This is a genomic window from Acidovorax sp. 69, from assembly GCF_002797445.1.
GTDB lineage: Bacteria > Pseudomonadota > Gammaproteobacteria > Burkholderiales > Burkholderiaceae_C > Acidovorax.
In genome coordinates, this window is the sequence record NZ_PGEP01000001.1 from 699,157 (window position 1) to 755,652 (window position 56,496).

Here is a 56,496-nt window from a genome sequence, read left to right on the forward strand (position 1 = left end):
GGCATGTTCGCCGTGCCGCGCGAGCAGGTGGCGCGTATCCATGCTTCGTCCGGCACCACTGGCAAGCCCACCGTGGTGGGCTACACGCGCAAAGACATCGACACCTGGGCCGACCTGGTGGCGCGCTCAATCCGCGCTGCGGGTGGGCGCGCGGGTGACATGGTCCATGTGGCCTATGGCTACGGCCTGTTCACGGGGGGGCTGGGCGCGCACTACGGTGCTGAGCGCGCGGGCTGCACGGTGATCCCCATGTCCGGCGGCCAGACCGAAAAGCAGGTGCAGCTGATCCGCGACTTCGGGCCCAGCATCATCATGGTGACGCCCTCGTACATGCAAGTCATCAACGAGGAGTTCGTGCGCCAGGGGCTGGACCCGCGCGAAAGCTCGCTCAAGATCGGCATCTTTGGTGCCGAGCCCTGGACCGAGGCCATGCGCCGCGAAATCGAGACCAAGTCGGGCATCGATGCGGTGGACATTTACGGCCTGTCTGAAGTGATGGGCCCGGGCGTGGCCAGCGAGTGCATCGAGAGCAAGGACGGCCCGGTGGTCTGGGAAGACCATTTCTACCCCGAGATCATCGACCCCGATACCGGTGAAGTGCTGCCCGATGGCCAGGAGGGTGAACTGGTGTTCACCTCGCTGAGCAAGGAGGCGCTGCCCATGATCCGCTACCGCACACGCGACCTCACGCGCCTCTTAGCGCCCACCTCGCGCGCGTTCCGGCGCATGGGCAAGATTGTGGGCCGCTCGGACGACATGCTCATCATCCGTGGCGTGAACGTGTTCCCCACGCAGATCGAAGAGATCGTGCTGCAGAACGAAAAACTGTCGGGCCAGTACCAGATCGTCGTTGCGCGCGACGGCAACCTCGACCGCGTGACCGTGCGCTGCGAGTTGCAGCCGGGCATCTCTGACGGCGATCGCCCTGAGCTCACTGGCTGGGTGCAGCACCGCATCAAGACCCTGGTGGGCATCACCTGCCAGGTCGAGGTGCTGGCCACTGATTCCATTGAACGTACGCTGGTGGGCAAGGCCCGCCGCGTGATCGACCAGCGCCCGCATTGAGCCACCGGCGCACCCACCGCATCCACCGCACACAAGGACATCACCATGTACACCCAGGCTATGGACACCATGGGCAAGGACGGCGGCGACGCCAAGACCTTGCGCAGCGCCGAAGAGTTGCAGCGCCAGGCACAGTTTGACGCGCGCATCGATGCGGGCGAATTCATCGAGGCCAAGGACTGGATGCCCGAGCACTACCGCAAGACCCTGCTGCGCCAGATCAGCCAGCATGCGCACTCGGAGATCGTGGGCATGCTGCCCGAGGGCAACTGGATCACGCGCGCGCCCACGCTCAAGCGCAAGGCCATCCTGCTGGCCAAGGTGCAGGACGAAGGCGGGCACGGCCTGTACCTGTACGCGGCGGCTGAGACCCTGGGCTCCTCGCGTGACCAGATGCTGGAGGCGTTGCACACGGGCCGCGCCAAATACAGCTCCATCTTCAACTACCCCACGCTCACCTGGGCCGACATGGGCACCATCGGCTGGCTGGTGGATGGCGCGGCCATCATGAACCAGGTGCCGATCTGCCGCTGCTCGTACGCCCCGTATGCGCGGGCCATGGTGCGTATCTGCCGCGAGGAGAGCTTCCACCAGCGCCAGGGTTACGACGCGCTGCTCACCATGATGCAAAAGGGCACCGACGCGCAGCGCGCCATGGTGCAGGACTCGGTCAACCGCTGGTGGTGGCCGTCGATCATGATGTTTGGCCCGCCAGACGACCAGTCGCCCAACTCCGCGCAGTCCATGCGCTGGGGCATCAAGCGGGTGTCCAACGACACGTTGCGCCAGAAGTTCATCGACGCCACCGTCGAGCAGGCCAAGGTCTTGGGCGTGACCCTGCCCGACCCGGACCTGCGATGGAACGAGGAGCGCCAGGCCCACGACTACGGCGCCATCGACTGGTCCGAGTTCTGGCGCGTGATCGGCGGCGACGGCCCCTGCAACGAAGAGCGCCTGGGCGCCCGTGTCAAGGCCTGGGACGACGGTGCCTGGGTGCGCGAGGCTGCCCTGGCCCACGCCGCCAAACATGCGCCGCAGCCCCAGCGTGCCGTGGCGTGAGCGGGCCTTTTTGGGTCTTTTGAACAAAATTGGCTTACAGCGCAGATAAATAAAGCGCTAGCAGCTATCAATAAGTGAGCGTTTCACCGTCCCTAACGATTGGACCAGGCACACCATGAGCAATCCCGACCACACCGCCCCAGCCCCAGGCACGGCCGCTGCCGCTGCACCCACCCCTGCACCCGCCAACGAATGGCCCCTGTGGGAAGTCTTCGTGCGCAGCAAGGCGGGGCTTGACCACAAACACTGCGGCAGCCTGCACGCTGCCGACCCGCGCATGGCCATCCAGCTGGCGCGCGACGTCTATACCCGGCGCCAGGAAGGCACCAGTGTCTGGGTGGTGCGCTCCGACCAGATCGTGGCCAGCGACCCGGGCGAGAAAGACATGTACTTCGATCCTGCCCAGGACAAGGTCTATCGCCACCCCACCTTCTACGTGCTGCCCGAGGCCGTGGACCACATGTGAGCGCACCCACCATGCAAGCAACCAGCCTTTGTATCAGCCGCGATCCGTCCGTTCAATACGTGCTGCGCCTGGCAGACACCTGCCTGATCCTGGGCCAGCGCCTGGGCGAGTGGTGCGGCCACGGCCCCATCCTGGAAGAAGATATCGCGCTGTCCAACATGGCACTGGACCTGGTGGGCCAGGCGCGCGCACTGCTCACCCGGGCGGGCCAGCTGGAAGGCAGTGGGCACGACGAAGATCAGTTGGCCTTCCTGCGTGACGAGCGCGACTACGTCAATCCGACCCTGGTCGAACTGCCACGCGGCGACTTCGCCTTCACCATGGTGCGCAACGCCATGGTCGCCACCTTGCTCAAGCTGCTGTGGCAGCGCCTGGCAGGCTCCAGCGATGCTGAGCTGGCCGCCATCGCTGGCAAGGCCCTCAAGGAGGCGCGCTACCACCAGCAGCATGCCGCCGACTGGGTGGTGCGCCTGGGCGACGGCACCGCCGAGTCGCGTCGCCGCACCGAAGCCGCACTGACCACGCTGTGGCGCTACACACCGGAGCTGTTTGTGGCCGACGCGGTGGACGATGCCGCCCACGCCATGGGCCTGGGCCCCCGATGGGCCGACCTGCAGGGCGCCTGGACCGAGGAGATGGCGCAGATCTTTGCGGCCGCCAGCCTGGCGACACCCCAAGCATCGGCCTTTCGCAGCACCGGCCGCAACGGTGTGCACAGCGAGCACATGGGCTACATCCTGGCCGAGATGCAGCACCTGCAGCGCAGCTTTCCGGGAGGCGTGTGGTGACACCCACCCCCGCCATCTGCGACACGCCCGCCGGGGGACATGCCCCGCAGCCGGGCGGGGCCCCGTCGCGCATTGAGCGTGCGTGGGAGGTGCTGGACGGTGTGCTCGACCCCGAGGTGCCAGCGGTCTCCGTGCGCGACCTGGGTATCGTGCGCGACGTGCGGCTGGCGGGCGAATCGCTCGATGTGGTGCTCACCCCCACCTATTCGGGCTGCCCAGCCACCGAGGTCATCGAGCACGACGTGCTGGCTGCCATCGAGGCCGCAGGCCTGGGGCCCGCCTACGTCACACTGCAGCGCGCACCGGCCTGGACGACCGACTGGATCACCGAACAGGGCCGCGCGCGCCTGTTGGCCTATGGCATCGCACCGCCCGGCCCGCTGCCGCCGGGCACCGAGGTGCCCTTGCGTTTCATGCCACGCGCGAACGCCGTGGCGCCTGCGCTGGCCTGCCCGCGTTGCGGCAGTCTGCAGACCGAGCGCCTGTCCGCCTTCGGCTCCACGGCCTGCAAGGCGCTGTACCGCTGCCTGGCCTGCCGCGAGCCCTTCGAGCACTTCAAGCCGTTGTGAAGCCCCCTTCTTCGCCCCCACACAAGACACCGACATGAGCGTCATCTTCCATCCCCTGCGCGTGCGCGCCATCGAGCCTGACACCGCCGAAGCCGTCATCGTCTCCTTCGACGTGCCGCCCGAGTTGCGCGAGGTCTTCGGCTTTACCCAGGGCCAGTACCTCACGTTGCGCACTGACATCGGCGGCCAGGACCTGCGCCGCTCGTACTCCATCTGCGCGGGTGTCGACGACGCCGAGCTGCGCGTGGGCGTGCGCAAGGTCAACGGCGGCGTGTTCTCCAACTGGATCCATACCCGACTTCGGGTGGGCGACACCCTGCAGGTCATGGCGCCGCAGGGCCGATTCTTCGTTCCCATGCAGCCCGGTGCGCAGCGCCACTTCCTGGGCATCGCCGGCGGCAGCGGCATCACGCCCATCCTGTCCATCATGAAGACCGTGCTGGCGCGCGAGCCACGCAGCCGCTTCACGCTGATCTATGGCAACCGCACGCTGCAGTCCACCATGTTCAAGGAGGAGATCGAGGACCTCAAGAACCGCTACCTCACGCGCCTCGTGCTGCACCACGTGTTCTCGGCCGAGCAGACCGATGCGCCGCTGAACATGGGGTTCGTCAACCGCGAAAAGCTCGCCGAGTTCCTCAAGGCCCTGATCCCCGCGCAGAAAATCGACGAGGCCTTCATCTGCGGCCCCTTCCAGATGAACGACGAGGCCGAGGCCGCGTTGCTGGCCGGCGGCGTGGCGGCCGAACGCATCCATGTGGAGCGTTTTGGCGTGGCCCTGCCGATCAATGGAAGCGGTGGTGGACAGGTGGGCGCAGTGGTGCACGAAGCCCTGCCCGGTGACGCCAAGACCGCGCGCATCGCCATCGTGCGCGACGGTCTGCGGCGCGAGTTTTTTTTCTCCCAGGGCCAGGCGAGCATTCTGGATGCCGCATCGGCTGCGGGGCTGGAGGTGCCGTTCTCTTGCACGTCAGGGGTGTGTGGCACCTGCCGCGCGAAGTGCGTGGAGGGCGAGGTGCGCATGGAACGCAACTTTGCGCTCGACAAGAACGAGGTGGCCGCAGGCTTCGTGCTCACCTGCCAGTGTCGGCCACTCTCGGAGAAGGTGGTGCTGTCGTTTGATGAGCGGTAAGGGTGATGGCGCTGGCGGATGCCGTATCGCACGATGCCCGTTCCTTGCGAGGGCGGTATCGATGGTATGGACGGTGTGGCCGAAAACATGCGGCAAGATGGCGGCCCTTCACTTCAGGATACAAAGGAAAACTGCCCATGGCCCGAGGCCGATCTCCCGGATACGACGACCAGCGCGAAATGATCCTGCGCCACGCCGCCGAGCTGTTTGCCCGCCGTGGCTACCCGGCCACGTCGATGAACGAGGTGGCCGAGGCCTGTGGCCTGTCCAAGCCCACGCTGTACCACTACTTTCGCGACAAGTACAACTTGCTGGTGCACATTGCTGACGGCCATGTCTCTCGCCTGCAGGCGCTGGTAGAAGAGGTGGAGGGTAAACACCTCGAACCCGAGGCAAGGCTGCGTGAGCTGATCCACCGCTTCGTCGAGGAATACGCCGAGGCCCAGCATGCCCACCGTGTGTTGACCGAGGATGTGCGCTTTTTGCAGCCCGAGGACAGCGAACGCATTTTGGGCAAGGAGCGCGCCGTGGTGGCCGTTTTTGCCCAGGCGCTGGCGCAGATGCGCCCCGACACCGACGCTGCAGGCCTGACCAAGGCGCTGACCATGCTGCTGTTCGGCATGATCAACTGGATGTTCACCTGGCTCAAGCCCGATGGCGAGCTGGACTACGAAACCATGGCACCCATCGTGGCCGACCTGTTTTTTGGCGGTTTTCCCGCCGTGCGAATGCCGCCGCCTCTGGCCGAAAGGCCAGCCCGTCCATGACAATGCCAAGGCACGCACACCGTGCACCAATCACCGGCCGCGAAGAGCCGGAACCCCGCCAGGGCGCCTTTCTGCGCTGACCTTTTCCCCTTCCTTCACAACGATCCACAGGAGACAAAAAGCATGCTGTTCCGTTTCACACAACTCGCGCTGGTGGCTGCCGCCGCTGCCATGGTCTGCGGCGCTGCCGTGGCTGACATCACGGTCGGCGTCACGGTGTCGGCGACCGGCCCCGCCGCATCGCTGGGCATTCCCGAGAAGAACACCGTGGCCCTGATGCCACGCACTATCGGGGGCGAAAAGGTCAACTACATCGTGCTCGACGACGCGTCGGACACGACCACCGCCGTGGGCAACACGCGCAAGCTGATCAGCGAGAGCAAGGTGGACATCATCCTGGGGTCGAGCACCACGCCCAACTCGCTGGCCATGATCGATGTGGTGGCCGAGGCGCAGACACCCATGATCTCCATGGCCGCTTCGGCGCGCATCGTCGAGCCCATGGACGCCAAGCGCAAGTGGGTGTTCAAGACGCCGCAGAACGACATCATGATGTCCCTGGCCATCGTGGATCACATGGCCAATGCGGGCGTGAAGACCGTGGCCTTCATCGGCTTTGCCGATGCCTATGGCGAAGGCTGGTACCAGGAGTTCGGCAAGGCGGCAGCCCTCAAGAAGATCCAGATCGTGGCCAACGAGCGCTATGCGCGCACCGACACCTCGGTGACGGGCCAGACCCTGAAGATGATCTCGTCCAAGCCCGACGCAGTGCTGATCGCTGGCTCCGGCACACCTGCTGCGCTGCCCCAGAAGGCGCTCAAGGAGCGTGGCTTCAATGGCAAGGTCTACCAGACCCACGGCGTGGCCAATGCCGACTTCCTGCGTGTGGGCGGCAAGGATGTGGAAGGCACCTTCCTGCCCTCGGGCCCGGTGCTCGTGGCTTCGCAGCTGCCCGCCTCGCACCCGGTGAAGAAATCGGCCGCCGCCTACGTGGCCGCGTACGAAGCCGCCCACGGCAAGGACAGCGTCTCCACCTTTGGCGCCCATGGCTGGGATGCGGGTGTGCTGATGACCGCTGCAGTGCCGGTGGCTCTCAAGAAGGCCAAGCCGGGCACGGTGGAGTTCCGCATCGCCCTGCGCGATGCGCTGGAGCAGATCAAGGAAGTGCCCGGCGCACACGGCATCTTCAACATGTCCGAGAACGACCACCTGGGTCTGGATCAGCGCGCCCGTGTGATGGTCAAGATCGAGAACGGCACCTGGAAATACCAGCCGTAAGCACCCCCTGAGGCGCTGCGCGCCTTCCCCCTCTCTCGCATTGCTGCGCAAGGCGGGAGGGGGACGCTCCCGGTGCGGCGGGGCGGCCCTTGCACGGGAGCGCTGGCATTGGCCGCGCCGGTTGCCTGGGTCGTTTGCGGTGCGGGAGCTTCGAGAAAGACGGGCGCGTTGCGCCTGGCGCCGTGGCGCAGGGAAGTTCCCTGCGGCCTGCGGCGTGTCTGCCTTGTGAAAGAAAGCCGAATATGGATTTGCAGATCGCCCTGTTGCTGGGGCAGGACGGCATTGTCAACGGCGCCATCTATGGACTGATGGCGCTGGCGCTGGTGCTGGTTTTTTCCGTGACCCGGGTGATCTTCATCCCCCAGGGCGAGTTCGTGGCGTTTGGTGCGCTCACCATGGCCATGATGCAGGGCGGGCGCATACCCGCCACGCTGTGGCTGCTGGTGGGGATGGCGGCCGTGGTGCTGGTGGTCGAGGCCGTGCGCTACCAACGCGGCAGCCCCGTGAACTGGCCCTCTACCGTGGTGTGGTGCCTGGTGTTGCCGCTGGTGGCTTGTGCATTGGTCCTGGGGCTGCGTCCCACCTCGCTGGGTATACAGGCCCTGGCCACGCTGGTGCTTATCATGCCCATGGGGCCGTTGCTGTACCGCCTGGCCTTCCGGCCGCTGGCCGATGCCACGGTGCTGATGCTGCTCATCGTCTCGGTGGCGTTGCATGGTGTGCTGGTGGGGCTGGGCTTGTTGTTCTTCGGTGCAGAGGGGCAGCGCACGCCGCCGTTCTCGGAAGCGCGCTTCGAACTTGGCGGCATCCCCATCTCGGGCCAGTCGCTGGTGGTGCTGGGCGTCACGCTGGCACTGGTGATGCTGCTGTTCCTGTTTTTTGGCCGCTCCATGGTGGGCAAGGCGCTGCGCGCCACGGCCATCAACCGCGTGGGCGCACGCCTCATGGGCATTCCCACAGAACTCTCTGGTGACGTCAGTTTTGCGCTGGCCGCGCTGATTGGCGCCGTCTCGGGCCTGCTGATCGCACCCCTCACCACCGTGTACTACGACACGGGTTTTTTGATTGGCCTCAAGGGCTTCGTGGCGGCCATCGTCGGCGGCCTGGGCAGCTACCCCATGGCGCTGGCCGGCGCGCTGCTCGTGGGCCAGCTGGAGGCGTTTGCTTCGTTCTGGGCCAGTGCTTACAAGGAGGTGCTTGTGTTCACCCTGATCGTGCCCGTGCTGTGGTGGCGCTCGCTCAACAGCCGCCATGTGGAGGATGAAGAATGAGCACGCCCACCAAGACAGAGATTGCCGCTGGCACGCAGGCCGCAGCCGGCGCATCGCGCGGCGTTGTCACGCGCACCCAGCTGACGCTCGCGGCCGTGGCGTTGCTGGCCCTGTGCTGGGGCTGGCTGCCCGATTTCACCGTGGTCATGCTCAGCTACATCGGCCTTTACGCCATCGTCGCGGCAGGCCTGGTCATGCTCACCGGCGTGGGCGGCATGACGTCCTTCGGCCAGGCGGCCTTTGTGGGCGTCGGGGCCTATGCCACCGCCTGGGTTTGCACGGCGCCTGCGTCGGTGCAGGCCTTGAGCGGCATCGTGGGCATGGCCGGTCTGCCCTGGGTCGGCCTGGCGCTGGGTTTGTTGGTTACCTTCGCGGTGGCCTGGGGCCTGGGTTCGGTCACGCTCAAGCTGTCGGGCCATTACCTGCCGCTGTGCACCATCGCCTGGGGGCTGTCGCTGTACTACCTGTTCGGCAACATGGAATTCCTCGGGGGGCAGACCGGCATCACCGGCATCCCGCCGCTGGTGGTGGGCGGGCTCTCGCTGGCTTCGCCGCGCGCCATCGGCGTGCTGATCTGGGCAGTTCTTCTGGTGTCGCTGTGGCTGATGCATAACCTGCTCGACTCGCGGGAGGGACGTGCCATCCGTGCGCTCAAGGGCGGGCGGGTGATGGCCGAATCCATGGGTGTGGACACGGCGCACTACCGCATCAAGCTCTTTGTACTGGCTGCCCTGCTGGCGGCCATCTCGGGCTGGCTGTACGCGCATTTGCAGCGCTTCGTGAGCCCCACACCGTTCAACCTGAACATCGGCATCGAATACCTTTTCATGGCCGTGGTGGGCGGCGCCGGGCACCTGTGGGGAGCGGTGCTGGGTGCCACGCTGATCACCTTGCTCAAGGAAAAACTGCAGGACGTACTGCCCTCGCTGCTGGGCACCAGCGGCAATTTCGAGGTCATCGTTTTTGGGCTGCTCATGGTCTTTGTGCTGCAGCGTTTTGCCGATGGCCTGTGGCCCACGCTGAACGGGTGGAGCGAGCGCTGGTTGCGCCGCGAGGCACCGCGCACGGTGCGCCAGGCCATTGATCTGGTGCAACGCACGCTGCCAGCGCGTGGCACCGTGCTGCTGCAGGCGCGCAAGGTCACCAAGCGGTTTGGCGGGCTGATCGCCAACAACAACGTGTCCATGGATGTGAAGGCTGGTGAGGTGCATGCGCTGATCGGCCCCAACGGCGCAGGCAAGAGCACCTTCTTCAACATGATCTCGGGTGTGGACGATGCGACCGAGGGCGAGGTGCGCCTGATGGACCAGCCCATGCTGCGCCGCCCCTCGCGCGCCTTCGCCCGCCTGGGCATGGCGCGCACCTTCCAGCATGTGCGCCTGCTGGGCCAGCGCAGCGTGGTGGAGAACGTCGCCCTGGGCGCCCACCAGCGCGCCCACCGCGGCTGGCTGGCCTCGATGCTGCGGCTGGACCGGGCCGAAGAGGCCGCCCTGCTGGCCGAGGCGCGCCGCCAGATCGAGCGTTGTGGTCTGGGCGCGCATGCCGACGCGCCCGCTGCCTCGCTGGCACTGGGGCAGCAGCGCATCGTGGAGATTGCGCGTGCGCTGGCGGGTCAGCCGGCCATCCTGCTGCTGGACGAACCCGCCGCCGGCCTGCGCCATCTTGAAAAACGCGCCCTGGCCGACCTGTTGCGCCAACTGCGTGCCGAGGGCCTGGGCATCCTGGTGGTGGAGCACGACATGGAGTTTGTGATGAACCTGGCTGACCGTATCACCGTGCTGGAGTTCGGCACGGTGATTGCCGAGGGAACCCCGGCGCAGGTGCAGCGCAACCAGCGTGTGCTCGATGCCTACCTGGGCGGTGCCGACGATGACCTGTCCGCTGCCAAGGCTGCTGCGGCCGCCGCTGAAGGAGCCACCGCATGACCGCCTTGCTGCAACTGCAGGATATTTCGGTGTCGTATGGCCCGGTGGAAGCCGTCCACCAGGTGCGGCTCGATGTGAATGAGGGCGAGATCGTCACCGTGATCGGCCCCAATGGCGCCGGCAAGACCACGCTGCTGTGCGCTGCCATGGGCCTGTTGCCGGCCAGTGGCTCCATCACCCTGGCTGGCGAGCGCATTGCTCGCCCCAGCGTGGAAGCGATGGTGGCACGCGGCGTAGCCCTGGTGCCCGAAAAGCGCGAGCTGTTTGGCGAGATGTCGGTCGAGGACAACCTGCTGTTGGGTGGCTTCTCGCGCTGGCGCCGTGGCCAGCGCGACCAGGCGCAGCGCATGCAAGAGGTCTTTGAGATTTTCCCGCGCCTGCGCGAGCGCCGCCCGCAGCTGGCGTCCACCCTCTCGGGCGGTGAGCGGCAGATGCTGGCCATCGGCCGTGCGCTGATGGCGCGGCCCCGTTTGTTGATGCTGGACGAACCCTCGCTGGGCCTGGCCCCGCTGATCGTGCGCGAGGTGCTGCAGGTGGTGTCCTCGCTGCGCCAACACGGTGTGTCGGTGCTGCTGGTGGAGCAGAACGCACGCGCCGCGCTGCGTGTCGCTGACCGCGCCTATGTGCTGGAGATGGGGGCTGTGGCGCTCACGGGCGACGCGCAGGACCTGCTCAATGACCGCCGCATCATCGATACCTACCTGGGTATAGGCGGTGCGGTGCACGCCCCGGTGCAAGCCGCCTGAGCGCTGGCCAGGAAACCCTTGCGTTCCGTGCGTTGTGGCGTGATGCCACAGCGCCCGTTTCACCACCCTTGCATCTGCCTGGCTTGGCCTGGCACTGCGAGGATATTTTCGTCGTGACGACGCAGCATCCAACGGCAGGAGACAACACAACATGGCAGCAGGAGTTCAATGCGTCCCCAGCGCGGGCGTCGTACGCAGGCGCACAGCGCTTGCGATGGCCCTCGGCTGGGCCGCAGGTTCGGCCACGGCCCAGGACATTGCGGGCGTGACCGACAGCGAGATCGTCATCGGCCAGTCGTGCCAGCTCAGCGGTCCGCTCGCCGCGCTCACGAGCGAGGTGCGCCAAGGCGCCAGTCTTTACTTCGATCACGTCAACGCATCGGGTGGCGTGCGCGGTCGCAAGATCCGCGTGGTTGCCATCGACGATGCCTATGACCCCACGAAGGCGGCCGAGAACACGCGCAAGCTGATCGACGAGGACAAGGTGATCGCGTTGTTCCAGTACGCCGGCACGCCCCCGTCGTTGGCCGCCCTGCCGATTGCAGAGGAGCGCGGGGTGCCTCTCATCGCACCGTTCACAGGGACGGATGGTCTGCGACAGGCCGGTAGCCGCTATGTCTTCAACATCAAGGCGGGCTATGCCGCCGAGCTGGATGCCACCGTCAAGCAACTGGCCTCCGTGGGCATCACGCACATTGCGGCGGTCTACCTCAACAACCCTTTCGGCACCGGTGGGCTGGCGTCGGTCAAGACATCCGTCCAAGCCCATAAGGTGGGCCTGGTGGCCCAGGCTCCGCTGGAGGTGGATGGCTCGAAGATGGCAGAAGCCGTGGCCACGGTGGCCAAAACATCGCCCCAGGCCATCATCGTCATCAGTGCCGGCAAGCCCAGCGTGGATTTCGTGGATGCCTACCTGGCGGCCGGTCACCGATCGGCGTTTTACATGCTCTCGGTGATCAGCAACGCGCAGCTTGTCAAGGCACTGGGCGAACGGGCGCGTGGCATCGTGGTCTCGCAGGTGGTGCCATCGCCCTGGAACCAGAGCATGCCCGTCTCGCGCGAGTTCCAGGTCCTGGCCAAAGCCAAAGGCATCACCGAGTACACCTTCAGCCAGATGGAGGGCTTCATATCGGCCAAGTTCCTGGTCGAGGCGTTACTGCGTGCGGGCACCAAACCCACGCGCGCAGCGCTGGTGCAGGCGATGGAGTCGATGAAGAACGTGAGCCTGGGCGGCTACCCCGTGGAGTTGTCCGCCACGCAGCACAGCTCGGGCAAGTTCGTGGACTTGTTGATGATGGGCCGCGACGGCAAGTTCACAAAGTAGGGCGAATCAAAACCGCGACTGGTGGTCTTGGCACCGGGGATCGTGTGGGGCGCCTGGCCGCGATGCCGTGCCTGGCCAGAACCGCTGTGCTGCCGGTAGTGCGCTGCTTTTGCGGGGGGGCCGGCTTCGGCTCAGTGATTGAGGAGTGCCCCATCTGTGGCGGCCTCCAGCAGCCGCGTGAGCAGCGGGTGCATCACTTTGCGCGCGCTGTAGATCAGGTGGAACTGCTCTTGCACATCGGGCGTGGTGCCCACCTGCACCAGTCCATGCGTCTTTGCGAGGTGCTCGCCCAGCGACACCGGCGCAGGCATCACGCCCATGCCGGTGGCGGCAAAGGTGCTCAGCAGTGCGCTGTCTTCAAACTCCCCCGCGATGCGCGGGCGGATGCGCTCGCGCTCCAGCCAGTGGTCGATGCGGGCGCGCATGGCGGCGTGGTCGGTGGGCAGCAGTACGGGCACCACGGCCAGGCTGTGCGGAAAGTTTTTTTCAGCGGCCTCGGCCCATAGCGGCGGTGCGTACCAGGCGATGGCGCTGCTGCCCAGCAACTGGCTGGTCGTGCGCAGGGCCGGGTTGGGCGGAGCGGGCCGGTCGGCCAGCACGGCGTCGAGCTTGTGCAGTGCCAGCTCGCCCAGCAGGGGCTGGAACTCGCCCTCGTGGCACAACAGCCGCAGGTGGGGTTCGTCCAGCACGGGGGTCAGCAGCCGGTGCACGGCCAGCTTGGCAATGCCGTCCGAGATGCCCAGGTTCAGCCGCAGCGTCTGCCCGCTCGCGGCCTCGCGCACGCGCACGGGCAGCAGCTCGCCCAGCGCAAAGATGTGGTCCGCCTCGTGCAGCGCGGCCACGCCCGCGTCGGTCAGCACCAGGTTGCGCCCTTCGGTGCGCAGCAGGCTGACGCCCAGGGACTTTTCCAACTCGCGCACCTGAGCGCTGATGGTCTGCACGGCCATGTCCAGCCGCTCGGCGGCGCGCGCAATACCGCCTTCCTTGGCCACCACCCAGAAGTAGAAAAGATGGCGGTAATTGAAGCTCTGGCTCATGGCGTTCTCCTGGGATCAAACCGGTTTGGTTCGTAAAAACCGAACCAATACTACCAATATCACAGGTTTTTAAGAATTTACGGCGCCCCTACAGTGCGGTCTGTTGCCGGGTGGAGTGCCCGGCAGGATGAATGCCCTTTCGGAGGAAATGCATGGAAACGATAGGAACCTGGTGGATGTGGGCGGGTTTTGCCGTCTTTGTGGTCGTGGCCATCGCCATCGACCTGTTGGTGATGGAGCGGCAGGGCGCGCACAAGGTCACGATGAAAGAGGCCGTGCGCTGGAGCCTGCTCTGGTTCTCGCTCGCCTTTGTGTTTGTGGCCATTTTGTGGTGGTACCTCGACACCAGCCAGGGCCGAGAGGTCGCCAACACGGTATCGATGCAGTTCATTACCGGGTATCTGGTCGAAAAGAGCCTGTCGATCGACAACATCTTCGTCTTCCTGATGCTGTTCAGCTACTTCGCGGTGCCGCAGCAATACCAGAAGCGCGCGCTCATCATCGGCATCATCGGTGCCATCGTGCTGCGCACCTTGCTCATCCTGGCAGGCGCATGGCTGCTGGCCACCTTCCACTGGCTGCTGTATGTGTTCGGCGCGTTCCTGGTGATTACCGGCGCCAAGATGTGGTTTGCTGCCGGGCAAGAGCCCGACATTGCCACCAACCCCGTGCTCAAGCTGCTCAAGAAGCGCATCCGCATCACCGACCAGTTTGATGGTGAAAAGCTGTCGACCCTGATCAACGGCGTAAAGCACTACACCCCGCTGTTTGTGGTGCTGGTGCTCATTGGCACCACCGACATCATCTTCGCGGTGGACAGCATCCCGGCCATCTTCGCGATCACCAGCGACCCGTTCATCGTGCTCACGGCCAACATCTTTGCCATCCTGGGTCTGCGCGCGCTGTACTTCCTGCTGGCCGACCTGGCCAACCGCTTCCATCTGTTGGCCTACGGCCTGGCGCTGGTGCTGGTATTCATTGGCGGCAAGATGTTGCTCATCGACCTGGTGAAGATACCCATCGGCTACGCGCTGCTGGTGACGGCTTCGCTGATCGCGGGCTCCATCTTCCTGTCGCTGCGCAGCTCGGGTGAGAGCGCCCACGGTGCTCCCGCGCTGCCCCGCAAGGATTGAGCGCCGTGGTAACCCAGACCCTGTGTTCCCTGCGCCGCTGGCTGCGCGCTCTGGAGCCCAAGGCGCGCGCACATCTGGGGCGTGGATGGCTGGCGCAGTTCCAGCCCTGGCTGGAGCAGCGGGCACTGTTCCGCTTTCAGCGCCAGCCACTGGCGCGCGGGGTGGCAGCAGGCATGTTCTGCGGCCTGATCCCTGGGCCGTTGCAGATCCCCGGCACGCTGCTGGTGTGCGCCTGGCTGCGCGGTAACGTGGTGGCGGGCGGTGTGGCCACGTTCTATACCAACCCCCTCACCACGGTGCCGCTGTATGCGCTGGCTTTCTGTCTGGGCGCACTGGTGATGCCAGGCCTGCAGACGCTGCCCGACTGGAGCGGCCTGGCTCCGGGCGGAGACTTTTCGGTGCAGGCGCTGGGGGCCTGGATGCAAGCGCTGGGTATGCCGCTGCTCGCAGGCCTGCCCATTCTGGGGCTGCTGATGGCGGTGCTGGGCTACGCCACGGTGCAACTGCTGTGGCTGGCCCCCGCTTTGCAGCGCAAGCGCCGGTGGGAGCGCAGCCGCTGAGCCTTCTCTTCGGCGTGTGATCCGCGCGCGACCCCAGGCCTGTGCAGCCGATGAACGGGGGCGTGCCACGGGTGGCGCCCCCGTTCATCGGGAGGCGGCGAAGCCACCCAGGGGTCAGTCCAGCCTGACTCCGACCTTGGTGATGACCCGGCCCCACTTCTCCCGCTCGGAGCGCGCAAAGCTGCCCATTTGCGCGGCGGTGCCGGGCATGGGCTCTACGCCCAGGGCCTGCAGGCGGGCCTTGGTGCGCGTGTCGGCCAGGGCCGTCTGCAGCGCCTTGCTGAAGTGGGCCACCATGTCGGTCGAAGCGCCCGCAGGCACCACCAGCCCCTGCCATGCAAACCCTTCAAAGCCCTGCAGGCCCTGCTCGGCCATCGTGGGTACGTCTGGCATGGTGCCCACGCGCTGCGGACTGGCCACGCCAATGGTGCGCACCCTGTTGCCCGCCAGAAACGGGTACACGGTGGCGCTGTGTGCGGCTATGCCGCCACGGCGTGCGTAGGCACCACGGGCGTGATGGCCTGCCCGGTGCGCCGATCATCTGACGTGAGCAAGGCTGCGCCGCGCGCCAGTTGCAATGCCTGCAGCAGTGTGGCCTGGTCGCCGATGTGATTGGCCAGCAGCAGCACCAGACGGGCGTTCATGGCGTGGCTCTCGGGCGTGGACAGGCCCTGGTGCGCCGCAATCAGCGCTTCATAAAAATCGTCGCAGGCCTGCAGGTTTGGTCGGGTGTTCAGCATGGGCATGTTCCTTGTCGTCTTCCTGGTCAGACGGCTGCGGCCGTGGCACGGGCCAGTGCGCTGCGCACCGCCGCCTCGGTGGGCGTGCGCCAGCGTGCGCACACATGCTGGTCGGGTCGCACCAGGACCACGGTGCGCGGCAGCGCATCCAGCCGCTGGGCGGCCAGCGCCTGGTGGTCGATCACATCGATACCGATCTGCAGCACCTTCACGCCGGGCAGGTCATGGGCCCACGCAGGGGCTGAGCCAAACACCAGCAGCGTGAAGTCCCGCCCCAGCTCGCGCAGCAGCCAGGTAGGCTGGCCTTGCTTCGTCAACGGCGCGTCCAGGAGCACGGCGCCGGGCACCTGTGTGCCCACAAACGCATCGGTGTCGGGCGTGTTCAGCGGCGATGTGTGCAGGGTGGCCGGCACCGACAGGCGCCCGCTGTTGACGATGCGCCGTGCAAAGGCGTGTTCACGCGCCAGATGCAGTGCCGCGTCGCGGAACAGGCGGCTCACCTCGCTCTTGGGCGTGATGAAGTCGGTGGCGCGGGTGGAGTTGCACAGGTTCTCGTCGGCCGCGTACTCACGCTCCGGGCCGTACGTATTCACCAGTTCCGGGCTGGCGCGGCCCTGGAGCACCCAATCGAGCTTCCAGGCAAGGTTCTCAGCATCCTGCACACCGCTGTTGGCGCCGCGTGCGCCAAAGGGCGACACACCGTGCGCGCTGTCGCCTGCAAACACCACGCGGCCGTGCACAAAGCGGTCCAAGCGCAGGCAGGCAAATGTGTAGACGCTCGCCCAGTCCAGTTCAAACTGGGCGTCTGCGCCCAGCAGCGCCTTCACGCGGGGGATGATGTTCTCGGGCTTTTTCTCTTCCTCGGGGTCGGCGTCCCAGCCCAGCTGGAAGTCGATGCGCCACACGTTGTCGGGCTGGCGGTGCAGCAGCACGCTCTGGTTGGGATGAAAGGGTGGGTCGAACCAGAACCAGCGCTCGGTGGGGAAGTTCGCCTCATCCGCCAGCTTCACATCGGCGATCAGGAAGCGGTCCTGAAAGATGCGCCCTTTGCTCTCCAGCCCCAGCATCTGCCGCGTGGGCGAGCGCGCGCCGTCGCAGGCCACCAGCCATTGCGCATCCATCTGGTAGGCGCCCTCGGGCGTGTCGATGCTCAGCAGCGCGCCGTCCGCGCGGCTTTGCACAGCCGTCACCTTGTTGTGCCAGCGGATGTCGATGCCCGGCAGCTGCAGCGCACGCTCCACCAGATAGGCCTCGGCGTAGTACTGCTGCAGGTTGATGAAGGCGGGGCGCTCGTGGCCCGATTCGGGAAGCAGGTTGAACTCATACAACTGCTCGTCTTTGAGGAACACCTTGCCCACGTTCCACGACACGCCCTTGTCCACCATGCGCTGGCCCACGCCCAGGCGGTCCCAGATCTCCAGCGTGCGCTTGGCAAAGCAGATGGCGCGCGAGCCGATGGAGAGCTTGTGGTCGTTGTCCAGCACCACCACACGCTGCCCGCGCTGGGCCAGGTCGATGGCCAGCGAAAGGCCCACGGGGCCCGCACCCACGATCACGACCGGATGCTGCGCGGGCGTGGCGCTGTCTTGGTCGGGTGAACGAACGTAGCCGAAGTCGATGGCCTGCACCTCGGCGCCACTGGCGTGGAAGGCCTCTCGGGGAATGTCTCTGGGGTTCATATCTTTTGTCTCCTCCAGCTTCGGCGACTCAGCCTTCCAGCGATTTCCACATTTGAATGTCGCGTTCAGCGGTCCAGATGCGCGGGTCCAGGTACTGCGTGGCTTCGTCATACGCGCGGGTCACGTCAAACGGCATGCAGTGGTTGAAGATGACCCACTGGCCGTACTTCGGCTGCAGCTTGGCAAAGGTGGCCTCGTACACCTTGCGCAGGTCTTCGCCTTGCGCAGCGCTGGCCTTCACGCTGTCGTACAGGTCGCTGATGAAGGCGCGCGTTCCGGCCAGGCCTGCCTGCACCTGCTCGGGCGTCTGCAGCGCGGCGCCCCGGCCTGGCACCAGCTTCTCGGGCTTCAGGGCTGCCAGGTTGTCCAGCGTCTGAGGCCAGTCCTTGAAATACGCATCGCCCGCATACGGCGTGGCGTCGAACTCCACCAGGTCGCCACTGAACAGGATCTTTTCCTGCGGCAGCCAGGCCACGGTGTCGCCCTTGGTGTGGCCCCGGCCCAGTTGCAGGATCTGCACTTCGAGTTTGCCCAGCCACAGGGTCATCTTCTTATTGAAGGTCATGGTCGGCCAGGTCAGGCCGTCGGGCACGCTCTCCACGTTCTGGAACAGGCGGGGGAAGCGGCCGATCTCGCTGTCCTTGTCGAACTGGCCCCGCTCCACGATCAGGTCGCGCGTGTCTTCGCTGGCAATGATGTGCTCGGCCCCATAGGCGCTGGCGCCCAGCACCCGCACGGCGTGGTAGTGGCTCAGCAGCACGTATTGGATGGGCTTGTCCGTCACCTCGCGGATACGGCGGATCACGTCCTGCGCCATCACGGGCGTGGCCTGGGTGTCGATGACCATCACCGCGTCGTCGCCAATGATGATGCCGGTGTTGGGGTCGCCCTCGGCCGTGTAGGCATAGGCGTGGTCGGAGAGCTTGTCGAAGCTCACCTTCTTGACTTCAAGGTCGGCGGCGGAGGCGAAGGTTTTGGTGGTCATGGTTTGAAATTCGTTATGAATGAATTAATTTAACTAAACGGAATGTTTTGATGTTAGTCACGAAATTCGTTAATGTCTAATTCATTTGTTTAGGTGAAAACCCGAAGGCGTTCGGGAATTGCTCCGGCGTGGACAATCACGCCATGCCCACCCATGCCCCCGACTTGCCCCGCCCCGACGACGAAGACGACAGCAGCCCACGCAGCCCGCGCGGCATCCAGAGCGTGGAGGTCGGTGGCCAGCTGTTGAAGGTGCTGGCGCGCACCGGTCGCCGCATGGCGCTCAAAGACCTTGCGAAGGCTGCTGACATGACCGCTGCCAAGGCCCACCCTTACCTGGTGAGCTTCGGCAAGCTGGGCTTGATTGAGCAAGACGCAGTGAGCGGCCACTACGGCTTGGGCCCTTTGGCCATGCAGCTGGGTTTGATCAGCCTGCAGCAGGTAGACCCCGTGCGCCTGGCCATTGCCGAGCTGCCAGCGCTGGCCCAGCGCATTGGCTACACCGTGTCGGCCTCGGTGTGGGGCGACAGCGGCCCCGTCATCATCCGTGTCGAAGAAGGCCCCACGGCCGTGTACGTGGCCATGCGCCACGGCACCACCGCGTCGGTGCGGCACACGGCCACGGGCAAGGTGTTTGCGGCCTTCGGCCCGCGCGAACGGGCCGCGGGTGCTCTAGCGGCAGAAGGGTTTGCAGGGGCGCTGGATGAGCCCGCGTTTGCGGCCGAGCTGGATGCTGTGCGCGTGCACCAAGTCGCAGAAGTCACGGATCAGCTTCTGCCTGGCATCAGCGCGCTGGCCACGCCGGTGTTTGACGGGTTTGGGCAGCTGGTGCTGTGCCTGGCGGTGATCGGGCCGAGTGCCACGCTGCAGACGGGGCCTGCGAGTTCGGCCGCGCGGCATTTGCGCGAGGCGGCGCGGAGTTTGTCGCAGCGGCTGGGCGCTGCCCAAGGCCCGCGCGCCTGATTGGCAGGCGCTCAGGCCCCGCGCGCCAGCGCCTGGTCGATGTCCCACAGGATGTCGTCGAGGTCTTCAATGCCCACCGACAACCGCACCATGTCCGCGCTCACGCCCGCGCGGGCCAGTTCCTCTTCGTTCAGCTGGCGGTGGGTTGTCGATGCGGGGTGGATCACCAGCGTCTTCGCATCGCCGATGTTGGCGAGGTGGCTCAGGAACTCGCAGGCGTCGATGAACTTCTCGCCCGCCGCCGCGCCACCCTTCACACCAAACGTGAGGATGCCGGAGGCGCCGGGTGTGCCGTCCACGGTGCGGAACTGCTTTTGCGCGAGGCCGTAGTACGGCGAATCCGGCAAACCGGGGTAGTTGACCCATGCCACCTGCGGGTGGCTTTGCAGAAACTTCGCCACGGCCAGCGCGTTGCGGCAGTGCTCGCGCATGCGCAGGTGCAGCGTCTCGGCGCCCTGCAGCAGCTGCCACGCGTTCATGGGCGAGAGCACGCCGCCAAAGGTGCGGTTGACCTCCATGCGCGCCTTCATGGTGTAGCCAAAGTCGCCAAAGGTCTCGTAAAACTTTACGCCGTGGTAGGCCCGGCTGGGCTCCACCATCTCGGGGAACTTGCCGTTGTCCCACGGGAATTGGCCGCCCTCCACCACCACGCCGCCCATGGTGGTGCCATGGCCGCCGATGTATTTGGTGGCGCTGTGCACCACGATGTCGGCGCCCAGCGCCAGCGGGTTGCACAGGTAGGGGCTGGCCACCGTGTTGTCGATGATGAGCGGCACGCCGTGGGCATGTGCCACTGCGGCCACGGCCGCGATGTCGAGCACGTTGACCAGCGGGTTGCCGATGGTTTCGCCGTACACCGCACGGGTGTTGGGGCGCATGGCGCGCGCAAAGTTTTCGGTGTCGGCCGGGTCGACAAAGGTGGTCTCGATGCCCAGGCGGCTGAAGCCCACGCCCAGCTGCCCCACCGTGCCGCCATACAGCGTGCTGGCTGCCACGATGTGGTCGCCGGTCTTGAGGATGGCCAGCAGCGCCGCCATCTGCGCAGCCATGCCGCTCGCGCAGGCCAGGGCGGCGCGGCCGTTTTCAAGGCTGGCGATGCGCTCTTCCAACACCGCCACCGTGGGGTTGCTGATGCGGCTGTAGACGTTGCCAAAGGTCTGCAGGTTGAACAGGCTGCTGGCGTGTTCTGCGTTGTCGAACACAAAACTCGTCGTCTGGTGGATGGGCGTGGCGCGTGCGCCGGTCACAGGGTCGGGCTGCGCGCCCGCGTGAATGGCGCGGGTGCCAAAGCCGAAATTGCGGTCGGCGCCGCTGGCTGCGGGAGTGCTCTTCGAGAGGGGCTCGGTCATGGCGGTGGCGCAGACGCTGCGCGGTGATGAAGTTGAAGGTTTTGAGTCAAATTGGCCTCTAGCGCTTATTCCATAAGCGCTAGTAGCTATTAATTTGCTAGTAAGGCAACTGCCGCAGACGCTTGGCGCTGATGACCTTGGTGTTCACGCCCATCCAGCCCAGCCCGCCAAACAGCCGTGCGTGTTCGATCTTCACGCAGCGGTTCTGGATCACCTGCAGCCCGGCGGCTTCGGCACGTTGCCCGGCCGCCTCGTTGAACACACCCAGTTGCAGCCACAGACACTTTGCGCCGATGGAAATCGCTTCGTCCGCCAGCGGCGGGATGTCTTCGCTCTTGCGAAAGCAGTCCACCATGTCGATCTTTGCGCCCTGCGCCGCCAGTGCGGCAGCGGCTTCGGTGACGCTGGCGTAGGCCGTCTCGCCCAGAATTTGGCCGCCCTCACGCGCGACCAGTGGATTGACCGGAACGATGCGGTAGCCATGCGCCTGCATGTACTTGGCCGCGAAGTAGCTGGGCCGGTGCCATTGCGGCGAAAGGCCCACCACCGCAATCGTGCGGCAGTGCGTGAGCAGGTCACGCAGGGTGCTGATGGTGTCGGGGGTGTGGAGCATGCAAACAGTGTACGCATGCGGTGCGGCCTTGCACCCCACCCTGGCCGTGGGTCTCGTGCGTCGACTTGCGCTCGGTGTCTTAGCCCCTGCAGTCTGGTCGCCATGGCAGCGACGGGCTTGTCCGCCCGTGCCCCGCATCCATCTACAACTGGGCGATGGTGGCGCGCACTTCGTCCACGCTGAGCACTTCGGTCAGCACCATGGGCGGCTTGCCAGGGCGGTAGAACACATACACCGGCACGCCGCTGCGGCCCAGGGCGGCCAGGGCGGCGGTGATGGCGGGGTCGCGCCGCGTCCAGTCGGCGCGCAGCAGGGCCACGTTCTTGGTTTGCAGGTCTGCGATGACGTCGGCGTGGGCCAGGGTGGTCTTCTTGTTGTATTGGCAGGTGACACACCAGGCGGCGGTGAAGTCCACAAACACCGGGCGGCCCGTGGCCACGATCTGCTCAGCCGTGCCAGGCACCCATGGCTGCCAGCCGGTGGTGGACGCCTGTGTGGCGCTCGGGGTGGTCGGCACGCCGGTGATGTGGGGCGCAAACGCCCAGACCAGCAGCGCCATCGTGGCCAGCGACACTGAGCCCATCCACATGCGGGCGCGGCCCGCCAACGACAGGGCCCACACCACCAGCGACAGGCCCACCAGCAGGATCAGCAGCGCACCTGCGCCATCGATGCCGCTTTGCTGCCCCAGCACCCACACCAGCCAGACCACGGTGGCGAACATCGGAAACGCCATGAGCTTGCGGAACGTGTCCATCCACGCGCCGGGGCGTGGCAGGGCACGGGCCACGGCGGGGATAAAACTGGCCGCCAGAAACGGCAGCGCCAGCCCCAGGCCCAGCGCCGCAAACACGGCCAGCGCCTGGGGTGCCGGCAGCGTGGCCGTGAGGCCCAGCGAGGCGCCCATGAACGGCGCGGTGCAGGGTGATGCCACGGCCACGGCCAGCACGCCGGTCAAAAACGAATCCGCCACGGGGTGGCGCGCCTGCAGACTGGCCACGGAGGATGGCAGGAAATGCCCGAACTCGAACAGGCCCGCGAGGTTGAGTGCAATCAGTGTGAACAGCGCTGCCAGCGATGCCACCACGGCGGGCGACTGCAATTGAAAGCCCCAGCCAATGGCGTCGCCCGCAGCGCGCAGGCCCAACATGAGTGCGCCCAGGGCGATGAACGACAGCACCACGCCCAAGGTGTAGGCGATGCCGCTCAGGCGGTGCGCAAGGCGGTCCTGCGCATGCTGGGTGAAACCCACCACCTTGATCGCCAGCACGGGGAACACGCAGGGCATGAGGTTGAGGATGAGGCCACCCAACAAGGCGCCCAACAGCGCGGCAGTGAGGGTGAGCGACGAAGCGCCGGTGTTTGCCGTGGGCGCGCCCGTGCCACCTGCCTGCGCTGCATTGGCCTTGAGTGCGGCCTCCAGTGCGGGCGACACGCTGGCCACTGACGCTGCCGGGGGCCAGGTGCCCAGCACCTTCAGCTCGGCCCGGTAGCCGGTGCGCGCGTCGGGGCCGATGCTGTGCGCGGCACTCTGCTCGGCCAGCACCACGGGCATCAGGGTCGGGCTGTTGCTTCGTTGGGACGACAGGGGGATCTTGGCCGTCCACACGCTGCCGTTCCACGTTTGCGTCCACGCCGCAGCGTTGTCGATGACCTCGGCGGTTTCGGGGAACAGGTCCAGCGTCTTGCCGCGCAGTGCCACGGGCAGGCCCTGCACGCTGATCTGCAGTGCCTTTGCATCGTTGGACATCTGGGCCTGGCTGTCCGGCACGATGCCGGTAGTGCCCGCCAGCACGGGCCGGGGTTGCGCCTTGGCCGCCGCCTCAAAGGCAGCACCGTTCAGTGCCGTGGTGCTCTGGATGGGCAGTTGCAGCGTGAATTCGCCTTCTTCGGGAATGCACTCCTTGCGGCAGACCAGCCACGATGCGCGCAGCTTGATGGTGGCGTCCTTGGTGAGCGGGCCGGGGGCAAAGGTGCTGGCCACGGTGACGGGCACGGGCAACAGCACCGTGCCTTCATAGCCATAGTTGGCCAGCGTGCCGATGGGGATTTTTTTGGGCAGGGGCCAGGCGATCTCGCCCGCGTCCAGCCCGGCGGGCAGCTGCCAGGCCAGGTCGGTGGGCAGGCCGGAGTCGCCGGGGTTCTTCCAGTAGGTGTGCCACTCGGGCTGGTGGGTGATTTGCAGGCCCAGCCACAGCGGCTGGCCGGGCACCACGCCCTGGGGGGCATGGGCCAGCAGCTCGGCACGCACATAGGGCGTGGTGACCACGCTGGTGCCTTGTCCGCTGGTTTTAGGGCTAAATTGGGCGTTAGCGCTTGTCCATAAAGCGCTGGCAGCTATCAAAAGCAGAGTAACTGCAAGGCGGTGGAGCAGGCGATGGGGCATGGTTGCAGTGTGGGAGCGGGCTGGCTGGTTTTGGTTCCAGCCGGCCTTTCCGTTCTGGTTCAGTCCGCCATTGTGCTTTGGGCTGACCACGCCCCGTCGCTAAGGCTGCCGTTGCCTTTCGGGGGGCTGGACGACTCAGGGGGGTCAGCACCCGGGGTTACTGCGTGCCCAGGGCCAGTTCTGCACGCGGCGTCCATTTGTCCGCCTGTTTGCCCGCCTTGGGTGCGGCCACGAAGAGCCGCTCGGCGGGCAGGTTCTGCGACACCAGGTAGGCGCGGATGGCCTGGCCGCGCTGCGTTGCCAGTTCGGCGGCGGTGGCCTCGGTGGCGCTTTGGTGGGCCAGCAGCAGGGCCTCCATCTCGGTCACCGTGAGGTCTTTGGCCAGCCCGACCAGGTTGCGCGGCTTGGGCATGTCGGCGCGGCGGTACACCTCCTTGAGCAGGGCGGGGTATTCGGCGGCCGATACGGGGGCCGTGTCGGTGGGGTTGGCGCGGCGTTTTTCGGCCAGCACCCGTTGCTGCAGGCCTTCGCGCTGCATGCCTTCGCGTTCGTCCTGCAGGCTGGCCATGCCGGTCACGGTGATCTTGAGCGCGGGGCGGTCCGTCAGGGCCTTGACCACCTTGCCCAGGTTTTGTTGTGCCTCGGGGGTGAGGGTGGCGCTGCCGGGGGCAAAGGGCACGTTGCTCATTTCATCGCCGCCGCCCAGGGCGCTGGCCAGCAGGCTGAAGGGTGAGGTCAGCGCTTTGCCGATCAGGTTGATGATGATCTTGAAGATCACAGGGCCAATGCGGAACTGCGGGTCGTTCAGCGAGCCGCTGATGGGCAGGTCCAGGTCGATCACGCCCTGGCGGTCGGCCAGCAGGGCCACGGCCAGCTTCACGGGCAGGCTGTTGGGGGCGCCCTCCACGGCTTCGCCAAAGGTCAGCTGATGGAGCACCAACCGGTTGCTGGCCGTGAGTTGGCCGTTGGGCAGCACCTTGTAGCTCACGTCCACGCTGAGCTTGCCGCGCTCGATGCCGTGGCCCGCGTATTTCACGGAGTAGGGCGTGAGCGGGGGTAGTTCCAGGTCGCGCACCTTGCCGGTGATGTCGAGCGCCAGCGGCTTCGCCAGGGGATTGAGTTTGCCAATGACCTCCAGCGATGCCGAACCCTCGGCGCGGCCACGCAGCTCCAGGTCGGCCAGCACGGGCTCGCCACCGGGGGCTTCAGACGAAAACGCGCTCAGCTTGCCGGTCAGCTCGGAGAGATCGGCCGAGTAGTTGGGCTTGATGAAAAAGTCGGAGAACAGCACCTTGCCATTGACCAGGCTCACCGGGCCAAAGACCACCACGGGGGCCAGCGGATCGGCTTGGGCCACGGCGGTGGTGGCTGCCGATGCTGAGGACACGGGCGAAGATGCCGCTGCCGTTTGTGGGGGGGCAGATGCCGTATTGGCCGTGGCACTGGCCGCATTGGCGGCACGGGCTTCTTCGGGTGTCTTGGCGATGTCGCTGAGGTTGATGCGGCCAGCCTCGTTCACCGTGACACGCGCAAAAAAGTCCACCAGGCTGGTCTCCTTGACCTCTACGCGCGGTGCGGTGCCGGGGGCGGTGGCCACAGTGAGGCCACGCAGGTTCAGGCTCTTCCAGGCCAGCAACTCCTCGCCCACCTGGGCCTCGGTCTTGGGGGTGAAGGCTGCCGTGCTGTTGGCCTTGAGGTCTTCCACCACCACATCACCCGCCAGGCGCAGGCTGATGCCCTTGTCTGATTGCGCCAGGGCCACCTGCCCCCGGTAGCCCACATCGGCGCGCAGCAGCTCTACGGAGAGCTGGCTGGCCAGGTAGCCGTCCAGTGCGTGCAGGGGCAGGCGCGTGGCGTCCAGCTTGCCCTGGGCAACCAGGGGTTGCAGGGCCAGCGTGCCCTGGTAGTCGACCTTGCCGGGCGTGGCCTTGTTGTTGCTCGCGCCCTTGCCCGGCGCCGCTGCGCGGGCCGTCAGCGAAAAGGCTTCAGGCTTGCTGCCGTCGCTGGCCAGGTTGCGGGCAGTGATGCCCAGCGCGCTCAGCTCCAGCGCCACGGGGCGCGGTTGGGCGTTGTCGGCAAAAGCCACGGCGCCGCCTTGCAGCGAGAAATCGGCCACACGCAGTTTCCAGGGCGGGGAGTGGGTGGCGGGGGCTGTATCGGCGACGGAAGTGTTGCCTTGTGGGGCGGCAGGGGCCTTGAGCCAGCGCTCGAACATCCAGCGCCCGTCGGCGCCACGCTCCACCGTGGCCTGGGGTTGGCTCAGCGCCAGGCGCTCCAGCGTGGCGGTGCGCGCGTCCAGAGGCACCAGCACGCCCTCCAGTTCGAGCTTGCCCAGGCTGGCCAGCGTGGCCTTGCCCTGCTTCACAGCCAATTGCTCCAGTGCCAAGGGGCCGGCCGTGAGCGTGACGCCTGTGGCGCCGGCCTGGGCAGGCTGGGGGGCTTGCCACAACACCCCCACATCGCCGGTCAGCTGGCCGGTGACCGTGGGCTCCAGCGCCTGGGCCAGGTAGGGGGCGGCCAGCTGCAGCGCCAGGGCGTTCACGGTGGCGTTGACCTGGGCCTTCTGGTCGGTGGCTTCGCCCGTAAAACTGAGGGTGCTGCCCTGCAGGTTGAGCCCTCCCTTGAACGTGAAGGGCTTTTCAAACGGCAGTGCCAAGCGGGCCATATCCACCGTGAAGTCTGTGGCCTGCAGGGTGGCGGCAGGGCGCGTGGTCTGGTCGGCCCAGCGCAGGGTGCCGCCGCGCACGGCGGCGGTGGCGACTTCCACCACCCAGGCGGGCGCCGCCTTGGCCTTTGTTTTGCCCGCAGAGGCCGATGGGGCCGGGGCGGATGCCGCGCTGGTGGCGGTCATGGGAGCGGTCACGGGCGAAGGGGCGGGGTCGGCGGCGGGCGCCATGGCAGCGGTCGGGGGCTTGCCTTTTGGGGTGGTGGGCACCGGCGTGGATGCCGTCAATTGCGCCAGGTTGATCTGGCCTGCCGCATCGCGGGTGGCTGTGACCACCGGCGCGGTCAGCTCCACGTGCTGCAGGCGCACGATCTGTTCGAGTGGGCGCACATCGGCCATGTCGATCTTCAGGCGCTCGTAGCTCAGCAGCTCGGCGCCCTGGCGGTCTGCCACACGCACTCCGCTGGCCATCACGGTGCCGGTCAGCTTCACGGCCATGCGCTGGTGCTGCTCAAAGGCCACCTTCACATCCGCATCCAGCGTGGCGCCCTGCACCTTGAGGGGCAGGTTGGCGGGCAGATAGGCCAGGTAGGGTGCAAGGTTCAGGCCGTCCAGGCGCAGCTGTGCGTCGGCCTGGCCGGTTTGTGCAAACGGGGTGCCCTGGGCGGACGAGTCGAACCGGCTGCCATCCAGTGCGAACGCCAGGTGGGGCTCGACCTTCACCTCGCGCTGCGAGGGCAGGGTGCTGATGAACGGCACCTTGAGGGTCAGGCCACGCACTTCATGGGTTGTACCCACGGTGTTGTCGATGAAATCGACGCTGCCACCCGTGAGGGCGAGGTTGTAGAGCGCCAGGCGCGCGGGGCCGGTGTCAGGCTGGGGTTCGCTGGGCGGGGCCGTGACCTTGGCGAGGATGTCGTCCACGTCATAGCGGCCGTCGCCCTGGTGCGTGATGCGCAGCACAGGGTTTTCGATGGTGAAAGCGTCCACCACAGGCGCCAGTCGCAGCAGCGACTGCAGCTCGCCATCGGCGTAAATGCGGCCAATGGTGAGCTGTGGGGGCGCGCCGTTGGCGCCCGCTACGGTCACGTCGCGCAGCGCGAATTCCAGGCTCCAGGGCTGGAAGTCGATGCCGCCCACCGTGACTTGGCGGCCCAGTTGCTCGGAGGCGATGCGCTCCAGTGGGCCTTTGACCAGGGGGGGAATGGCCAGCCAGGTGAGCAGCCACAAGCCGATCAGGCCCGCCAGGGCGCGGGCAGCAGGGCGAAACCAGCGGTGCTGGCGCAGGGAGGCAAAAGAGATGGAGCGCAGGGAGGTCGGCATGGCGGCAGGCTAAGGTGGGCGCCGCAGTCCCAAAAGGCCTGGTGGGGAAAAGAAAAACCACAGAAACCGCGCGCGTGAGCCGCTATTGTCCGCCTTGTGCGCCCGCCGAGGTAAGCCAATGCAACCGGGGGCTGCGGTGGCGCAAGATTGTTGACAGTGCGAGGGCGTGTTTCTTGCTACGCTCACGGGGCAAAGCCCAGGACGACCCTGCGGGTGGTGGCGCTTTTTTTCTCAATCTTGGTCACCACAATGGCGCCGATCTCGGAGGTGTTGGCCACATGTGTGCCCCCACAGGGCTGCAGGTCGACCGGTGGTGCATCGCCATCGCCTCCGATGCGGATGGTGCGGATGCGTCCTGTGCCACGCGGGGGTTGCACGCTCATGCTTTTCACAAGGGCTGGGTTGGCGTCCAGCTCTTCGTCGCTGATCGAGGCCACCGTGAGCGGGTGCGCGGCGGCCACCAGCGAGGCGATGGCGGCGGTCAGCTGCTCCTTGTCCAGCGGGTCGGTCATGGCAAAGTCGAGCCGCGCATAGTCGGGCGTGATGGAGCAGCCGTTGACCAGTTGCGGCACCACATGGCACAGCAGGTGGCTGGTGGTGTGCAGTCGCATCATGCGGTGGCGGCGCTCCCAGTCGATGCGTGCCGTCACGGGGGTGTCCGCCGCGAGCTGCGCCAAGCGCTCTTCCTGCCCGGGGGCAGGGACATGCACGATGGCGCTGGTGGCATTGCCTTCGGCATCCTTGCCCTTGCGGGTATCGGCGATGGCGATCTCGGCGCCATCGGCCAGCACCAAAACGCCGCTGTCACCGGCCTGGCCACCACCCAGTGGGTAGAACACCGTGCGGTCCAGCACGATGCCGGCGTCGGTGATGGCGGTGATGTGGGCGCTGCATTCGCGCAGGTAGGCGTCTTGGCGGAAGAGGTCTTGGGTCATGCGGTGATGGTAGCGGGATGGCTGGCGGCCCGTGGGCGCAGGGGCTCCCGGGCGGGGCTCCACGTATCTGCCCAGGTGATGCCCCGTTGCGCTGCGACTACCATTGCTGCATGACCGCTGCCACTGCGCCCCAACCCCCATCCCCCGCCTTGCCTTCGCACTTCTGGGCCGACCTGTCCACCCGCGACTTCGCTGTGCTGAAGAGTTCGGGCCAGGCCGATCAGGTGGTGGCAGTATTGCCTGTGGCCGCCGTCGAGCAACATGGCCCGCACCTGCCGCTGTCGGTGGATGCCACGCTGCTGCAGGGCGTGGTCGATGCTGCGCTGCCGCTGTTGCCCGCTGACTTGCCCGTGCTGTTCTTGCCCCCGCAGAACGTGGGCCTGAGCCCCGAGCACATTCGCTTTCCCGGCACGCTCACGCTGTCGCCCGCCACGGTGATCGCGCTGTGGACGGAGATCGGCGAGTGCGTGGCCCGCGCGGGCATTAAGAAACTTCTGCTGTTCAACGGCCACGGCGGCCAGGTGAGCGTGATGGACATCGTGGCGCGCGAGTTGCGCACGCGCTGCGACCTCATCGTCTACAGCGCCAGTTGGTTCAGCCTGCCGCTGCCCGACGCGGTGGCCGGGCAATTCAGCGCGCAGGAGCACCGCTTTGGCATCCACGCGGGCGAGATCGAGACATCGATGATGCGGCACCTCGCGCCCGCCACGGTGCATATGGAGCACGCTCGCGACTTCCGCTCCACGTCGCAAGACCGGTCGGAGCAGTACGCCATTTTGGGCAACGGCAAGAGCGCCAAGCTGGGCTGGCAGATGCAGGACTACCACCCGGCTGGGGCCGTGGGCAATGCTGCTGCGGCCACGGCCGACAAGGGGCGGGCGGTGGTAGAGGCTGCGGCGGTGCAACTGGTGGCGCTGCTGCGGGAGCTGCAGGCGCTGCCGTTGTCGACCCTGGCAAACGGGCCAGACCTGCGTTGAACCAGTTTGCTACTCTTTCAATAGCTGCTAGCGCATGATCCACTAGCGCCTGTGGCCAGAAAGGCCAAAATTTTGGCACTCAGGCGTGTGTGACCCACTGCGCGTGCTCCAGTTCGTTCAGATGCGGCAGCGTGTTGAACGTCTGCAGCATCAACCGCTTGGGCGCAATCGAGAACTCCGTCACCGCGCTGTTGCGGATGCGCATGTTCAGCGCAATCGTCACCTCGGGCGCGGTGCCCAGCACCTCGCCCACCGCGGTAGAGATAGGGCCGCCGCTGCTCACCAGCAGCACGTTCTGGCCCGCGTGCTGGTGGCGCACATGGTCTAGCGCGGCGCGCACACCGGCTGAAAACTCGTTCCACGTTGGCATGCCCTGGGGGCTGATGACGCCGGCCATCCACTGCGCCAGCGCATCACACAGGATGCGAAAGTGAGCGCGGTACAACTCGGGTGTGTCGGCCTTGCCAAGAGGTTGGGGGTGGATGGCTGCGATCAGCGCGTGGCTGTCGTATTCGTTCAGGCCTGGCAACTGCAGCACCGTGGGTGTGATCTGCAAGCCCTCGGCAATACCTTCCAGAGTTTGTGTGTGGCGGCGCAGGGTGCCGGTGATGACCGCATCAAACTGCATGCCCCGAGCGCGCCAGTGTTCACCCAGGCGCACCGCCTGCTGCCGGCCCAGAGGGCTGAGCTGGTCGTAATCTGCAGCGCCAAACGAGGCCTGGCCGTGGCGCACAAGATAGAGGGTTCCCATGCGTCGAATTGTGATGAACGAGGCGCATGGCGCTTGTCGCTATTGCGACCAATGCTATCAATTTTGGTGTTTTGATGCTGCGTTGCAGCAGTTGATGTGCGCACCAAAAGGATAGCTTGCAAGATCGCTAGCGGGCCCTTAGCGCAGCATCAGCCACACCCACAGGCCGCACCAACCGCCCATGCCGATCACGATGGCTCGCCCGCGCCAGCCGCCGTGCTTCCAGTAGTGGCCCAGCCACCCCGGGCTCCAGGGACTGTCAGCCATGTGCATCTGGGGCAGCCGATTGATGACGTTGCGGCGCAGCGCCTCTTCGTCAAACAGCGCCTCGCCATGGAGCCGCAATGGCACGGCGCTCAGGCCGATCAGGAGTTGTTGGCGTGTGCAGGTCACTTGGTGGGCGGGGGCCTGGTAGTGTTTTTTGCCCACCCGGGCCTGGATCTGCTCGCCATCGGTGCCAATGCGCATGCCCTCCAGCGCCTTCAGTCTGCGCCGGACGGCCATGGAAGGAATCAGCGGCAGCAGTGCCAGCGCGGCAAAGGCATAGGGCATCCAGGGTGCGCAGGACTTGCCCGGGGCGCAGTCGTGCTGATAGAACTGGGGCCAGGCCCAGTAGATCAATGCGCCTATGGCCAGGAACACGGCGGCGTCTGTGATCAGCAGCATGCGGCGGCGTGTGCGGGTGCTGCCGGGCAGCGCTTTGACCATGGTCACACGGCCACGCTCCAGGGGGCGTGCTGTGGTGGGCACCGCCGAGGGGCTGGTGGGGGCTGTGTGGTTGCCTTGCGCGGTCTTTTCTGCCGGATGGGCTCGCCAGGCCGTGCCGCGCAACTGCCGAAATTCGCCCGCCTTCCAGGCCAGCCACGCGGCCATCAGCATCAGCACGCCAATGCTGCTCATCAGCAGCGTGGGCATGCGGTGCGCCCATTGCGCCTGGTTGCGGGCGGTTTCCAGCTCTGCCTGAAAACTGGCATCGCCAAATGGTCCCAGCACACGGCCATACAGGTCGAGCCTGCGTACGAGGAAATGGGTCATGTCGGTCAGCAGCATGTGTTGCTGGAACAGGGCGATGGCGTTCGGGTCCTGTTTGGGGGCGAGTGGAATCACCCGCTCGGCCTGCCACTGGGGGTTCATGATGAGCAGGTCGGCGTTCTGCATGTTGGGGCCGGCCACCAGCACCCACAGTTGTCCGTGTGGGGCCTGCGCCATGGCGAACGGGAATGAGCGCCCCGGACGAAGCTCCGCATGCGCAATCGGGTGCTGCTGCCGTTCTGTCTTGCCGCCTGGGCCGGTGCGCAGCTGCACGATTTCGTGGCGGTTGGTGTTGGCGACCCACATCGCGCCTCCCACCTGCAAGGTCTGGTTGGGGAAACGCATGCCGTCGGCCTCGGTGCGTGCCAGGGTGTAGCGGGCGGTGATGGCATCGCGCCGGTACACCATCACGCGGTGGTGGGAGGCGTCGGACACGGTGATTTCTGACTCGTCGGGACTCACCCGCACCCACCGGTAGCTTCTGCGGGTGTCCAGGTCTGCCAGCTCCACTGGCAGGCACTGGCGCTGCTGCAGATCGCACCGGTGTACTCGGCTTTCGTCATGTACCCAGGCGACATGCTCCTGGGTGAACTGCAGGCTGGTCGGGCTGCCCGAAATTTTCAGATCGCGCAGGGGGATGTGTTGCAGCCGCTGGCCTGCAGCGTTGAATTGGTGGAGCGCACCGTGGCTTTCGATCCAAAGAGTCTCGCCTTGCACGGCGGGTAGCCGGGGGCCAAAGGGGCCGGGTGCCGACAACCCTTGGTACACGAACGCGAGAATCAGGAGACACTGCAACGCGATGACCGCGCGCAGGCCCCAGCGATAGCCGGACGATGGTTGGCTTGCCATGGACACTCCCTCAACGGATTTGTAATGTCACTGCATTTTGGGCAGTTGCAGCGTGAGGGGCATTGTCCAGCAGGCGCCTAGCTGCTGGCGAGCGTCTTGGCAAACATCGGCGCGTCCACGTTGCCGCCTGTCAACGCCAGGCCCACATGTTGGCCCTGGAGCTGCTCTCGCTCCTGCAACGCCGCCGCCAGCGCCGCCGCGCCCGCGCCTTCGGCCACATTGTGCGTGTCGGTGAACAGGGCGCGCATGGCGGCGGCCACTTCGGCGTCGCTCACCTGCACGATGTGGTCGATGTGCGGGGCCATCACGGCCAGGGCTTCGGGGTCGGCCACGCGGCACGCCATGCCGTCGGCGAGCTGGGTGGTGACGGGTGCCTCGACCACGTGGCCTGCGGCCAGTGAATCGGCATAGGTGGTGGCGTGGCTGCTGACCACGCCCACCACGCGCACCGGGTGCTGCAGCGCCCGCTTGGCCGCGATGGCCGAGCACGCGCCCGAGCCCTGGCCGATGGGCACATACACCACGTCCAGCTGCGGCACGGCGCGCAAGAACTCCCACCAGTAGGTGCTCACGCCGCGCAGCAGGTCGGGGTGAAAGCTGGGCACCATGTGCGCGCCGCGCTCTTGGGCAAGCTGCATGGCGTGTTCCCGCGCTTCCTGAAAGTCGGTGCCGTGCTCGATGAGCGTGACGCCCAGGGCACGCATGGCGGCGTTCTTTTCGACCGAGTTCCCGCGCGGCACGACGATGGTGCAGGCCACGCCGTGGCGGCGCGCGGCCCAGCCCATGCTCTGGCCGTGGTTGCCGCGGGTGGCGCTGATGACTTCAGCGGGCAGGGCGCCACGTTGCGCAAGTTGGTCAAAGTAGGTCAGCCCGCCACGGATCTTGAACGCGCCCACGGGTGTGTGGTTCTCGTGCTTGAGCCAGCAGTCGGTGCCCAGGCGTTCGCTGAGCAGTGCCCAGCGGTACTGGGGGGTGGCCGCAAAGTCGCGGTACACGACCTCTGCGGCTGCTTCGATGTTGGCCAGGGTGGGCAGCAGGGTGGTGGGGTCCAGAGGCGTTTTCATGCGGTGGCTTTCTTCTCAGTGGAAGGACGACAAGGTGACGGGGCCGCGCGGCGTGGCGAACTGCGCGCTGAGCCGGGGGGCGTCACCGGCCGTGACTGCGACCTGGGGCGCAACGCCGATGGCTTCGCACGCCGCCTGCAGCGTGGCCGACTGTAGGTGCTGCAGCGTGAGTTGCTGCAGTTGCACGCCGCTGGCGGGCAGGCTGCTGCACGGGTGCACGGCGCCCCACTGGATGAGGGTGGGCAGGCAGCCGTCCATCAGGCGCAGGCCGTCGTCGCGCACAGTGATCTGCCATTGCAGCAGTCCGTTCGGTGTGGGGCGGCTGGCGGTCACGATGGCGCCGCGTTCGATGTCTTGCGCAGACAGTGCGGCGCACCGCTCGGCCACGTCGGGCACGCTGGCCACCCAGTGGATGAGCTGCGGGCCGTGATCCGCCACCTGCTGTTGCAAGGTGATGTCGTCCATGTCAAACCAGCGTCTAGCGCTTGATGGTATTGCGGGAGCAGCTCCTGGGTTGATAGCAATGATCTCCAGATAGGCATGCGGATGTGCCGGGCTGGAAATATTGAAGATGCGGTTGTGCGTGCCCATCAGCGGGTGTTCGCCGCCCGCTGTGGGTGTGAAGCCCAGGGTGCGTTCGCACCAGGTCACGCCGGTGGCCAGGTCCGCAGCCAGTACGACCAAATGGTCGACGCAGGGTGTTTGCAGGGCGGTGGTAGGGGTCACAGCAGCACCTCGCCTGACACGCAGGTGACTGAGCTGCCGCCGACCCAGATGGTGTCACCGTCCTGTTCCACATAGACCCGCCCCGCGCGGTCCAGGCAGGTGCCTTGGGCTGCCACGTATTGCGTGGGGGCCAGCCCTGCGCCGATGAGCCACTGGGCCAGCGCGGCGTTCAGGCTGCCGGTCACGGGGTCTTCGGCCAGGCCGTTGTTGCCCGGGAAAAAAGCGCGCACTTCAAAGGCAATGCCCTCGGCGTCGGTGCTGCCGATGACCCCCACCTTGCCGCGTGGGCCCACCACGCCCACGTCCAACCCGGCCAGGATGGCGCCATCCGGCTTGAGTGCCAGCACCTGTTCACTGCTGCGCAGCATCACGCCACGCCAGTGGGGGCCGTTGTCGCACCAGGCATGGTGCAGGATGTCGCTGCGCGCCACACCCAGGCCGTGTGCGATCAAAGCCACATCGTCCTCGGCCAGCGGGCCGCTTTGGATCAATGGCGGCGCGGCAAAAGCCAGGCGGTCACTGCCCTGCCGCAGCGCGACCAGGCCCACGCCACATTCCTGCACGACCCGGCCCGCCGCCTGGGGCTTGCCACCGGCCTGCAGCCAGGCATGGCAGGTGCCCAGCGTCGGGTGACCGGCGAAAGGCAGCTCGCGCCCGGGGCAGAAAATGCGCACGCGGTAGTCGGCACCGGCCGCGCGGCCTTCGGCGGTGGGGGGCAGCACAAAGGTGGCTTCGGACAGGTTGGTCCAGTTCGTGAACGCCTGCATGGCTTCGGTGGACAGGTCCGTGCCGTCCAGCACCACGGCCAGCGGGTTGCCACGGTAGGCGGTGGCGGTGAACACATCGACTTGCTGGAAGGGGCGGTGGCGCATGGTGGTCAGTTCCTTAGGGACAAAACATGGTGAAACGGGGCCGGGCACGCCGGGGGCAGACCGGGCGCAAGGCCGGGGTTTTTTCGGGGTCTGGTGGCCCGGCGTCCAGGGGGAGGCCGAGGAAAAAAATCAGCCGCTGGGGCGGGAGGCTGTCGGGTTGAGGGTGGTCATAGCAGCACCGTGCCTTCAATGCAGGTGACAGCACGGCCACCCACCCAGATCTGATGGCTGTCGTCCTGGCGGATATGCACCCGGCCCGCACGGCCCAGGCACTCGCCTTGGGCCACCAAGTAGCTGCTTGGTGCCAGGCCGTCGGCAATCAGCCATTCGGCCAGGCTGGCATTGAGGGTGCCGGTGACGGGGTCTTCGGGGTTGCCCATGGGGGCGGCAAAGGCCCGCACTACCGCGCCGGGTTGTGCCGTATTGCTGGCCGCAGGGCTGACATGAATCACGCCCACGTCCTGGCCCAGGTCTTTCAGGCGGGCATGGTCGGGGTGCAGGCCCAGCACGGTGTCGGCGCTGTCGAGCAGCAGGCCCAGCCAGACGGGCCCGTTGTCGAGCAATTGCGCGCCCAGGATCTGTTGTGGGCGCAAGCCCAGGGCGCTGGCGATCAGCGGCACCAAGGCGGGGCTGGGGGCACTGCGCCGCAGGGGCGGAGCGGCAAAGGCCAGGGTGTCATTCGCCTGCGCGATGCGTACCAGGCCCAGCGCACACTCCTGGATCACCATGCCCGGCTGGCGGGGTGTGTGGCCGGCCTGCAGCCACGCATGGCAGGTGCCCAGCGTGGGATGGCCTGCAAAAGGCAACTCGCCACTGGGGCTGAAGATGCGCAAGCGGTAGTCGGCGCCCGTAGAACGCCCGGCTTCGGTCGGGGGCAGCAGAAAGGTGGTTTCCGACAGGTTGGTCCAGGCAGCAAAGCGGCGCATGTCGCTGTCGCTCAGGCCGTCGGCATCCAGCACCACGGCCACGGGGTTGCCGTAGCCGGGGCGGTCGCTGAACACATCGATTTGCTTGAAGGGGCGCTGGTGCATGGTGGGCGCTGGGTCAGGAGAGTGGCTGGTCCAACACGCCCCGTGCGCCGGGGCGTGTGCTGACCATGTTGTACCACCGCTCCAGGTGCGGCCGCGCCGGGCGTGCCTGGGGCAGGCCCCACCAGCGGTGGATCTCGCAGCCCACGGGGATATCGGCCATGGTGAAGCGCTCGCCCGCCATGTACGGTTGGCGCGCCAGGTGGGCATCCAGCATCGCCAGCAGGGGCTCGGTGGTCGCCACCGACGCCGCAATCAGTGCATCGTTGCGCTGTGCCGCAGGTGTGCGTATCCACTGGATGAAAGCATCGCGTCCGGCGGGGTTCAGTGTGGTCTGCTGCCAGTCCATCCACTGTTCGCCCACACAGCGTGTGGGCAGGTCCTCGGGGTACAGGTCGCCCGGCGAATGCCGGGCACACAGGTAGCGCACGATGGGGTTGGACTCCCACAGCGTCACACCCGTGTCCTCATCTTCGATCAGGGGCACCAGGCCGTTGGGATTGAGGCTCAGGTAGCGCGCCTCGCGCACCACGCCGTACTGGCCGCCCGCATCGGTGCGCTGCAGTGTGATACCCAGTTCCTGCGCGGCCCACACCACCTTGCGCACGTTGATGGACGACAGGCGCCCCCAGAGCCTCAGCATGTTGAATCAACTTTCATGGCGCGTTGCACGAACCGTGACGTATGAAGCTGGCGCGGCCCGGCCAGCGGCCCCGCAAGGGCCGCCAAGCGGTGGATGCGGCGCAGCGCCACAGGGGTGTTCACTTGCTTTCGCGGATGGCAGCTGCCAACGCGGCGATGCCGGTGGCGATCTGTTCCACCGATGCGGTGACGAACGACAGGCGCAGCGTGCGCTGGTCGGCGTTGTCGGCATAAAACGCGGCGCCGGGCACAAAGGCCACGTTGCGGTCCACCGCTTTGGGCAGCAGTTCGATGGCGCTCATGCCTTCGGGCAGGCGCAGCCACAGGAACATGCCGCCGTCGGGGCGGTTCCACTGCACGCCCAGGCCCTGCATTTCATGGGTCAATGCAGTCAGCATGGCTTCGCACTGCTGCTTGTACAGCGTGCGGATGGTGGGCACATGGCGGTCCAGGAAGTTGCCCTTCATCACCTCGGCCACCAGGCGCTGGTTGTAGCCGGGCGTGTGCAGGTCGGCGGCCTGCTTGGCCTGCAGCAGCTTGGGGTACACCGCCTTGGGTGCCACCACAAAACCCAGGCGCAGGCCAGGGGCCAGCACCTTGGAGAACGAGCCCATGTAGATGCAGCCTTCGGGGTTGCGGGCCGTGAGTGGTGCGGGTGGCGGAGCGTCAAACCACAGGTCGCCGTAAGGGTTGTCTTCGACCAGGGGCAGGTTCAGCTCGGCCGCCGCTTGTACCAGCGCAGCGCGGCGCGCGTCGCTCATGGTGCGGCCGGTGGGGTTCTGGAAGTTGGGTAACACGTACAAAAAGCGTGCCTTGTTGGCACCCGTGCCCACTTTGGCTTTCAGGTCGTCGATGAGCACGCCTTCATCGTCGCTGGCCACGGACACCACGTTGGGCTCCATGGGCGTGAAGGCCTGCAGCGCGCCCAGGTAGGTGGGGGTTTCGACCAGCACGCGGCTGTTTTCGTCGATCAGCACCTTGGCGATCAGGTCCAGCGCTTGTTGTGATCCGGTGGTGATGAGCACCTGCTCGGGATCCACATTCCACGGCAAAAAGTCGGCAATGGCCTGGCGCAGCGGGGCAAAACCTTCGCTGGCGGCGTATTGCAGGGCGGCCGGGCCGTCGTTGGCCAGCACGGCAGCTGATGCAGCAGCGAAGGCCGATACGGGGAAGGTCTTGGGCGAGGGCAGGCCGCCCGCCAGGCTGATGATGCCGGGCTTTTCCGTGACCTTGAGGATTTCGCGGATGACCGATGGGTTCATGCGCTCGGCGCGGCGCGCCAGGGTCCAGGTGCTGGTGGGCAGGTCGTTCAGTTTCACTCTCGTTCTCCTAGGGGTGGTGTGCAGGTGGCCACCCAACGTTGCAAAGTCATCAGAAAAAATAAGTAACCCGTGCCAAAAACCTGTGCACGGGCATCAGTCCACGACAAACAGGGTGGCACCCTGGGGCGCTGTGGACCGGTGTGGTTCCGCATTGTCCGCCACCTGGTAGCTCATACCGGGTGTCAGGGTGAACTGGCGGCCGTCGGCCAGCTCGGTGTGCAATTCTCCGCTCAGGCACAGCAGCACATGGCCCTTGGTACACCAGTGGTCCGACACATAGCCGGGCGTGTACTCGACCATGCGCACGCGCATGTCGCCCCACTGCTGCGTGCGCCAGAAGGCCTGGCCCGCTTGCGCGCCTTTTTCTTCGCGGGGCAGTGTGGTCCAGTCGGTGGTGCCAAACGGAATGTGGTTCATCTTCATGGGACGGGTCTTTCGGCGGTGTGCACGGGCATCTTCTTGCCAGCAAACACCGTGGCGATCACTGCGATGGCAAACACCAGGGTGGTGGCATCCAGGTGCTCGCCCAGCAGCGGCACGGCAAAAAGCAGGCTCAGAAAAGGCTGTATGAGCTGGATCTGGCTCACCCTTACAGCACCCAGCGCCAGGGCGCGGTACCAGGCAAAAAAGCCGATCCACATCGAAAACAGGGCCACATAGGTGAAGCCCATCCAGCCCATGGCGCTGATCGCCGACGGTGTTGCCGGTGCAAACCACCACGCGATAGGCAGGGTCAGTGGCAGGCAACACGCCAGCACCCAGCAAATGGCCTGCTCGGCGCCCAGGCGCGGCGTGAGGCGTGCCCCGCCGATGTAGCCCAAGGCGCCAGTGGTCATGGCGATCAGTAGATAGATGTTGGCAGCGCCCAGGTACAACCCCCCCGCGCGCCACACCATGAAGCCAAGTACCAGGCCGCTGCCCAAAACCGCGCAAGCCCAGAAGCCCGTGGATGGGCGCTGCCGAAACCACAGCGCTCCCAGCACCGCGGTAGACAGCGGCAGCAGCGCCGTGACGACAGCGCCGTGGGTGCTGGGCACATGGCGTAGCGCCAGTGCGAGGAACAGCGGGAACCCAACGATCACTCCAAAAGCGGTGACACCCAGCAAGGGCCACTCTGTCTTCACCGGAACATTGAGGCGCCCACGGGACCGCTGCCACAGCAGGTAACCGATGGACAGCAACCCTGCCACGGCGGCACGGCCAAAGGTGACGAACCAAGGAGACAGCTGGGGCGCGTCGGCAGGGCCGACTGCAAGGCGCGTCATGGGCAGGGTGGCGGCAAAAAGGGTCACGCCCACCAGGCCCCAGAGCAGGGCTTCTTTTTCCTGGGCGCGGTTCATAGCGTGAGCATCCAGTACGCAGTGAGCACCAGCACCAGGGCCAGGGCCCGGTTGAACCACAGCAGCCTTGCGCCCTGCGCCAGCCAATGGCGCAGCAGCGAACCCACCAGTGCGTAGACAAAATTGCTGGTGAACGCAAACACCATCATCACGCCGCAGATGATCACCAGGCGCTCGCCCGGGTTGGAGGCCGGCTGGCCGGCTGCATTGACCACCCAGCCAGCGCTCAGTGTGAGGGCCAGCATCCAGGCCTTGATGTTGACGAACTGCAGGCCCACGCCTTGCCAGAAGGTCACGTTCAGGCGCGTGGTGTCGATGTCGGCCATCTTGCCCGCGCGGCTGAGCTTGAACGCCAGCCAGAGCATGTAAGCCACGCCCAGCAGCGTCACTGCCCAGCGCAGGGCGGGCACGCCGGTGATGAGCGCGCCCAGGCCCAGGCCGCTGCCCAGCATCAGCAGTGTCCAGCCCGCAGGCACGGCCAAGCAAAACCGCAGCGCGCGTCTGAGGCCCAGGTTGGCCGCCAGCGCGGTGGACAAGGTGGTGTTGGGCCCCGGCGAGAAACTCATGGCGGTGCAAAACAGCAGCAGGGCGGTGAGTTCGGCAGTGCTCATGGTGGGGTGGCTCGGGGAAGGGCTTGCGGCTTGTGTGTGTTCAATGTAATCTTGCAAACCAATACATCACCAGTACAGTCTGTCAGCGCAGTGCTGAATCTGTATTGGTTGCGAAGACAGTACACAGCCCAGAGCCTTTGCCATGCTGATGAAATCCCCCACCCAGTCGCTCACCGAGCAGTTGTCTGCCCGAATCTCCGAGCGCATCCGCAACCGCCTGCTGGCGCCCGGTGCGCGCTTGCCGTCGGTGCGCCAGTGTGCGCAGCAAAACGGAGTGAGCCCGTCCACCGTGGTGGCGGCCTACGACCAGCTGCTGGCGCAGGGGCTGGTGGAAGCGCGCAAAAACCGGGGCTTCTTCGTGCGCGAAAGTGCTCGCGCGGTAGGCGCAGCCGACGACGAAACCCACCCCGTGGACCCTGCCCAGGAGAGTGCCGCCGCCAACTGGAGCACCGCCCATTGGTTTGCCGCGCGTGCCGCAGGGCGGGGGGGGCGAAGCGTATCGCCCGTGAATGCCACGGCGCTGATCCGGGGCATGTTCCACAAGGTCAGCGACAAGCCACAGCCCGGCATGGGCGTGTTTCCACCGCAGTGGCTGGAGTCCACCTTCATGCCCGCAGCGGTGCGCAAGGTGACCAGCTCGCGCAGCCTGCAGGATTTTTCGCTGCAGTACGGAGAGCCTTTGGGCGACGCGGGCCTGCGCCGCCTGCTGGCCAAGAAGCTGGCCACGCTCAACGTGCACACAGTGCCCGAGCACATCATCACCACCGTGGGGGCCACCCATGCGCTCGACATCGTGAGCCGCACGCTGCTGCGCCCGGGCGACCCGGTGATGGTCGAAGAGCCGGGTTGGGCCGTGGAGTTTGCGCGCCTGGCCGCCTTGGGCATGCACATCCTGCCCGTGCCTCGCCGCGCTGACGGGCCCGACCTGGAGGTGATGGCCAAATACTGCGAGGTGCACAAGCCCAAGCTCTACGTGAGCGTGAGCGTGTTCCACAACCCCACCGGCTACTGCCTCACGCCGGGCAGCGCACACCGCATCCTGCAACTGGCCAACCAGCACAATTTCCATGTCGTGGAGGACGACACCTACAGCCACATTGCGCCCGAGCACGCCACGCGGTTGACCGCGCTCGACGGCCTGCAGCGCACCATCTACGTGAGTGGTTTTGCCAAGATCCTGGCCCCCAACTGGCGCATTGGTTACCTGGCCGCGCCACCCGCGCTGGTGGAGCAGTTGCTCGATACCAAGTTGCTGGCCACGCTGACCACGCCGGCCTTGCTCGAAAAAGCCCTGGCGCTGTGCATCGAGCAGGGGCAGCTGCGGCGCCATGCCGAACGCATCCGTACCCGGCTGGATGCGGCGCGCGCGCGCAGCGTCAAGTTGGCAATGAGCGCTGGCTGCACTTTTGCCGCCGAGCCCGTGGGGCTGTTTGGCTGGGTGGAGACGGGGGTGGACACCGATGCGCTGTCGCAGCGCATGCTCGATGAGGGCTACCTGCTGGCACCCGGTGCGCTGTTCCATGCAGAGCGCAAGCCCAGCACGCTGATGCGCATCAACTTCGCCACCACGCAGGATGCAGCGTTCTGGCGCACTTTTGAGCGCGTGCGATCAGAGCAGGGGCGGTGAGCGCCGGGCCCGGGGCCCCGATGTGTCAGCGACCGGCGGGCGGTCGTTCTACCTCCAGGTCGGACAGCACGCGCAGCAAGGCACGGTTGACCTCTTCCAGGTCCAGCTCGAAGGTTTCGCACAGCTGCCGGATGGCGCTGGCGTCATCGGTTTCCAGCGCGCAGGCCATCTGAAGGCCGCTGGTGTAGGGACCTGTGCGCAGCACGGTGGCATCGTAGATACGCTCGGACAAGGGCAGGCGACGCAGGATGGTGCCCAGCGGTTCCCCGAGCAACTCATCGAGCTGCGAGAGCAAGCCACACAGATAAATTTCACGGCGCAGGTCGTTCTCGATCCCTGCGTCCAGTAGCCGGGCAGTGAGCTGTGCGCGGATCAGCATGGCTTCGCGCACCGGTTGCATGTTGGGGTCGGTGTTGGCGTGGGGCAACTGATCGGAGAGCCAGCGCTTGATGGAGCTGTAACCCATCATCACCAGACCCCGGCGCAGCGAGTCGATGCCGGTGCGCAGTCCCAGGGCCGCAGAGTTGGTGTAGACCATGAAGCGGTACGCGAGCAGCGGGTCTTCGCCCATGATGTCTTCAAAAGTTTCCAGCGACTGCTCGGCGTCGATGGCCTTCATCAGCTTGAAGATCACGGCATGCGACGGCTGCTGCGGATGGTGGCGCAGGCTGTAGAGAACGTCTTCCGACGGCCAGCCCGCCAGCGCCATGGCGTTGCTCTGGTCCAGGCAGTGTTCCATGAGTGCACGGCTGGAGATGTTCTCGTACATCTGCCCCGCCAGCACTGGACTGGCGGCACGCGTTGGCGCTGCGGGCGCGCCCGGGCGTGTGGGTGGCGCCGTTTGCAGCGCGGCTACCGCATCTTCGGGGCGCAGGGTCAGCAGGCTGTTGTCAAAACAGCGGGCAATTTCGGGCTCGGGCAGTTTGCCGGTGTCTCCGCGCCACACGAGCCGAAGCCCGCGTTGGTGTGCAGCCTTGACGCGTGCGTAGATGGCCGAGTCCGACAGCCAGTCGCCGCGCACTTCAATCCAGGGGGCGCCGCGCGGGGCATGTTCGAGCAGATCACACAGCAACTGGCGTGTTTGCGCCGAGATCAAGAGCGGTGGTGAGCTGGCCGACCACAGCTCCTGCAAAGTGCGCAGCAAGTGGGCGGCATCGACCACAGCCGATGCCTCGTTGTAGGCGTACAACTGGATACCGGCCAGCTTGCGGGCCCGGTTCCACAAAGGGCGGTAGCCCAAAATCAGGCTGCCAAGGACAGATTGGACCATGTGCTCTCAGGCGTTGTCTCGTCGTGGGGCCTGTCCTCGCCTGGGGCTGTGCGGCGTGGGAAGACCCGCGTTAACTGATGAAATTGAACAGGGACAGTTTTTGAACCTGGGCATAGGATTTGAGTGCTGCCTCATAGCCCACCTGCTGGTTCTGGAAGTCCGAAATGCCCTTGATCATATCGAGATCCTCGGCCCGCGAGCGGTCGCCTTCGAGCTGGATGGAGCGTTTGTCCTGATCCCCCGTGATGCGGTCTGCGCGGTTGAGCAACTCGCCAGCGTAGCTGCGCATGTTGTGAACCCGCTCCAGCCCGATGTCGATGTTGGCCAGCGCTTGTCCCACGGCCTGGATGGCCGCATTGTTGTTGGGGGCATTGCGGATGCCGTTGATCGCACTGTCCAGCGTGCTGAACATGCTGGCGCTTGGTTGCAGCGTGACGGTGTCTCCATTGTCGGGATTGCCCTTGATATCGAAGGTCAGGCCTGGAATGCCGGCGACAGAGATCGTGACCGGTTTGTCGGTCGGGTAATCAGGCACCACCACGGGGGCCGATACGGCGCCAGTCGTGGTGTTGGTGAGTGTGTAGGTGGCGGTGCTGGTACCTGTGGTGGCTCCCGGGCCCACGGCACTGAAGGTGATGCTGTAGTTGTCGCCGGTCACCAGTCCCAGGTTGCTGGGTGTGATTGCCGTGGTGGTGAGTTGCCTGCTGCTGGGGATGGCGCTGACACCCGCGGTGTAGACGCCATCGCGGTTGGGGTCGAACATGAAGGTCGAGTCGCCATCGAGTGTTCCGGGGACCGTCACCCCGGTGCTTGCCGTCTGGCCAGGCAGGCCTTGAAAGTTGTAGTCAGGGGAGGCGCTCAACGGGCCCAGAAAGGGCGCCAGTGCGCTACCCAGTGCGCTCAGCAATGGAATGCCGTTGGTGTCTTTGCGGTTGGCGACTTCCAGCAGTTGTTCGCGCAACCCCTGCAATTGGTTGGCGACGGTGGCGCGGTCATTGGGCGTCATGCTGGCGTCGCCAGCGCTCACCACCAACTCGCGAAAGTTCTGGATCAGATTCACCGCGTCACCCAGCGACGATTCGCCCTGGGCGATGGCGTTGCGCTGGGTCTCCAGGGCGCGCTGCTCGGTCTGGATGCGCGACAGGCGGTTGAGTGCGCGCTCGGCTTGTGCTGCCGATACCGGGTCGTCACTGGCCCGCACGACACGTTTGCCCGACGTGAGGTTCTCTTGCAGGCTGGAGAGGCTGCTTTGCCGTGCGCCGAGATTGCGCAGGGCGTTGTCATACATGTTGGCCGTGCCAAGGCGGTAGATGTTGTTGCTCATGTCGAACTCCTCACTCTTGGATGCCGGTTAGCGGCCCAGACCCTGCAGCAGCGAGTCAAAGATGTTTTGCGCAATCTGGATCATTTTCGACGATGCCTGGTAGGCCTGCTGGTATTGGATCAGCTTGGCAGCTTCTTCGTCCAGATTCACCCCCGAGACCGCCGTACGGTCGCGCTCCAGGTTGGCGGCGATGGTGGTGGACAGATCGGCCGCAAACTTGGCGCTTTGCGTGCGTGTGCCCACCTGCGCGATGGCACCGGCGTAGCCGTCGCTCAGCGTGGACTCGTCAAACATCTTCACGTCGCGCAAATCCATCAGGGCGGTGGCGTTGCCCGAGTTGCGGGTGAAGGTGTCGCCATATTGAGGGTCGAGTGCATTGCCAATGACTACCGTGTCGCCCGTCTTGGGGGAGCCCTGCAGCTTGATCTCCCAGCCGTTGACGGAGATGGGGACTCCCGAGGTGTAGGGCTGCGCAGTGGCCAGCGATGTGGGGGGGCAGTGCCTCTGTCGAGCACATCGTAGGTAGTGGGAGGGCCAACGTTGAACTGCAACTGAATCCCCCCCAGGATGGGCGGGAGGGCGGCGGGGTTTGCGTTGGCGGGCAGCACCAGGCCGGGCGGGTTGGGCAGGCCTGTGGCCTTGAGACCTGCCAGCTGCATCGTGCCGCCGTTGGACGTGCCCATGGCCGCATTGATGGGGTTGGCCACCGCCAGGTCGCGTGGTGAATACACCAGTGCCTGGATGTTGTTGGCGGCGGTGCTGAACGGTTTGAACAGCATGCGCTCGCCGGGGTTGCCAGGCGTGGTCAGATTGAAGTTGAGTCCGTCAATCTGCAGCGTGGCCAGGTTGGCGGCATCTGTGAACGCCGTGGACTTGCCATCCGACAGCCGCACCACCTGGCCGGCTGTACCCGTGGTGAAGCGGATTTCGTAGTCCGAGGCTTCAAACTTCGTGGGGCCCGTGAAGGACACGGTGCCGACCCCCGCGCCATTGGTAGAGCCCGGCATGGTCGTGGGAAGCGCGAACAAGTCCTTGCCGGGCAGGCCGTCGAGCGTCAGGCCCAGGTTCTGCTGCTCGTTCATCGTCATGCCGATGGCCATGGCCATGCGGCCCAGCAGGTTACGCCCTTCGGTCAGGTCATTGTTGTTGAAGCGCAGAAGGCCCGACACCGAACCACCGCCGAGCACGTTCTCATCCATCTCGACCGGGGAAGCTCCCGGACGGTTGAAGAACAGCTTGATCTGGCCGCTGGCAGGGAACTGGGTGGCGTCGTCGACCGACAGGCTGGACGCTGTGGTGCCCAGCACCAGCGGCTGGCTGCCTGCCACGAACAGGCCCACCGTGCCGTCGTCGGCCGGAATCTGCGTGGTCTGCACATACTGGTTGATGTCGCGGATGATTTGGTCGCGTCGGTCCAGCAGGTCATTGGGGGTCTGGCCGTTGCCCTTGGCGCGGGCGATCTGCTCGTTGATGCTGGCCATCTGCTCCGCCAGGCTGTTGATGGCCGTGACACTGCTCTGGAGTTGCTCGGTGACCGTGTACTGGATTTCGTTGAGGCGATCCCCGGCCGTTCGCATGCGTGCGGCCGTTTCATCCAGGCGTGTGAGCACGACGGTGCGCGCGGTGATGTCGGTAGGGCTGGTGACCACGTCCGAGAACGCGTTCATCATGTCGTTGATGGCGGCGCCCAGGCCGGTGGTGCCGCCACTGAAGACCTCCTGCAGCTGGCTCAGGCGCTCTGCGCGCACGGCATCGGCTGCCTGGGTCGATCCGGCCGAAGCCGACTGGCGGGTGAGCAGCTCGCTCTGGTTGCGCAAAATGGTTTGCACATCCACACCCTGGCCGATGTAGCCGCCACCCGTGAACTGGCCCTGCACGGTCTGCAGCACCACGGTCTGGCGCGAATAGCCGGCTGTGTTGACATTGGCAATGTTGTGGCCTGCGGTCTGCAGTGCCACCTGGTTGGCCAGCAAGGCGCGGGCGCCGACGTTGAGAAGACTCATGGCTTACCTCGGCTTTCTCGTCACGCCTGGGCGCGCTGTACGCGCAGTGCGCTGTTGATGGCGCCGCTGAGTTTTCTGGCGTATTCCGGGTCGGTGGCGTAACCGGCCTTTTGCAGTTCGGACGCATAGGCCACGGCCGATCCGGTTTTGGCAGTGGCCTGGGCCTTTTCGTAGCGCGGGCTTTCGGTGATCAGCTTGGCGTAGTCGCGGAACGAGTCCTCGTAGGAGTCGTAGGCACGGAACTTGGCGGTTACCTTGCGGGGCGTGCCGTTGATGTATTCGGTGGTGGTGATCTCGGCGACCTTGCCGGTCCAGCCCTTGCCCGCCTTGATGCCGAACAGGTTGAACGAATTGGAGCCATCGGCGGCCTTGATCTCGCTTTTTCCCCAGCCGGTTTCGTGGCCAGCCTGGCCCAGCATGAAACTGGCGGGAATGCCGCTTTCCTGCGCCACACGCTCTGCCGTGCCACTCAGATGCTGAACAAATCCGTCACGGCCCTTGGGGGCGGGAGTGGAGGCTTGTGCAGGGGGGGTGGAAGGCGCAGCGGCGCGTGGCACCGCCTGCTGCAGGCTCAGGGTGGAGGGCACTGAGAAGCTGGCATCGGCACCGCCCATCTGGCGCGAGAGTTGGCGTGCGATGGCCTCGGACAGACCGCCCTGTTGGCCGGACATGCTGACCGACAGTTGCTGGTCCAGCATGTCCTGCCCAAGGTCGGCGCCACCGCCTTCCATGAGGCCAGACTTCATGGTGGCATCGCGCATGCTCTTGATCAACTCACGCATGAACAGCGATTCAAACTGCTTGGCGGCTTCGCGCGTGGTTTGTGCGCTGTTGGCGGTACCCGCGTCGTACTTGAGAGCGTTCAGCGAGCGGATATCCACCGCCAGCGCGTTCGACGTGCTGGTTGTGCTGGACGAAGGCAGTGTCATGGCCATGATCGCTCCCGATGGTCGGTTCTCAGAGCTGCGGCAGGGCTGCGCATGTCAGATCACTTCCAGCTCGGCATTGAGCGCGCCAGCGGCTTTGATGGCCTGCAGGATGGCCAGCAGGTCGCCCGGCGTTGCACCCAGCGAGTTCAGGGCCTTGACCACGTCGGCAAGCTGCGGTGAGGCCGGCATCTGGATGATGTTGCCCGGCTCCTGGTTGATGGTGATGTCACTCTTTTGCGCCACCACCGTTTGCCCTTGCGACAGGGGGTTGGGTTGGCTGATGATTGGCGTAGAGCTGATGGTGATCGACAGGTTGCCGTGTGCGATGGCGCAAGGGCCCAGCGTGACCGACTGATTGAGCACCACCGAGCCCGTGCGGGCATTGATGACCACCTTGGCGGCGGGCGCCGAGGACTCCAGTGGCAACTCTTCCAGGTCGGCGATGAACCCGACGCGGGCACCTGGGTCCAGAGGCGCACGGACCTGAACTGTACGGCCGTCGAGGGCCGTGGCCAGCCCGGACCCCAGCTTGGCGTTGATGGCCTGAGCCACGCGGCGGGCAGTCTGAAAGTCGGAGGCGTTGAGGCCCAGGTTGATGGTGTCACCATCATTGAGTGGGGTGGGAACAGCCCGTTCCACCTGGGCTCCAAGCGGAATGCGGCCTGCGCTCAGGTGGTTGATCTGTACCTTGCTGCCGCCCGAAGAAGCGCCCGCGCCACCCACCACCATGTTGCCTTGGGCCAGCGCGTAGATTTCGCCGTCGGCACCGCGCAGCGGCGTAACGATGAGGGTGCCGCCCTTGAGCGACTTGGCATTGCCCATGGACGAGACATTCACGTCAATCGTCTGCCCCGGTTGGGCGAAGGCGGGGAGCTGGGCGGTGACGATCACGGCCGCTACGTTCTTGAGCTGCAGTTGCGATGCCGAGCCCGGGGGCAGGCTGATGCCCATTTGTTGCAGGTAGTTGGACATGGCCTGCGTGGTGTAGGGCATCTGGGTGGTCTGGTCCCCCGTGCCGTCCAGACCCACCACCAGTCCGTAGCCCGTCAACTGGTTGGTACGCACGCCCTGCACGGCGGCCACTTCCTTGATGCGCAGGGCCTGGGCGGGCCCCGCTACGCAGGCGGCCACGAGGGCCAGCAGCAGCCACAGCGCGCGCGCGGGGCGTGGCAAAAGGGAGTGGGACAAGGCTTTCATGGCATCCATTGTGGTGGGCCATGGCAAGAACTAAAACCCAAAAAGAAGCGGGTTCACCGGCTTATTGCGTGGGTTCCGCATGGCTGGGGAACGGCCGATGGGGCGTCCAGCATCCCAACAGTTTGCGGGAATACCCTGCAAGGCGAAATATGAGTAAAAAGAGCCGATAGCGCATTGTCTATAAGCGCTAATAGCTATAAATAAAGTAGCAATTTTTGGCCAGTCCCGGTGCAAAGGCCTGTGAGATCGCAGAGCCCACGCGCGTCAAAACTTGCGTGGCTAAGCGCGCGGTGCGCCGCGAAAGGGCCGCCCCGCCGCGTTAGCGGCCCCCCGCCCGTATTGTGCGAGCTTGGGGGGAAGGCGCGTAGCGCCTCAAGAGGTGACACGCTAGAACGGCGTGATGGTGTTGAAGAACCTGCCCATCCAGCCCATGGCTTGGGCTTCACCCTGTGCCCCGCGGCCACGGGATTCGACCCGCACATTGGCCACCTGGGTCGAGTTGACGATGCTTCCAGGCTGCAGTGCGCGCGGGTCGATGGTGCCCGAGAAGCGCAGGACATCGACGTTCTGGTTCACGCCGATCTGCTTTTCGCCCGTCACGACCAGATGGCCGTTGGGCAGAACGTCCACAACAGTGGTGGTGATCGAACCGGTAAAGGTGTTGGCGCTTTCCGTGCCGCCTTTGCCAGAGAACGTGTTCTCAGAGCCAGCCCCCAGCGTGGTGACGTCGGCGAGAGACTTCTTCACAAAAGGCAGATTGGTGATGCCGGCCTTGGCTTCGGATGTGCGGTCCACCGTGGACGAGGACTTCTGGCTGGCCGTCACGTTCTCGACGATCGTGATCGTGACGTTGTCACCCACCAGGCGTGCGCGGCGGTCCTCAAACGCAGGCCGGTAGCTCGCGTTGTGGAAGAGGCCTCCGGTCACCGGCGGCGCGACGCGTGGGGCTGCTGCCAGCGGTGGCGGCGTGGTGGGAAGGATGTCGACCGGTGGGGGGGGCGACAGGCTGGCGCAGCCTGCGCACAGCAAGGCCACGCCAAGAGTAGAGGCGCCTGCACGCAGCGAGCGGACAGTCTGTGAAAGAGAGGAGAAAGTCGAGTGGCGCATGACAAAGGTCCTGAGCAATAGTGCCAGTGGCACACCGGTTACAGCTGTGCGAGCTTGGCCAGCATCTGGTCCGAGGTCTGGATGGCCTTGGAGTTCATCTCGTAGGCTCGCTGCGTCTGGATCATGGTGACCAACTCTTCCACCACGTTGACGTTGGAGGCTTCCAAAAAGCCCTGCTTGAGAATGCCCAGCCCGTTGGTGCCTGGGGTGCCCTGTTGGGGCTGGCCGGACGCGGCAGATTCCTTGAACAGGTTCTGGCCGATCGGCTCCAGGCCTGCCGGATTGATAAAGGCCGACATGGCCAGGTTGCCGAGCGGCTGGGGCTGGGTGTTGCCCTGCACTGTGGCAGACACCACGCCATCGGCGCTGATGGTCACGCTGGTGGCGTTGGCTGGGACGGTGATGCCGTTGGCCACAGGCAGGCCACTGGACGTGACCATGCGGCCCTGGGCATCCACCTGGAACGAGCCGTCGCGGGTGTAGCCCAGCGTGCCGTCAGGCATCGTCACTTCAAAGAAGCCATTGCCATTGATGGCCACGTCGAGATTGTTCTTGGACTCTTGCAGGCTGCCCTGCACGAAGTTGCGGCTGGTGGCCACCGTGCGCACGCCCAGGCCCAGGTGCAGGCCGGTGGGTAACTGGTTCTGCTCGGTGGTGTTGGCGCCGACCTGGCGCAGGTTCTGATAGATCAGATCCTCGAACACCGCGTTATTGCGCTTGTAGCCGGTGGTGGAGACGTTGGCCAGGTTGTGCGAGATGACGTCGAGCTGGGTCTGCTGGGCAGACATGCCGGTTTTGGCGATCCAGAGAGAGTTGATCATGGTGCTTCCTTATGGCAATGCGGCGTTGGGCGCTGGTGCATCAGCCGTTCATGCTCAGCAACTGGCTGGCGGTCTTGTCATTGGTTTCTGCGGTCTGCAGCAGCTTCATCTGCTGCTCGAACTGGCGCGATGCAGCAATCATCCCGACCATGCATTCCACCGGGTTCACATTCGAGCCCTCCACGGCGCCCGACAGCATGCGCGCGTTGGCGTCATTGGGCATCGGGTCGCCCGAGGTGGTACGGAACAACCCGTCATCGCCCCGTTTGAGTGGGTCTTCAAGCGTCGGTGTTGCGAGCTTCAGGCGACCAATGGCCTGTGCTGGCTGGCCTGCTGTTTTGGCTGTGATGGTGCCGTCCGAGCCCAGGGACACTTCGGCGCCGGGCGGTACGTCGATCGGCGCGCCCCCGTCCGACAAAACGGGCAGCCCCGTGGGGGTGAGCAACTGGCCGGCGGCCGACACTTCGAAGCTGCCCGCGCGGGTGTACGCCTCGGTGCCATCCAGACCTTGCACGCCAAACCATGCGTTGCCTGCGGCCATGGCGTCCAGATTGCGGCCCGTGCGCTGCACAGGACCTGGGGTGTTGACGTAGCCCGATGTGGCTTCGAGCGCGAAGACGCGGGTTTTGGTGCCATCGCCCTGCAAGGGGACTGACCGGAAGGTGGACATCTCTGCACGAAACCCGCCAGTGGATGCGTTGGCCAGGTTGTTGGACAGCACAGCCTGCCGGTGGGCGGCCGCGTTTGCGCCCGTCATCGAGGTATAGATGATGTGGTCCATGGGGGCTCTCCGGTGTCCAGGGCAGGGTCAGTGAAGGGTCAGCCGATCAGCGCAGGTTGACCAGGGTGGACATCACCTGATCCTGCGTCTTGATGGTCTGTGCGTTGGCCTGGTAGGCGCGCTGGGCGGTCATCATGTTCACCAGCTCGGCGGTCAGGTCCACGTTGGAGTCTTCGAGCGCGCCAGAGCGCAGGGAGCCAAAGTTACCGTCGGTGGCAGTGCCCATCACGGGCTGGCCCGATTCGAAGGTGGCCACCCAGTTGTTGCTGCCCACCGATGCCAGTCCTTGTGTGTTGCGGAAGCTCGACAACGCCAGCTGGCCTTCGGCACGGGTCACGCCGTTGGAGTAACGGGTCATGATCATCCCGTTGTTCTCGATGTTGATGCCCGTGAGCTCGCCCGAGGTGTAGCCATCCTGGCTCAGGTTGGACACGGCGAACTTGGTGCCGAACTGAGTGACCTTGTCCAGGCTCACGTCCACGGTGTAGGTGGGAAGGTTGTTGGGATTGGGCGGCGTCGGGTTGACCGTGAGTGGCAGCGAGAAGCCTGTGGCCGGTGGTGTGGCCGCCGGGCCGGTGATGGCGCCGTTGTTGTCAAAGGTGATCTGTCCAATGGGCGTGGCCACCACGGGTGGCACTGCGGTGGGATCGTCCAGCGCGTCGTACACATCCCAGGTGTTGGCCGTGGCGGTCTTCTGGAAATACAGGCTTACCGGCTTGGCCACACCCTGGCTGTCAAACACGTTGATGGACGTGCCGTAGGTGGCGCGTGGGGTGGCGGGGATGGGTGGCGTAGCTGCGGGGTTGCCCGCCGCGTCGGTGGCGCGGGCGTCCAGATTGAACGCAGCGGTGATGGTGGTGGTCTGCTTGGCAGGGATGGGTTCGGCGGTAGGGAACACCATCGGGACAGGGTCGGTGCCCGAGCGCAGCCCGGTGACCGGATCTACGGGGTAGCCCATCACCGACGCATTGTCGTTGGTGATCATGTTGCCCTCCTTGTCCAGCTTGAAATTGCCGGAGCGGGTGTAGGCGGCCGAGCCATCGGGCAGCGTCAGGGTGAAAAAGCCATTACCGTTGATGGCCACGTCCAGGCTGTTGCCGGTGATCGTCAGATTGCCCTGGGTGAACTGCTGTGAAACGGCACCCACTTCTACACCGATGCCAGCATTGGTGCCGCCTGCAGAGCCAATGGCCGATGCCACCATTTCCGCGAACTCTGCGCGCGAGGCCTTGAACCCGACGGTGTTGGAGTTGGCAATGTTGTGTCCGATGACATCGAGGTTCTTGCTGGCGGCATTCAAGCCCGACAGGCCTTGCTGAAAACTCATGGTGTTCTCCTTGGTGACGCAGTACGAAGCGGGCCGGTGTTAAACCAGGGCCTTGATCTGGCTGTAGTTGATGGTTTTTCCGTTCGAGAGGGTCAGCACCAGCTGGCCGTCTTCGGCGCCAGCGGCGGTCACCTTGGAAAGGCTGAGAGCGGTGGAGTCGATCTTGGTCGCGCCATTGACCGCCGTGACGCGGAACTGCAGTGCATCGGTCGCACCGGTGTATTTGCTCGCATCCCATTCAAAGGTGTGGCGTCCGGCGCTTTGGGCGCCCATGTCTACGGTGTCGATCACCTGACCACCAGCGGTCATGACTTCGACCTTCACCCCAGTGGCGGCCGCGCCCAGCTCGAAACCGCCCTTGCCCGTCTTGTCGGCCACCGAAAGGCTGGAGCCTTCGATCATCACGTTGCGGCCAATCAGGGTCGTGCCCTGCATGACCTGCAGGGAGTTGAACTGTGTTGCCATGCTCTGCATGGTCTGGTTGAGTTGCTGGATGCCGGTCACCGTATTGATCTGCGCGATCTGCGAAGTCATCTGGGCGTTGTCCAGCGGGTTCATCGGATCCTGGTTGTTGAGCTGTGCGACCAGCAGCTTCAAAAAGCGGTCCTGCGCCGCCGCTGGGTCGGTGGCTGCGCCAGCCTTGGTGCTGGAAGAATCGGTGACGGACGGGGCGTTGGTGGCACTGAGAATCATGGTGGGGTCTCCCGGAAATTACTGGCCCATCTGCAGGGTTTTGAGGAGCAGCGACTTGGCCGTGTTCATGACCTCGACGTTGTTTTGGTACGAGCGCGAGGCCGAAATCATGTTGACCATCTCTTCCACGGCATTGACGTTGGAGTGCGTGACGTACCCTTGCTCATCGGCGGACGGATGGCTCGGGTCATGCACACGTCGGCCGGGCACATTGCTTTCGCTCATCCCGCTGATGCGCACGCCTGCCGCGCTGTCCGCACCCATGGGAGCGGTCTGAAAGACGACCTGACGCGCCTTGTACGCCTTGCCATCCGGTCCCGCGACGGCATCGACGTTGGCCAGGTTGCTGGCGACCACATTGAGGCGCTGCGACTGCGCGCTGATGGCGCTGCCCGACACGTTGAAGATGGAGAACATGGACATGGCGTAACTCGCTTTCTGCGCTGCAATGCTTATTGGCCTTGAATGGCGCTGAGCATGGTTTTGGCGTTGCCGTTGATGAAGCGCAGCGTGGCTTCATAACGGACCGCGTTGTCCACGAAATTGGCGCGCTCGCGGTCAAGATCCACGGTGTTGTTGTCCAGGCTGGGCTGGGTCTGTACGGCATAGCCCAAGGCGCCTTGTTTGTCGATGCTGGCGCTCGTCTGAACGTTCGGCAATGACATGTGGCGAGGATCTGTGAGGGTTGTGCCTGCGGTGCCGACCGAGCCACCCGTGGAGCGGCTGGTAAATCCCGAACCCGTGCCCGTGGCTTCGCGCAGTGCGTCGCCAAATTTGAAGTCCCGTGCGACATAACCAGGCGTGTCTGCATTGGCAATGTTGCTGGCGATGGCGCGCTGACGTTCCGCACGCAGCGTGAGCGCGTTGCCATGAAAATTCAGCTGGTTGGTCATCTTGTCAAGCATGTTTGCCTCACACCGTCGGTTGCAAAGGCGCCAGCCCGAAGGTCCTTTTTGGCGTGGCTCGATTATGGAAACCGTGCCTTTTTTCTAAAGCGCGAAGAGCGTGGAAATGGATGTGCAGTTCCGGGTTTTGGGAGTTGCCCATCTGCCTATAGTTCTTGGGGTGAAATGGCCTTTGCCCCCAGTGGGGAGGCCGCCAAAAGCCCAGGAGGCCCTATGCCAGCAAACCCCATTCCTAGCTCTGTGGACTCATTTTTCTCGCCTGTGTGGATTCGCGCGGGCGGGGTGTTGCGTGCCCTGTGTCTTGCCGGTCTGGGTTTGGCGGTGGTTCTGGGGGGTGGCGCGGCGCAGGCGCAGACGGCCACCGATCCTGTGCTCGATCTGGGGCCGCTGACGCAGCGATGGCTGGATGACGCGTTGGTGCGCAACCAGGCTGCAGGATCACCGCTGCGTATGGAAGTGAGTGTTGGCTCACTGGATTCCCGTTTGCGCCTTGCGCCCTGTTCCCGCGTGGAGCCATATTTGCCCGCGGGCTCCCGCTTGTGGGGGCGCACTCGCCTGGGCTTGCGCTGCGTGGACGGGGCCACTGCTTGGAATGTGTTCCTGCCCGTTACCATCAAGGCGTTTGGACCGGCCTGGGTCCTGACCAGCAATGTGGCTCCAGGAGCCATACTGGCTCCCAACGACGCTATCGAAGCTGAGGTCGATTGGGCGGCTGAGTCCGCTCCCGTCATGGCGAACCCGGATCTGTGGGTGGGGCAGATCGCCGCACGGCAACTGGTGGCGGGCCAGGCGTTGCGCCAGGCGATGGTCAAGGCGCCTTTGCTGTTCCGTGCCGGCGCGCAGGTGAAGGTGGTGGCCCAGGGCCCGGGTTACGCCGTCACGTCGGCGGGGCAGGCGTTGTCTGCCGGTGCAGTGGGGCAGACTGTTCGCGTGCGCATGGATAATGGGCGAATTGTTAGTGGCATTGTGAGTGACGGCGGGACAGTGGACGTCACTCTTTAATACCGCTGCCGTGATATATGGCTAAAGTCCCGGCGAAATGGGTCGAAAACATTGCTACTGTGCCCCACATCAAACGGGGTGGTGGAGAGAGCGATGAAGATTGGTCAAAAACCGGAACTCCCGGGCGCCTTGGCGCAGACAGGGCTTGCCAAGCAAGCCAAGAGCCCTGCAAGCGCTGCTGAAGGGGCCACCAAAGACGCACTGGCTGTGTCAACCGCCGGTGTGCCTGTGACGGTGTCGATGGCGGCAAGGGCTTTGGACCAGACGTCGCGTACCACGGGTGATTTTGATGCGGGCAAAGTCAAAGCGGTGCGTGCGGCCATTGACAAGGGTGAGTTTTCGGTGGATGCCGAAGCCATTGCGGACAAGTTGTTGTCCGACGCCCAGGAAATCCTGTCGCGCTCCCGGGGTTGAGCCCTCCTTTGCAGACGGGCGCGATCCACCGCACAATGCGCCATGTCTCTGGAAGAATCCCTCTCGGCTGTTGAGCAGCTGATCGATAAAGTCTCCACCGCCCTTCTAGCGGCGGACCCCCAGTCCCTGGAACAACACAGCACTGCTTTGCGTGACGCAGCGGCCCAGTTTGCTCGTGTTTTAGAGCAGTCTGCTGCTCGTGGTATTCCCATATCGGCGTCGGTGCAAAAACGCATGGATGCCATCGGCGGCATGCTGGTGGTGCATCGCGAAAGCCTGGCACGTCTTTCTGCCATCACCGATCGCCAGACCGCCGGCTTGTTGCCTCCGTCCAATGCGGCATCCACCTATGGCGATGGTCTGAACACGCACGCGAGCAAGCCCGGTGTGGCTCGTATCTATCGTTCGGCGGGCTGAAATACGCTCAACTTCTCAGCCGGAGTGCTTGTTTCGGCCGGAAGTCTTCGGGATCAAAGGGGGTTTAGTGGGCGCGCATCTTGGCGCGTAGCCGCGCAATCGACTGGCTGTGTAGTTGACAGACCCGCGATTCAGTCACGCCCAGCACAGCGGCGATCTCCTTGAGATTCATGTCATGCTCATAGTACATGCCCATGATGTGCTGCTCGCGTTCTGGCAGGCTCTTGATGGCATTGACCAGCGATGCTTTGAGCCGATGGTCACGCAGCAGTTCGACCGGGTCTGCATCGCTGTCGGCGACATGGCGGTCCAGAAAGCCGTCGTCATCGTCGTTGCCGTGTGTCATGTCCTCCAGGTACACCAGTTGGGTGCCGCGGACTTTGCCGAGCAGGCTCTGGTATTCCGCCAGCTCCATGCCCATCTCTCCGGCAATTTCTGATTCCAGCGGACTACGGCCCAGCTTCTGCTCCAGCCTCTGCACCGCGTGCTCAATGTCTTTCTGGCTCTTGCGCGAACTGCGGGACATCCAGTCGCCCTCCCGCAGCTCATCAAGCATGGCGCCACGGATGCGTTGGGTGGCAAAGGTCTCAAACTGCACGCCTTGAGTGACTTCGTAGCGCGAAAGCGCTTCTGCCAAGCCGATCATGCCGACCTGGATCAAATCATCCAGTTCAACATTGGGTGGCAGCTTGGCGATCATGTGGTGCG

52 protein-coding genes and 2 pseudogenes (2 of these 54 cut by a window edge) are annotated in these 56,496 nt (G+C 65.4%); 20 read left to right on the plus strand and 34 right to left on the minus strand.

All coding sequences use genetic code 11. The features are described from left to right. The 12 genes from paaK to CLU85_RS03310 all read left to right on the plus strand — a co-directional run. On the plus strand, positions 1–1,065 hold the 3' portion of the coding sequence (paaK, locus tag CLU85_RS03255; RefSeq protein WP_100409026.1) for a phenylacetate--CoA ligase PaaK. 243 nt of this gene lie to the left of the window's left edge; 1,065 of the gene's 1,308 nt are visible here — the last part of the coding sequence; its start codon lies beyond the left edge, outside the window; the stop codon is at positions 1,063–1,065. A gap of 45 nt (positions 1,066–1,110) precedes the next feature. Beyond that, positions 1,111–2,124 (plus strand): 1,2-phenylacetyl-CoA epoxidase subunit PaaA, encoded by a 1,014-nt coding sequence (gene paaA / locus CLU85_RS03260; protein ID WP_100409027.1) that lies wholly within the window; start codon positions 1,111–1,113, stop codon positions 2,122–2,124. A 115-nt stretch (positions 2,125–2,239) separates the two neighbouring features. Then, entirely contained in the window at positions 2,240–2,590 is a 351-nt protein-coding gene (gene paaB / locus CLU85_RS03265; RefSeq protein WP_232727714.1) for a 1,2-phenylacetyl-CoA epoxidase subunit PaaB, read from the plus strand. A gap of 11 nt (positions 2,591–2,601) precedes the next feature. Continuing rightward, positions 2,602–3,378 carry a 1,2-phenylacetyl-CoA epoxidase subunit PaaC gene (paaC, locus tag CLU85_RS03270; RefSeq protein ID WP_100412351.1) on the plus strand — a complete coding sequence of 259 codons (777 nt, stop codon included), beginning with the start codon at positions 2,602–2,604 and terminating at the stop codon, positions 3,376–3,378. A gap of 14 nt (positions 3,379–3,392) precedes the next feature. Beyond that, positions 3,393–3,947, plus strand: a complete 555-nt coding sequence (gene paaD, locus CLU85_RS03275; RefSeq protein ID WP_100412352.1) for a 1,2-phenylacetyl-CoA epoxidase subunit PaaD — start codon at positions 3,393–3,395, stop codon at positions 3,945–3,947. 34 nt (positions 3,948–3,981) lie between these two features. Next, a complete protein-coding gene (gene paaE, locus CLU85_RS03280) occupies positions 3,982–5,079 on the plus strand; it encodes a 1,2-phenylacetyl-CoA epoxidase subunit PaaE (RefSeq protein WP_100409028.1) in 1,098 nt (365 codons plus the stop codon). A gap of 137 nt (positions 5,080–5,216) precedes the next feature. Then, positions 5,217–5,846, plus strand: a complete 630-nt coding sequence (locus CLU85_RS03285) for a TetR/AcrR family transcriptional regulator (protein ID WP_100409029.1) — start codon at positions 5,217–5,219, stop codon at positions 5,844–5,846. Between the two features lie 123 nt (positions 5,847–5,969). Beyond that, positions 5,970–7,124, plus strand: coding sequence for an ABC transporter substrate-binding protein (locus CLU85_RS03290; protein ID WP_198509130.1), 1,155 nt, complete (start codon positions 5,970–5,972; stop codon positions 7,122–7,124). A 242-nt stretch (positions 7,125–7,366) separates the two neighbouring features. After that, complete coding sequence (locus CLU85_RS03295) at positions 7,367–8,395, plus strand: branched-chain amino acid ABC transporter permease (RefSeq protein WP_100409030.1); 1,029 nt, start codon at positions 7,367–7,369, stop codon at positions 8,393–8,395. Then, positions 8,392–10,320, plus strand: coding sequence for an ATP-binding cassette domain-containing protein (locus tag CLU85_RS03300; protein WP_100409031.1), 1,929 nt, complete (start codon positions 8,392–8,394; stop codon positions 10,318–10,320). The genes CLU85_RS03295 and CLU85_RS03300 overlap by 4 nt, the downstream gene beginning before the upstream one ends. Further along, a complete protein-coding gene (locus CLU85_RS03305) occupies positions 10,317–11,066 on the plus strand; it encodes an ABC transporter ATP-binding protein (protein WP_100409032.1) in 750 nt (249 codons plus the stop codon). Before CLU85_RS03300 ends, CLU85_RS03305 begins: the two co-directional genes overlap by 4 nt. Before the next feature lie 151 nt (positions 11,067–11,217). Beyond that, positions 11,218–12,390 (plus strand): ABC transporter substrate-binding protein, encoded by a 1,173-nt coding sequence (locus tag CLU85_RS03310; RefSeq protein WP_100409033.1) that lies wholly within the window; start codon positions 11,218–11,220, stop codon positions 12,388–12,390. Positions 12,391–12,521: 131 nt separating this feature from the next. Here the strand turns inward: CLU85_RS03310 and CLU85_RS03315 are convergent, their stop codons facing one another. Beyond that, the gene (locus CLU85_RS03315; protein WP_100409034.1) at positions 12,522–13,427 is read right to left on the minus strand and encodes a LysR family transcriptional regulator; all 906 of its coding nucleotides are present in this window, start codon (positions 13,425–13,427) and stop codon (positions 12,522–12,524) included. 152 nt (positions 13,428–13,579) lie between these two features. On the opposite strand from CLU85_RS03315, the gene CLU85_RS03320 reads away from it, so the two are divergent. Then, positions 13,580–14,560, plus strand: coding sequence for a TerC family protein (locus CLU85_RS03320; protein ID WP_100409035.1), 981 nt, complete (start codon positions 13,580–13,582; stop codon positions 14,558–14,560). A 5-nt stretch (positions 14,561–14,565) separates the two neighbouring features. Then, positions 14,566–15,120 (plus strand): DUF2062 domain-containing protein, encoded by a 555-nt coding sequence (locus tag CLU85_RS03325; RefSeq protein WP_100409036.1) that lies wholly within the window; start codon positions 14,566–14,568, stop codon positions 15,118–15,120. Between the two features lie 114 nt (positions 15,121–15,234). On the opposite strand, the pseudogene CLU85_RS03330 reads toward CLU85_RS03325, so the two are convergent. From CLU85_RS03330 to CLU85_RS03345, 4 genes and pseudogenes are all read right to left on the minus strand, one after another. Then, positions 15,235–15,597: pseudogene (locus CLU85_RS03330) on the minus strand (Bug family tripartite tricarboxylate transporter substrate binding protein); the annotation flags it as partial. 2 nt (positions 15,598–15,599) lie between these two features. Next, positions 15,600–15,860 (minus strand): DUF2783 domain-containing protein, encoded by a 261-nt coding sequence (locus CLU85_RS03335; RefSeq protein WP_100409038.1) that lies wholly within the window; start codon positions 15,858–15,860, stop codon positions 15,600–15,602. Positions 15,861–15,886: 26 nt separating this feature from the next. Further along, positions 15,887–17,539, minus strand: coding sequence for an FAD-dependent oxidoreductase (locus CLU85_RS03340; protein WP_100409039.1), 1,653 nt, complete (start codon positions 17,537–17,539; stop codon positions 15,887–15,889). 28 nt (positions 17,540–17,567) lie between these two features. Continuing rightward, a complete protein-coding gene (locus tag CLU85_RS03345; protein WP_100409040.1) occupies positions 17,568–18,524 on the minus strand; it encodes an MBL fold metallo-hydrolase in 957 nt (318 codons plus the stop codon). A gap of 143 nt (positions 18,525–18,667) precedes the next feature. Between CLU85_RS03345 and CLU85_RS03350 the strand changes: the two genes are divergently transcribed. Then, complete coding sequence (locus tag CLU85_RS03350; protein ID WP_100409041.1) at positions 18,668–19,486, plus strand: IclR family transcriptional regulator; 819 nt, start codon at positions 18,668–18,670, stop codon at positions 19,484–19,486. An 11-nt stretch (positions 19,487–19,497) separates the two neighbouring features. Here the strand turns inward: CLU85_RS03350 and CLU85_RS03355 are convergent, their stop codons facing one another. The 5 genes from CLU85_RS03355 to CLU85_RS03375 form a co-directional block, all read right to left on the minus strand. Beyond that, positions 19,498–20,835 (minus strand): O-acetylhomoserine aminocarboxypropyltransferase/cysteine synthase family protein, encoded by a 1,338-nt coding sequence (locus CLU85_RS03355; protein WP_100409042.1) that lies wholly within the window; start codon positions 20,833–20,835, stop codon positions 19,498–19,500. Positions 20,836–20,932: 97 nt separating this feature from the next. After that, positions 20,933–21,448, minus strand: coding sequence for a CoA-binding protein (locus CLU85_RS03360; RefSeq protein ID WP_100409043.1), 516 nt, complete (start codon positions 21,446–21,448; stop codon positions 20,933–20,935). 142 nt (positions 21,449–21,590) lie between these two features. Beyond that, complete coding sequence (locus tag CLU85_RS03365) at positions 21,591–23,834, minus strand: protein-disulfide reductase DsbD (RefSeq protein WP_198509131.1); 2,244 nt, start codon at positions 23,832–23,834, stop codon at positions 21,591–21,593. 157 nt (positions 23,835–23,991) lie between these two features. Then, complete coding sequence (locus tag CLU85_RS03370) at positions 23,992–27,822, minus strand: DUF748 domain-containing protein (protein ID WP_100409045.1); 3,831 nt, start codon at positions 27,820–27,822, stop codon at positions 23,992–23,994. A 182-nt stretch (positions 27,823–28,004) separates the two neighbouring features. After that, on the minus strand, positions 28,005–28,757 hold the full coding sequence (locus CLU85_RS03375) for an alanyl-tRNA editing protein (protein ID WP_100409046.1): 753 nt from the start codon (positions 28,755–28,757) through the stop codon (positions 28,005–28,007). A gap of 110 nt (positions 28,758–28,867) precedes the next feature. Here CLU85_RS03375 and CLU85_RS03380 point away from each other — a divergent pair, with 110 nt between their 5' ends. Then, positions 28,868–29,734: a creatininase family protein gene (locus CLU85_RS03380; protein ID WP_100409047.1), complete on the plus strand. Its 867-nt coding sequence runs from the start codon at positions 28,868–28,870 to the stop codon at positions 29,732–29,734. Between the two features lie 79 nt (positions 29,735–29,813). Here CLU85_RS03380 and CLU85_RS03385 read toward each other — a convergent pair whose 3' ends face one another. The 11 genes from CLU85_RS03385 to CLU85_RS03435 form a co-directional block, all read right to left on the minus strand. After that, entirely contained in the window at positions 29,814–30,485 is a 672-nt protein-coding gene (locus tag CLU85_RS03385) for a histidine phosphatase family protein (protein WP_100409048.1), read from the minus strand. A gap of 138 nt (positions 30,486–30,623) precedes the next feature. Continuing rightward, positions 30,624–32,366: a hypothetical protein gene (locus CLU85_RS03390; RefSeq protein ID WP_100409049.1), complete on the minus strand. Its 1,743-nt coding sequence runs from the start codon at positions 32,364–32,366 to the stop codon at positions 30,624–30,626. A 77-nt stretch (positions 32,367–32,443) separates the two neighbouring features. Then, positions 32,444–33,430, minus strand: a complete 987-nt coding sequence (locus CLU85_RS03395; RefSeq protein ID WP_100409050.1) for a threonine dehydratase — start codon at positions 33,428–33,430, stop codon at positions 32,444–32,446. Between the two features lie 15 nt (positions 33,431–33,445). Continuing rightward, positions 33,446–34,156, minus strand: coding sequence for a VOC family protein (locus CLU85_RS03400; RefSeq protein WP_100409051.1), 711 nt, complete (start codon positions 34,154–34,156; stop codon positions 33,446–33,448). Continuing rightward, positions 34,153–35,028 (minus strand): PhzF family phenazine biosynthesis protein, encoded by an 876-nt coding sequence (locus CLU85_RS03405; RefSeq protein ID WP_100409052.1) that lies wholly within the window; start codon positions 35,026–35,028, stop codon positions 34,153–34,155. Before CLU85_RS03405 ends, CLU85_RS03400 begins: the two co-directional genes overlap by 4 nt. A 167-nt stretch (positions 35,029–35,195) precedes the next feature. Then, positions 35,196–36,059: a PhzF family phenazine biosynthesis protein gene (locus tag CLU85_RS03410; protein ID WP_100409053.1), complete on the minus strand. Its 864-nt coding sequence runs from the start codon at positions 36,057–36,059 to the stop codon at positions 35,196–35,198. Between the two features lie 13 nt (positions 36,060–36,072). Next, complete coding sequence (locus tag CLU85_RS03415; RefSeq protein WP_100409054.1) at positions 36,073–36,699, minus strand: glutathione S-transferase; 627 nt, start codon at positions 36,697–36,699, stop codon at positions 36,073–36,075. A 118-nt stretch (positions 36,700–36,817) separates the two neighbouring features. Then, positions 36,818–38,017 (minus strand): PLP-dependent aminotransferase family protein, encoded by a 1,200-nt coding sequence (locus CLU85_RS03420; protein WP_100409055.1) that lies wholly within the window; start codon positions 38,015–38,017, stop codon positions 36,818–36,820. A 96-nt stretch (positions 38,018–38,113) separates the two neighbouring features. After that, positions 38,114–38,443, minus strand: coding sequence for a DHCW motif cupin fold protein (locus CLU85_RS03425; RefSeq protein WP_100409056.1), 330 nt, complete (start codon positions 38,441–38,443; stop codon positions 38,114–38,116). Continuing rightward, positions 38,440–39,360 (minus strand): DMT family transporter, encoded by a 921-nt coding sequence (locus CLU85_RS03430; RefSeq protein WP_100409057.1) that lies wholly within the window; start codon positions 39,358–39,360, stop codon positions 38,440–38,442. The genes CLU85_RS03425 and CLU85_RS03430 overlap by 4 nt, the downstream gene beginning before the upstream one ends. After that, on the minus strand, positions 39,357–39,971 hold the full coding sequence (locus CLU85_RS03435) for a LysE family translocator (RefSeq protein WP_100409058.1): 615 nt from the start codon (positions 39,969–39,971) through the stop codon (positions 39,357–39,359). The genes CLU85_RS03430 and CLU85_RS03435 overlap by 4 nt, the downstream gene beginning before the upstream one ends. 142 nt (positions 39,972–40,113) lie before the next feature. Here CLU85_RS03435 and CLU85_RS03440 point away from each other — a divergent pair, with 142 nt between their 5' ends. Further along, positions 40,114–41,598, plus strand: a complete 1,485-nt coding sequence (locus tag CLU85_RS03440) for a PLP-dependent aminotransferase family protein (RefSeq protein ID WP_100409059.1) — start codon at positions 40,114–40,116, stop codon at positions 41,596–41,598. 25 nt (positions 41,599–41,623) lie between these two features. On the opposite strand, the gene CLU85_RS03445 is transcribed toward CLU85_RS03440, so the two are convergent. From CLU85_RS03445 to flgB, 12 genes and pseudogenes are all read right to left on the minus strand, one after another. Next, a complete protein-coding gene (locus CLU85_RS03445) occupies positions 41,624–42,868 on the minus strand; it encodes an HDOD domain-containing protein (protein WP_100409060.1) in 1,245 nt (414 codons plus the stop codon). Between the two features lie 70 nt (positions 42,869–42,938). Beyond that, positions 42,939–44,192 carry a flagellar hook-associated protein FlgL gene (flgL, locus tag CLU85_RS03450; RefSeq protein WP_100409061.1) on the minus strand — a complete coding sequence of 418 codons (1,254 nt, stop codon included), beginning with the start codon at positions 44,190–44,192 and terminating at the stop codon, positions 42,939–42,941. A gap of 27 nt (positions 44,193–44,219) precedes the next feature. Next, a pseudogene (gene flgK, locus CLU85_RS03455) lies at positions 44,220–46,195 on the minus strand (flagellar hook-associated protein FlgK). Between the two features lie 20 nt (positions 46,196–46,215). Beyond that, entirely contained in the window at positions 46,216–47,130 is a 915-nt protein-coding gene (flgJ, locus tag CLU85_RS03460) for a flagellar assembly peptidoglycan hydrolase FlgJ (protein ID WP_100409062.1), read from the minus strand. A 48-nt stretch (positions 47,131–47,178) separates the two neighbouring features. Beyond that, positions 47,179–48,330 (minus strand): flagellar basal body P-ring protein FlgI, encoded by a 1,152-nt coding sequence (locus CLU85_RS03465; protein WP_232727716.1) that lies wholly within the window; start codon positions 48,328–48,330, stop codon positions 47,179–47,181. 378 nt (positions 48,331–48,708) lie between these two features. Beyond that, complete coding sequence (locus tag CLU85_RS03470; protein ID WP_232727717.1) at positions 48,709–49,428, minus strand: flagellar basal body L-ring protein FlgH; 720 nt, start codon at positions 49,426–49,428, stop codon at positions 48,709–48,711. 38 nt (positions 49,429–49,466) lie between these two features. Next, positions 49,467–50,249, minus strand: coding sequence for a flagellar basal-body rod protein FlgG (flgG, locus tag CLU85_RS03475; RefSeq protein ID WP_100409063.1), 783 nt, complete (start codon positions 50,247–50,249; stop codon positions 49,467–49,469). Between the two features lie 40 nt (positions 50,250–50,289). Further along, complete coding sequence (gene flgF / locus CLU85_RS03480) at positions 50,290–51,030, minus strand: flagellar basal-body rod protein FlgF (RefSeq protein WP_100409064.1); 741 nt, start codon at positions 51,028–51,030, stop codon at positions 50,290–50,292. A 46-nt stretch (positions 51,031–51,076) separates the two neighbouring features. Then, entirely contained in the window at positions 51,077–52,357 is a 1,281-nt protein-coding gene (gene flgE / locus CLU85_RS03485; protein WP_100409065.1) for a flagellar hook protein FlgE, read from the minus strand. Positions 52,358–52,396: 39 nt separating this feature from the next. After that, positions 52,397–53,050 (minus strand): flagellar hook assembly protein FlgD, encoded by a 654-nt coding sequence (locus CLU85_RS03490; RefSeq protein ID WP_100409066.1) that lies wholly within the window; start codon positions 53,048–53,050, stop codon positions 52,397–52,399. A gap of 18 nt (positions 53,051–53,068) precedes the next feature. Next, entirely contained in the window at positions 53,069–53,473 is a 405-nt protein-coding gene (gene flgC, locus CLU85_RS03495) for a flagellar basal body rod protein FlgC (protein ID WP_100409067.1), read from the minus strand. Positions 53,474–53,502: 29 nt separating this feature from the next. Then, entirely contained in the window at positions 53,503–53,955 is a 453-nt protein-coding gene (flgB, locus tag CLU85_RS03500) for a flagellar basal body rod protein FlgB (protein ID WP_100409068.1), read from the minus strand. Positions 53,956–54,168: 213 nt separating this feature from the next. On the opposite strand from flgB, the gene flgA reads away from it, so the two are divergent. The 3 genes from flgA to CLU85_RS03515 all read left to right on the plus strand — a co-directional run bounded on the left by flgA (position 54,169) and on the right by CLU85_RS03515 (position 55,788). Further along, positions 54,169–54,957: a flagellar basal body P-ring formation chaperone FlgA gene (gene flgA / locus CLU85_RS03505; RefSeq protein WP_100409069.1), complete on the plus strand. Its 789-nt coding sequence runs from the start codon at positions 54,169–54,171 to the stop codon at positions 54,955–54,957. 93 nt (positions 54,958–55,050) lie between these two features. Next, entirely contained in the window at positions 55,051–55,371 is a 321-nt protein-coding gene (flgM, locus tag CLU85_RS03510) for a flagellar biosynthesis anti-sigma factor FlgM (protein WP_100409070.1), read from the plus strand. Positions 55,372–55,413: 42 nt separating this feature from the next. Beyond that, positions 55,414–55,788, plus strand: a complete 375-nt coding sequence (locus CLU85_RS03515; protein WP_100409071.1) for a hypothetical protein — start codon at positions 55,414–55,416, stop codon at positions 55,786–55,788. 64 nt (positions 55,789–55,852) lie between these two features. Here CLU85_RS03515 and CLU85_RS03520 read toward each other — a convergent pair whose 3' ends face one another. After that, positions 55,853–56,496: the 3' portion of an RNA polymerase sigma factor FliA gene (locus tag CLU85_RS03520; RefSeq protein WP_100409072.1), read on the minus strand. It continues 73 nt past the right edge of the window; 644 of the gene's 717 nt are visible here — the last part of the coding sequence; its start codon lies off the right edge, out of view; its stop codon occupies positions 55,853–55,855.

Bases quoted from the DNA above. Each gene is read 5' to 3' on its own strand.
- paaA (WP_100409027.1), top strand. From the start codon at position 1,111: ATGTACACCCAGGCTATGGACACCATGGGCAAGGACGGCGGCGACGCC.
- paaB (WP_232727714.1), top strand. From the start codon at position 2,240: ATGAGCAATCCCGACCACACCGCCCCAGCCCCAGGCACGGCCGCTGCC.
- paaC (WP_100412351.1), top strand. From the start codon at position 2,602: ATGCAAGCAACCAGCCTTTGTATCAGCCGCGATCCGTCCGTTCAATAC.
- paaE (WP_100409028.1), top strand. From the start codon at position 3,982: ATGAGCGTCATCTTCCATCCCCTGCGCGTGCGCGCCATCGAGCCTGAC.
- CLU85_RS03285 (WP_100409029.1), top strand. From the start codon at position 5,217: ATGGCCCGAGGCCGATCTCCCGGATACGACGACCAGCGCGAAATGATC.
- CLU85_RS03290 (WP_198509130.1), top strand. From the start codon at position 5,970: ATGCTGTTCCGTTTCACACAACTCGCGCTGGTGGCTGCCGCCGCTGCC.
- CLU85_RS03295 (WP_100409030.1), top strand. From the start codon at position 7,367: ATGGATTTGCAGATCGCCCTGTTGCTGGGGCAGGACGGCATTGTCAAC.
- CLU85_RS03300 (WP_100409031.1), top strand. From the start codon at position 8,392: ATGAGCACGCCCACCAAGACAGAGATTGCCGCTGGCACGCAGGCCGCA.
- CLU85_RS03305 (WP_100409032.1), top strand. From the start codon at position 10,317: ATGACCGCCTTGCTGCAACTGCAGGATATTTCGGTGTCGTATGGCCCG.
- CLU85_RS03310 (WP_100409033.1), top strand. From the start codon at position 11,218: ATGGCAGCAGGAGTTCAATGCGTCCCCAGCGCGGGCGTCGTACGCAGG.
- CLU85_RS03315 (WP_100409034.1), bottom strand. From the start codon at position 13,427: ATGAGCCAGAGCTTCAATTACCGCCATCTTTTCTACTTCTGGGTGGTG.
- CLU85_RS03320 (WP_100409035.1), top strand. From the start codon at position 13,580: ATGGAAACGATAGGAACCTGGTGGATGTGGGCGGGTTTTGCCGTCTTT.
- CLU85_RS03335 (WP_100409038.1), bottom strand. From the start codon at position 15,860: ATGCTGAACACCCGACCAAACCTGCAGGCCTGCGACGATTTTTATGAA.
- CLU85_RS03340 (WP_100409039.1), bottom strand. From the start codon at position 17,539: ATGAACCCCAGAGACATTCCCCGAGAGGCCTTCCACGCCAGTGGCGCC.
- CLU85_RS03345 (WP_100409040.1), bottom strand. From the start codon at position 18,524: ATGACCACCAAAACCTTCGCCTCCGCCGCCGACCTTGAAGTCAAGAAG.
- CLU85_RS03350 (WP_100409041.1), top strand. From the start codon at position 18,668: ATGCCCACCCATGCCCCCGACTTGCCCCGCCCCGACGACGAAGACGAC.
- CLU85_RS03355 (WP_100409042.1), bottom strand. From the start codon at position 20,835: ATGACCGAGCCCCTCTCGAAGAGCACTCCCGCAGCCAGCGGCGCCGAC.
- CLU85_RS03360 (WP_100409043.1), bottom strand. From the start codon at position 21,448: ATGCTCCACACCCCCGACACCATCAGCACCCTGCGTGACCTGCTCACG.
- CLU85_RS03365 (WP_198509131.1), bottom strand. From the start codon at position 23,834: ATGCCCCATCGCCTGCTCCACCGCCTTGCAGTTACTCTGCTTTTGATA.
- CLU85_RS03370 (WP_100409045.1), bottom strand. From the start codon at position 27,822: ATGCCGACCTCCCTGCGCTCCATCTCTTTTGCCTCCCTGCGCCAGCAC.
- CLU85_RS03375 (WP_100409046.1), bottom strand. From the start codon at position 28,757: ATGACCCAAGACCTCTTCCGCCAAGACGCCTACCTGCGCGAATGCAGC.
- CLU85_RS03380 (WP_100409047.1), top strand. From the start codon at position 28,868: ATGACCGCTGCCACTGCGCCCCAACCCCCATCCCCCGCCTTGCCTTCG.
- CLU85_RS03385 (WP_100409048.1), bottom strand. From the start codon at position 30,485: ATGGGAACCCTCTATCTTGTGCGCCACGGCCAGGCCTCGTTTGGCGCT.
- CLU85_RS03390 (WP_100409049.1), bottom strand. From the start codon at position 32,366: ATGGCAAGCCAACCATCGTCCGGCTATCGCTGGGGCCTGCGCGCGGTC.
- CLU85_RS03395 (WP_100409050.1), bottom strand. From the start codon at position 33,430: ATGAAAACGCCTCTGGACCCCACCACCCTGCTGCCCACCCTGGCCAAC.
- CLU85_RS03405 (WP_100409052.1), bottom strand. From the start codon at position 35,028: ATGCGCCACCGCCCCTTCCAGCAAGTCGATGTGTTCACCGCCACCGCC.
- CLU85_RS03410 (WP_100409053.1), bottom strand. From the start codon at position 36,059: ATGCACCAGCGCCCCTTCAAGCAAATCGATGTGTTCAGCGACCGCCCC.
- CLU85_RS03415 (WP_100409054.1), bottom strand. From the start codon at position 36,699: ATGCTGAGGCTCTGGGGGCGCCTGTCGTCCATCAACGTGCGCAAGGTG.
- CLU85_RS03425 (WP_100409056.1), bottom strand. From the start codon at position 38,443: ATGAAGATGAACCACATTCCGTTTGGCACCACCGACTGGACCACACTG.
- CLU85_RS03430 (WP_100409057.1), bottom strand. From the start codon at position 39,360: ATGAACCGCGCCCAGGAAAAAGAAGCCCTGCTCTGGGGCCTGGTGGGC.
- CLU85_RS03435 (WP_100409058.1), bottom strand. From the start codon at position 39,971: ATGAGCACTGCCGAACTCACCGCCCTGCTGCTGTTTTGCACCGCCATG.
- CLU85_RS03440 (WP_100409059.1), top strand. From the start codon at position 40,114: ATGCTGATGAAATCCCCCACCCAGTCGCTCACCGAGCAGTTGTCTGCC.
- CLU85_RS03445 (WP_100409060.1), bottom strand. From the start codon at position 42,868: ATGGTCCAATCTGTCCTTGGCAGCCTGATTTTGGGCTACCGCCCTTTG.
- flgL (WP_100409061.1), bottom strand. From the start codon at position 44,192: ATGAGCAACAACATCTACCGCCTTGGCACGGCCAACATGTATGACAAC.
- flgJ (WP_100409062.1), bottom strand. From the start codon at position 47,130: ATGGCCATGACACTGCCTTCGTCCAGCACAACCAGCACGTCGAACGCG.
- CLU85_RS03465 (WP_232727716.1), bottom strand. From the start codon at position 48,330: ATGGATGCCATGAAAGCCTTGTCCCACTCCCTTTTGCCACGCCCCGCG.
- CLU85_RS03470 (WP_232727717.1), bottom strand. From the start codon at position 49,428: ATGCGCCACTCGACTTTCTCCTCTCTTTCACAGACTGTCCGCTCGCTG.
- flgG (WP_100409063.1), bottom strand. From the start codon at position 50,249: ATGATCAACTCTCTCTGGATCGCCAAAACCGGCATGTCTGCCCAGCAG.
- flgF (WP_100409064.1), bottom strand. From the start codon at position 51,030: ATGGACCACATCATCTATACCTCGATGACGGGCGCAAACGCGGCCGCC.
- flgE (WP_100409065.1), bottom strand. From the start codon at position 52,357: ATGAGTTTTCAGCAAGGCCTGTCGGGCTTGAATGCCGCCAGCAAGAAC.
- CLU85_RS03490 (WP_100409066.1), bottom strand. From the start codon at position 53,050: ATGATTCTCAGTGCCACCAACGCCCCGTCCGTCACCGATTCTTCCAGC.
- flgC (WP_100409067.1), bottom strand. From the start codon at position 53,473: ATGTCCATGTTCTCCATCTTCAACGTGTCGGGCAGCGCCATCAGCGCG.
- flgB (WP_100409068.1), bottom strand. From the start codon at position 53,955: ATGCTTGACAAGATGACCAACCAGCTGAATTTTCATGGCAACGCGCTC.
- flgA (WP_100409069.1), top strand. From the start codon at position 54,169: ATGCCAGCAAACCCCATTCCTAGCTCTGTGGACTCATTTTTCTCGCCT.
- flgM (WP_100409070.1), top strand. From the start codon at position 55,051: ATGAAGATTGGTCAAAAACCGGAACTCCCGGGCGCCTTGGCGCAGACA.
- CLU85_RS03515 (WP_100409071.1), top strand. From the start codon at position 55,414: ATGTCTCTGGAAGAATCCCTCTCGGCTGTTGAGCAGCTGATCGATAAA.